This window comes from Lentzea chajnantorensis, from assembly GCF_054300775.1.
On the sequence record NZ_JBSDZT010000002.1, the window covers coordinates 1521489 to 1577110 of the forward strand.

A 55622-nucleotide genomic window follows, 5' to 3' on the forward strand; every position below is an offset into this window, starting at 1 on the left:
GCACTACCGGCCTGAGCAGTACTGGCCGGCGAACACGCAGGTCAAGGTCGAGGCCAAGCTCTACGGCGTGAACTACGGCGGCGGCGCGTTCGGCAAGGCCGACGTGACCAGCGAGTTCACCATCGGCCGCAACCAGGTTGTGAAGATCAACAACCCGACGCACCAGCTCGTGGTGCTGCGCGACGGCCAGCAGGTCGCGTCCTACGCCGCCTCGTTCGGCCGGGACGCCGACCCGGAGCTGACCACGCCGAACGGCACGTTCGTGGTCATGTCGAAGCACGAGACGTTCTCGTTCGACAACCCGCGCTACGGCTACACCAACGTCGTGAAGAAGTGGGCCGTGCGGTTCTCCAACCACGGCGAGTTCATCCACGAGAACAACGACAACGCCGCGAACATCGGCAAGAACAACACCTCGCACGGCTGCGCGAACCTGCTGGAGGCCGACGCCAAGGCGTACTACGACTCGGCGCTGGTCGGCGACCCGGTCGAGGTGACCGGCTCCATCACCACGCTGCCGGCGCAGTTCGACTGGTACGACTGGCAGATCCCGTGGGCGCAGTGGAAGGAGAAGTCCGCCGTCAAGTAGGCGCCCCCGTGCTGCTCCAGCTGTCACGCGGGGGCCCCGCGTTTCCCACAGGGGAACGCGGGGCCCCCGCGTGACGTTCGGGCTGAGGGGAATGTGTGCGTCGACCAGGTCGTTCGTCATTGTGTGCAGCTGACACGCGTGACGGTGGCCGGTGGGGGACGACTGGCCGTCCGTGCGGCGGGACCTCCTGACGCGCCACCGGTGGTGCTCGTCCACGGCTGGGCGCAGACCGGTGCCGCCTGGGACCTGCCGGAGTTCCGCACCTACGCCGTCGACCTGCGCGGACACGGCGAGTCCGACGACTTCGGCGACTACCGCGACAGCGCGCGGTGGGCCGCCGACCTCAGGGCCGTGCTCGACCACACCGGCCCCGCGACCGTCGTCGGCTGGTCCTACGGCGGTCTCGTGGTCGCCGACCACCTGAGGTTCCACGGCACCGCGCAGATCACCGGCCTGGTGCTGGTGGGCGCCATCACCGAGATCGGCCGCGGTCGCCCCGGCGGCGAGACGGGGCCGGTCATGCGGGCCGCGCTGCCCGCCGCGATCACCGACGACGCCGCGCTCGCGGACTTCTGCCGTGCGATGGCACCGCGTCTACCTGGTGGGACGGTCGACGCGCTCACTGCCGCCGCCCTCACCACGAGCCCTAAGGTGCGGGGGGAGCTGTTCCGCAGGGACGTGGGCAGCGCCGACGTGCTGAGGGCCGTCGACGTGCCGACCCTGGTGGTGCACGGAACCCAAGACCAGGTGGTCGCCCCTGCCGCCGCCGAGTACTCCGCCGCCCTGATCCCCGGAGCCGAGTTGAGCCTCTACCCCGACACCGCGCACGCGCCCTTCCTGGAGCAGCGGGACCGCTTCGCCGCGGACCTCGAGAAGGTGGTCCGGTGAAGCGGGTCGCGGTCCTGAGCGTGCACACCTCCCCGCTGGAGCAACCCGGCACGGGCGACGCGGGTGGCATGAACGTCTACATCGTGCAGACGGCGACGCGGATGGCGCGGCGGGGCGTGGAGGTCGAGATCTTCACGCGCGCGACGTCCAGCGAGCTGCCGCCGGTCGCGGAGCTGGCACCGGGCGTGCGGGTGCGCCACGTCGCCGCCGGGCCGTTCGAAGGGCTCGGCAAGGAGGAGCTGCCGGGGCAGCTCTGCGCGTTCACCGCGGGCGTGCTGAGGGCCGAGGCGCGGCACGAGCCGGGCTACTACGACGCGATCCACTCGCACTACTGGCTGTCCGGGCAGGTCGGCTGGCTGGCGCGGGAACGCTGGGGCGTGCCGCTGGTGCACACGGCCCACACGCTGGCCAAGGTGAAGAACCTCGCACTGGCCGAGGGCGACGCACCGGAGCCGCGGATGCGGGTCATCGGCGAGGAGCAGGTGGTCGCCGAGTCGGACCGGCTGGTGGCCAACACCGACATCGAGGCCGCCGAGCTGGTCAAGCTGTACGAGGCGGAGCCGTCGAAGGTGGCCGTGGTGCCGCCGGGGGTCGACCTGGACCGCTTCACGCCGGGTGACCAGGCCGCGGCACGGCAGCGGTTCGGCATCCCGCCGGACGCCGTGGTGCTCGCGTTCGTCGGCCGGATCCAGCCGTTGAAGGCGCCGGACGTGCTGCTGCGCGCCGCGGCGGAGATGCTGGTCCGCGACCCAGGGCTGCGGTCACGGCTGGTCGTGCTGGTCGTCGGCGGGCCGTCGGGCAGCGGGCTGGAGCAGCCGAAGGCGCTGGAGGAGCTCGCGGGCCGGCTGGGGATCGCGGACGTGGTGCGGTTCCTGCCGCCGCAGCCGGGAGCGGCGCTGGCGGAGGTCTACCGGGCGGCGGACCTGGTCGCGGTGCCGAGCCACAACGAGTCGTTCGGGCTGGTGGCGCTGGAGGCGCAGGCCTGCGGGACGCCGGTGGTCGCGGCCGCGGTCGGCGGGCTGCCGGTGGCGGTCAACGACGGTGTGTCCGGGGTGCTGGTGCACGGCCACGAGGCCGAGGCCTGGGCGCGGGCGCTCGCGGACATGGCGCTGCCGCAGCGCGAGCACCTGGCGAGCAACGCGGTCGGCCATGCGCGACGCTTCTCCTGGGACCGCACGACTGACGCCCTGCTCGCGGGGTACCAGGAGGCGGCAGAAGTGTTCCGCCGGGAGGTTTTCGCGTGACCGTCGACGCCGTCATCAAGTCGTTCCTCGACGAACGGGAGATCGAGTACGACCGTCGTGAAGAGGGCAGGTTCTTCGTGACGCTGCCGGGCACCAAGAAGCTGCAGACCAACGTGTGGCTGGTCGAGACGGCGCACGCGCTGGTCGTCGAGGCGTTCGTGTGCCGGCGGCCGGACCAGTCGTTCGAGGACGTCTACCGGTTCCTGCTGCGGCGCAACGCCCGGCTCTACGGGGTGCACTACACGATCGACGCCGAGGGCGACATCCACCTGGTCGGGCGGATCGGCAAGCACGCCGTGACCCCGGACGAGCTGGACCGGGTGCTGGGCCAGGTGCTGGAGGCCGCCGACGGCGACTTCAACCCGCTGCTGGAGATCGGGTTCGCCGACGCGATCCGGCGGGAGTGGGCGTGGCGGGTGTCGCGCGGCGAGTCGCTGGCGAACCTGCGGGCCTTCGAACATCTCGTTTCGGAGTAGGCGCCGCCTCGTTTCGGTCTGGACGGCAACTCCGGCGGCCCCCCGCTCCGTCCGACGGGCATGAGCAGACGAGTGCTGTGGGTGGGAGTCGCGTTGCTGGCCGTCTTCGCGACGGGGTGCGGCGCGGACTCGAAGAGTTCCGGTGGCTCGTCGGTCGCGGAGAACGCCGCACCGCAGCAGCGGGCCGCACAGCCGACGGGGGCGCAGAAGCAGCAGGACAACAGCGGTCAGCAGAACCAGTCCGCCGAGTCGGTGCAGCAGCAGGAACGGCAGCTGGTCCGCACGGCGACGGTCGACCTGCGCAGCGACGACGTGCTGCGGTCGATCAGCGACATCAAGGCGAAGGCCCAGCAGGTCGGCGGGTTCGCCGGGCAGGAGAGCTTCGACCCAGTCCCGTGGGAGCGTGACCGTGCGGGTGCCGTCGAACGAGCTCGACGGGGTCGTGCGGAGCCTGGAGGACTACGGCGACGTCACGCGCAGCGAGGTCCGCAGCGAGGACGTCACCGACCAGCTGGTCGACGTCGAGGCGCGGATCGCGACGCAGAAGGCCAGCGTCGAGCGGTTGCGCGTGCTGTTCGAGCGGGCCGGGTCGACGGCCGAGATCGCGCAGGTCGAGGGCGAGCTGACCAAGCGGCAGAGCGAGCTGGAGTCGTTGCAGCGGCGCAGCGAGTCGTTGAAGGGCAAGGCCGCGCTGGCGACGTTGACGGTGCAGGTCAGCACCACCCCGATCGCACCGCCGGCGCCGGAGCGCACCGGGTTCGGCGACGCCTTCGTGGCCGGCTGGAACGCGCTCGTGCACGTGCTGCGACTGGTGCTGGTGGGGGTCGGCGGCCTGCTGCCGTTCGTCCTGGTGCTCGGCGCGCCCACGGTGGCGGTGATCTTCTGGCTGCGTCGCCGGAAGCGTGTCACTCCAACGGTCGAAGCAGACGCCTGACGATCTACTGAGAGTGGTCCTTTGTGAAGCGCGGAACGGCTCGGGAGAGAGGGGGAGTCGCATCGAGCCGTCCCGCGTCAAAGGTCCCCGCTGCGTCGATCCGTGGACGGGGGGAGCAGACGGATCTCAAGCGGGCCACGCGATCCGACGGGGGATGACGAACCGCGCCCTTGCCGTCCGCTTGTCGAGTTGAGCGTGGGAGCCGACTCGCGGAGGCGTGACCAACTTCCCAGATACCTGGTTGCGATCACAAGTGCTCGGATTGCTCCATTCGAGTGTATTTAGCGGCGCGAAGTAACGTCTCTGTAGCGATCCCGACTTGCTTGACCTGTTCAGTGGGCTGGCTCACGATGACGGCGCAGGCTGGGTGTACAGCGAGTGAATGAGGTCGCCGCATGGTCTTTCGCAGTCCGTTCCCCGACGTCGAGATCCCCGACGTGTCGCTGCACCAGCTGTTGTTCGGCGACATCGCCGACCGGGTGGACCGCGTTGCGCTGATCGACGGCATGTCCGGCACGTCGCTCACGTACGGCCAGCTCGCCGGTGCCGTCGACCGCCTGGCCGCCGCACTGGCCGCGCGGGGCATCGGCAAGGGCGACGTGGTCGGCGTCCTCAGCCCGAACACGCCGTACTACGCCGTCGTGTTCCACGGCATCCTGCGCGCGGGTGCCACGGCGACGACGATCAACGCGCTCTACACGCCCGACGAGGTGGCCCACCAGCTGCACGACGCGGGCGCGAAGATGCTGTTCACGGTGTCGGTGCTGTTGCCCAACGCCGCACCGGGCGCCGCGAAGGCCGGTGTCACCGACGTCGTCGTGCTCGACGGCGCCGAGGGCTACCCGTCGTTGCCGGAGCTGCTCGCCAACACCGAACCGGTGCCCGAGGTCGAGATCGACCCGGCCGAGGACGTGGCGGTGCTGCCGTACTCGTCCGGCACGACCGCGCTGCCCAAGGGCGTGATGCTCACGCACCGCAACCTGGTGGCGAACATCGTGCAGTGCCAGTCGATCCTCAGCGACGTCGGCCCGCACACCCGGATCCTCGCGGTGCTGCCGTTCTTCCACATCTACGGCATGCAGGTCCTGATGAACAACGGCCTCTACATCGGCGGCGTCGTCGTGACCCTGCCGAAGTTCGAGCTGCCCGAGTTCCTCCGCGTGATCGCCGAGCACAAGACCGACCGCGTCTACATCGCCCCGCCGGTCGCCGTCGCGCTGGCGAAGCACCCGATCGTCGACAACTACGACCTGTCCCCGCTGAAGACCCTCTTCTCCGGCGCCGCCCCGCTCGACGCCGACCTCGCCGCCGCCGTCCGCAAGCGCATCGGCTGCCGCGTCGTGCAGGGCTACGGCATGACCGAGATGTCCCCGGTCAGCCACGCCATCCCGGACGGCCGCGACGACATCTCGGTCGGCACCGTCGGCCTGATCGTGCCGAACCTGGAGTGCCGCCTGGTCGACCCGGCCACCGGCTCCGACGTGGGCGTCGGCGAACGCGGCGAGCTGTGGTGCAAGGGCCCGAACGTCATGAAGGGCTACCTGAACAACCCCGACGCCACCGCCGCCACCATCGACGAGGACGGCTGGCTGCGCACCGGCGACGTGGCCGTGATCGACGACGACGGCGTCGTCTCGATCGTCGACCGCGTCAAGGAGCTCATCAAGTACAAGGGCTACCAGGTCCCGCCGGCCGAGCTGGAGGCCGTGCTGCTCACCCACGAGGAGGTCGCCGACGCGGCCGTCATCGGCGTCCGCGACGCCGACGGCGAGGAGGTCCCGAAGGCGTTCGTGGTGCGCCAGGCCGGCTCGACCATCGACGCGGACGCGGTGATGTCGTTCGTGGCCGCGCACGTCGCACCGCACAAGAAGGTGCGCGTGGTGGAGTTCATCGAGGCGATCCCGAAGTCGGCGTCGGGCAAGATCCTCCGCAAGGACCTCCGTTCCCGCGAACAGTCCTGACCGCGGTCCGAACGCCCCCGGCGCCATCACCGCCGGGGCCGTTCGCCGTTCGTGGTGAACGCACGCGGGGACCTTTCGTGCTCTCCGAGAGTACGAAAGCTCCCCGCGTGCGCTCCCCGCGAGTACGAAAGGTCCCCGCGTGCGCTGTCAGAGCTGGCTGACGACACAAGCGGTTGCCTTCGTCAGCGTGGGGACGGGGTACGGCGGGAGGTCCGGCATGGCAGGCTAGCCGCCATGTCTGTCGGAACCTTGGTGCTGCTCCGCCACGGCGAGAGCACGTGGAACGCGGAGAACCTGTTCACCGGCTGGGTGGACGTTCCCCTGTCGGAGAAGGGCGAGAAGGAGGCCCGCCGCGGCGGGTTGCTCCTCAAGGAGGCCGGTGTCCTGCCGGAGGTCCTGCACACCAGCCTGATGCGCCGCGCGATCATGACCGCGAACCTGGCGCTCGACGCCGCCGACCGGCACTGGATCCCGGTCAAGCGCGACTGGCGGCTCAACGAGCGCCACTACGGTGCGTTGCAGGGCAAGAACAAGAAGCAGACGCTGGAGGAGTTCGGCGAGGAGCAGTTCATGCTCTGGCGCCGGTCCTACGACACCCCGCCGCCGCCCATCGAGCCGGGCAGCGAGTTCAGCCAGGACACCGACCCGCGTTACGCGGGGCTGGGTCCCGACCTGCCGCTGACGGAGTGCCTGCTCGACGTTGTGAAGCGCATGCTGCCGTACTGGGACGAGGCGATCGTGCCGGACCTGCGCACCGGCAAGACGGTGCTGGTGGCCGCGCACGGCAACTCGCTGCGCGCGCTCGTGAAGCACCTCGACGGGATCTCCGACGAGGCCATCGCGGGGCTCAACATCCCGACCGGCATCCCGCTGCGCTACGACCTCGACGAGGACCTGAAGCCGATCAAGCCGGGTGGCGAGTACCTCGACCCCGAGGCCGCGAAGGACGCCATCGCGGCGGTGGCGAACCAGGGTCGCTGAAAGTCACGCGGGGGCCCCGCGTTCCCCTCGGGGGAACGCGGGGCCCCCGCGTTCCGCCCCGTGCATCACGGTTGGGTGAACAGGGGCTGACCAGGTGCGGAACAACCGTCCACTGAGGTGTCGCGGGTATCACGGTTCACGCTTCGGCACTAGGCCGGGACACCTCTGAGCTGCTTACCATTCGCCTCGTGACCACAACGGGTTACCTCGCTGTGTCGATCGGCGTCGCGCTCATCGGCGTGATCGCCGCATTCTTCGTTGGCAGGTTCACCGCTCCCAGGAACCCCAAGGCCCCTGAGGGGCTGACGGTGGCCGACCTGATGCAGCGGATCGTCCAGGACGCCCACGACGGCATCGTGGTGCTGAACCACTTCGGTGACGTCGTGCTGCACAACCCGCGGGCCGAGGAGCTCGGGGTCGTCCGCAACAACCGCGTCGACGACCGCGCGCGCAAGGCCGCCGAGGCCGTCCGCAACAGCAACGAGGTCGTCTACGTCGACCTGTCGCCGCTGGAGGGCCAGCGCCGCGCCCGGCAGCCGGAGGCGGTGCATGCCGAGGTCAGGCTGCTCACCGAGGGCTTCACCGTGGTCGACGCGAACGACGAGTCCGAGGCCGTGCGGCTGGAGAAGACCCGGCGCGACTTCGTGGCGAACGTCAGCCACGAGCTGAAGACGCCGGTCGGCGCGCTGGCGCTGCTCGCGGAGGCCGTGCTGGACGCGAGCGACGACCAGGAGGAGGTCCGCCGGTTCAGCGCGAAGATCATGCAGGAGGCCACCCGCCTCGGCACGCTCGTCACCGAGCTGATCGCGCTGTCGCGGCTGCAGGGCGCGGAGAAGCTGCCGGAGCTGTCCGACACCGAGATCGACGTCGTCGTCAACGAGGCGCTGTCGCGCTCCAAGCTCGCCGCCGAGTCCGTCAACATCTCGATCACCACCGACGAGCCGAGCGGGTTCGTCGTGCCCGGTGACCGGTCGTTGCTGGTCACGGCGCTGACGAACCTGCTGGACAACGCCGTCGCGTACTCCCCGCCCGGCAGCCCGGTGAGCGTGAGCCGCCGGCTGGTCGACGGGCACGTCGAGATCGCCGTCACCGACCGCGGCATCGGCATCGCCGAGGAGCAGCAGCAACGCGTCTTCGAGCGGTTCTACCGCGTCGACAAGGCCCGGTCGCGGGCCACCGGCGGCACCGGCCTGGGCCTCGCGATCGTCAAGCACGTCGCCGCCAACCACGGCGGTGAGGTGAAGCTGTGGAGCCTCCCGGGAACGGGGTCCACCTTCACGCTGCGGCTGCCGGCCGCGGCGACCGAGATCGACCCGACCCTCGTCCACACCGGCGCGGGTGACACTGGAGGAGAGCTGTGACCAGGGTGCTCATCGTGGAGGACGAGGAGTCCTTCGCCGATCCGCTCGCCTTCCTGCTGCGCAAGGAGGGGTTCACCGCGGCGCTCGCGGCCACCGGCCAGGAGGCGCTGGAGGAGTTCGACCGCAACGGCGCCGACATCGTGCTGCTCGACCTCATGCTGCCCGGCATGAGCGGCACGGACGTGTGCAAGCAGCTGCGCCTGCGCTCCGCCGTGCCGGTGATCATGGTGACGGCGCGCGACAGCGAGATCGACAAGGTCGTGGGCCTGGAGCTGGGCGCCGACGACTACGTGACCAAGCCCTACTCGGCCCGCGAGCTCATCGCCCGCATCCGCGCGGTGCTGCGCCGCGGCGGCGAGTCCGAGGACCTGCTCCCGCAGATCCTGGAGGCCGGCCCGGTGCGGATGGACGTGGAGCGCCACGTCGTCACCGTCGGCGGCCAGGACGTCAGCCTGCCGCTCAAGGAGTTCGACCTCCTGGAGTACCTGCTGCGCAACGTGGGCCGGGTGCTGACCCGCGGCCAGCTGATCGACCGGGTGTGGGGCGCGGACTACGTGGGCGACACGAAAACGCTGGACGTGCACGTCAAGCGGCTGCGGTCGAAGATCGAACCGGACCCGTCGGCACCGCGGCACCTGGTGACCGTGAGGGGTCTGGGTTACAAGTTCGAGTCCTGACGGACACGACCAGGTACCGTTTCCGGCGTGCGCCTGGGCGTCCTTGACGTGGGTTCGAACACCGTCCACCTCCTCGTGGTGGACGCGCATCGTGGTGCCCACCCGATCCCGACGACCTCCGAGAAGACGATCCTGCGGCTCGCCGAGCAGCTGGACGCCGGGGGAATGCTCAGCAAATCAGGTGCTGACCAGCTGGTTCGCGCTGTGGCCGCTGCCAAGGCGTCGGCCAAGCGCTCCGGCTGCGAGGACCTGATGGCGTTCGCGACCTCGGCGGTGCGCGAGGCGGGCAACTCGGCCGAGGTGCTCGACCGGGTGCGCACCGAGACCGGGGTCGACCTGAAGGTCCTGTCGGGCGAGGACGAGGCGAAGTACACGTTCCTCGCCGTCCGCCGCTGGTACGGCTGGTCGGCGGGCAAGCTGCTGTGCCTCGACATCGGCGGCGGCTCCCTCGAGCTCGCCGTCGGGCGCGACGAGAACCCGCAGATGGCGTTCTCCGTGCCGCTCGGCGCCGGCCGGCTCACCAGGACCCGGTTCAAGAAGGACCCACCACGGCGGTCAGAGGTCCGCGAGACCACCGAATGGCTCGCCGAGCAGCTCGCGCCCGTGGCGCGGAAGCTGAAACGCGCGGGAGAACCCGATCGGGTGGTTGCGACCTCGAAAACCTTCCGAACGCTGGCGCGGCTCACCGGGGCCGCGCCATCGTCTGCCGGGCCCAGGGCGCGTCGCGTGCTCACCGACGCCGGCCTGCGGCAGCTGATCGCGTTCATTTCCCGGATGTCGGCCAGCGACCTCGCCGAGTTGGAAGGTGTCAGCACCTCGCGTGCGCACCAGCTCGTCGCGGGTGCGCTGGTCGCGGAGGCAACCATGCGAGCCCTGTCACTCACGCAGCTGGAGATTTGCCCGTGGGCGCTCCGGGAGGGTGTCATCCTCCGGCGGCTGGACCACACTGATGGGACGGACCAGAGCGATACTGGACGTACCAGCCAGACCGGGGCACGGTGGAGTTGATGAGTCGAGAGAGCGGATCGGAGCACACGCAGCGCACTGTCGCTGAGCTGCTCGCCCAGTACGGCGGCAGCTCGGGGGAGGCGCCACGTCGGCGACGCCGCCGCGCGGAGGACGACGACGACGTCCAGCAGCCGGAGACCGCGCCCCAGTCGATCATCGAGCGCGTCCTGTCCGACAGCGGCCGGCTCATGGCCGTGCGCGACGACGACCCGGCACCGACCGGTCGCCGCGCCGCACCGGAACCGTCCTCCGAGCGGACCGCCTACCAGCCGGTGCCGCCGGTGGCACCGCCCGCCGCACCCCCGAAGGCACCCCAGCCCCCGGCAGCGCAGCCCCCGCAGCCGCAGCCGTCGCAGCAGCTGCCCAAGCCGCAGCCGCCGGTGGCGCCGCAGGTCCGCAGACCAGGCCAGCCCGCTCCCGTGCCCCCGCCCGCCGCTGCCGCCGAGCAGACCCGGCAGGTGCCGCCGGTCCGCGACCAGCCGTCGCGCTCCGACCTGCCCCGTCCCGACCTGGCCCGCCCCGAGGTGTCCCGGTCGGACCTGCCGCGCCCGGACGGCGCCCGCATCGAGTCCCGGCTGGACCCCGCCGCACCGCCGGCGTCGCGCACGAACATCGCGCGCCCGCCGAAGCCCGGCCAGCCGTCGGTGCCGCTGCCGGTCCCCGGTCCGCCGCGCGAGGCGATGACCGAGCAGCTCCCGCGCATCCCGGCGAAGGCGCCGGTCGACCAGATCGCGGCGCTGGAGACCGAGTCGGTCCTGATCGTGCCGCCCGCACCGCCGAAGCTGCCGGAGCCGCTGCCCGGCAACGACGCCGACGCGTGGTTCGGCGACGACGAGCCCGACCTGCAGAAGACCGACCTGTCGCTGCCGCCGATGGAGTCGACCGCGGCCCACGCGGGCCCGTACGTGGACGACGACGACTCGCAGGAGTACGCCGTCTACCGCGAGGACGACTACCTCGCCGATGCGGACGAGATCGACGACGACGAACGCCCGGCGGGCCTCGACGACGTCAGCGAGGCCGAGGAGGACCCGGAGGAGGACGCGCAGCGGTCGCCGGCCAAGGAGTGGCTGGTCATGATCGGCCAGCTCGCGGTCGGCGTCCTCGGCGGCGCGGCACTGTGGCTCGCGTTCAACTTCCTCTGGCGCACCCAGGCCGTGGCGGCGCTGGTGGTCGCACTGGCCGTGACCGTCGGCCTGGTGCTGCTGGTCCGCAAGATCCGCCGCGCCGACGACCTGCAAACCACACTGCTCGCCATCCTCGTGGGCCTCATCGTCACCGTGTCACCAGCGGCGATGCTGCTGGTGAAGAGTTGACGGCCCGCATCCCGGTCGGGCTTTCCACGGCATCGGTCTACCCGCAGCCCGCCGGAGCTGCCTTCGAGATCGCCTCCGAGCTGGGCTACGACGGCGTCGAGCTGATGGTGTGGGCCGACCCGGTCTCCCAGGACATCCGGGCGGTGGACCGCCTGTCCACCCGCTCCGGCCTGCCGGTGCTGGCCGTGCACGCCCCGTGCCTGCTGATCTCCCAGCGGGTCTGGTCGCCCGACCCGGTGGAACGCCTGCGCAAGGCCGTGCGGGCCGCTCAGGACCTGGGCGCGCCGACCGTGGTGCTGCACCCGCCGTTCCGCTGGCAACGCAGGTACGCCGACGGCTTCGCCGGCCTGGTGTCGTCGCTGGAGGACGAGAGCGGCATCGCGATCGCCGTGGAGAACATGTTCCCGGTGAAGCGCCCGCTCGGTCGCGGCCGGTCGGTGCAGATGACCGCGTTCAAGCCCTCCATCGACCCGACCGACGTCGGCCACGCCAACTACACCCTGGACCTCTCGCACTCGGCCGCGGCGCACGTGGACGCGCTGGAGCTGGCGAAGCGGATGGGCGACGGGCTGCGGCACGTCCACCTGGCCGACGGCTCCGGCGCGCCGAAGGACGAGCACATGATCCCCGGCCGCGGCACCCAGCCGTGCGCCGAGCTGTGCGAGCGGCTCGCCCGCGGCGGGTTCGACGGGCAGGTCGTGCTGGAGGTCAACACCCGGCGTGCGGTGACCCCGGCGGCCCGGCGGGAGATGCTGGCCGAGGCGTTGCTGTTCGCGCGGCTGCACCTCGACTGGCCGGCCGACGGCCCCTCCACGACCCCTCGCTCCGCCCTGTCCTGAGTGCACGCGGGGAGCTTTCGTACTCCCACAGCGCACGAAAGGACCCCGCGTGCGCTGAGCGGCGGAGGCCAGCGGGTTAGGGTTCCGGTGTGGACCCGCTGCGAGCGTTGATCATGGCCGCGTCTCGCAACGAGGCGGTGCGGCACCTCGTCGCCAACGCGCCCATCAGCCGGGACGTCGTGAGGCGGTTCGTGGCCGGCGAGTCGACGGCGGACGCCGTGCGGGTCGTCCGCGATCTCGGACTGCCGGTGACGCTCGACTACCTCGGAGAGGACACCACCGACAAGGCGCAGGCGGAGAAGACCGTCCAGGCCTATCTGGAGCTGCTCGACGCTCTGCACGCCGCAGGCCTGGCGGCGAACGCCGAGGTCAGCGTGAAGCTGTCGGCGGTCGGCCAGTCGCTGGACGAGTCGCTCGCGCTCACGAACGCCTCGCGGATCTGCGCGGCGGCCGAGCAGTGCGGCACGACGGTCACGCTCGACATGGAGGACCACACCACCACCGACTCCACGCTGGAGGTCCTGCGCGAGCTGCGCAGGACGTGGCCGTGGGTCGGGGCGGTGCTGCAGACCTACCTGCACCGCACGCTCGACGACTGCCGGGCGCTCAGCCACGAGGGCAGCCGGGTCCGGCTCGTCAAGGGCGCCTACGCGGAGCCGCCGGAGGTGGCGATCCAGGACCCGCACGAGGTGGACCTGAACTACGTGCGCTGCGCCAACGTGCTCCTGGCAGGAGAGGGGTACCCGATGTTCGGCACGCACGACCCGCGGCTCATCGAGATCATCGGTGAGCGGGCGCGGTGGTATGACAAAACCGACTTCGAGTTCCAGATGCTCTACGGCATCCGGCCGGAGGAGCAGAAGCGGCTCGGGACGCGCGTTTATGTCCCGTACGGCGAGCAGTGGTACGGATATCTCATGCGGCGACTTGCGGAACGGCCTGCCAACGTGACTTTCTTCCTGCGGTCGCTGGCCAGCCGCTCATGACCTTCTCGAAGTCCAGCGCGGTGCGGTCACTCGGTGACGGAACCTTCACCGCCTCGCTCCCGGCCGAGTGGACCGTGGGCCCGAAGCCGCACGGCGGGTTCCTGCTCGCGGTCATGACCAGGGCCGCCGCGGAGCTGACCGGCCACGACCCGCTCGCGGTGTCCGCGCAGTTCCTGCGCGCGCCCGAGGTCGGTCCGGTGCTGGTCAGGACCGATCTGCGCAAGGCGGGGCGCACGGCCACGGTGGTGGCGGTGACGCTGGAGCAGCGCGGTCAGGTGTGCGTCGAGGCGTCGGTCACGCTCGGGCGCATCCCGGAGAACCGGGCCGACTACGCGAACCTGCCGCAGGTGCCGGCCGCGCCTCCGCCGGGGTCGATCGAGCTGGCGTCGTTCCCGACCGGCGGGGCCTACAAGGTCGGCGCGCTGTGCGACCTGCGGGTGGACCGGGAGTCGGCGGCGTTCCTCGAACGGCGCACGGACGGGCCGCTCACGTTCAAGCTGTGGGCGCGGCCGGTCGACGAGCACCCCGACCTGCTCTTCGCGTTGCTCGCGGGCGACCTGTCGATGCCGGTGACGTTCAACCTCGGCCGGTTCGGGTGGTCGCCGACGGTGCAGCTGACGGCCCTGCTGCGGGCGCGGCCGGCACCGGGGTGGCTGCGCATCCACGTCACCTGCCAGGCGGTGCACGGGCAGTGGTTCGACGAGGACGCCACCGTCATCGACGCGACCGGCCGGCTGGTGTGCCAGGCACGGCAGCTGGCGCTGACACCTGCTGTGTGAGACTTGACCGATGACGAAGATCGCGGTGCTCGGCGCGGGCAAGATCGGTGAGGCGCTGCTGTCCGGGCTTCTGCAGGGCGGTCGTCCGGCCGCCGATCTGATGTTCACCGAGAAGCACGAGGCCCGTGCGCGCTCGCTCACCGAGCAGTACGGCATCGAGGGCACCACGGTGGCCGGTGCGGCGGCGAGCGCGGACGTGCTCATCGTCGCCGTCAAGCCGCAGGACATCGAGCCGCTGCTGGTCGACCTCAAGCCGGTGCTGAAGCCGGGCGCGCTGGTCGTGTCGCTGTGCGCGGGCCTGCCGACCGCCCTGTTCGAACGCAGGCTGCCGGAGGGCACGCCGGTGGTGCGGGTCATGCCGAACACGCCGATGGTCGTCGGTGAGGCGATGAGCGCCATCTCCGGTGGGTCCAACGCCACGCCCGAGCACCTCAAGGTCGTCGAGGAGCTGCTGTCGACCGTGGGCAAGGTCGCGGTGGTGCCCGAGTCGCAGCAGGACGCCGTCACCGCCCTGTCCGGTTCCGGCCCGGCGTACTTCTTCTTCCTCGTCGAGGCGATGATCGACGCGGGCATCCTGCTCGGCATCCCCCGTGACCTGGCCTCGCAGCTGATCATCCAGTCGGCCGTGGGCGCCGCGACGATGCTGGCGGAGGGCCAGTCGCACCCGGTCATCCTGCGCGAGGCGGTCACGTCACCGGCGGGCACGACGATCATGGCGATCCGCGAGCTGGAGAAGCACGGCGTCCGCGCGGCCCTGCTGGCGGCCATCGAGTCGGCCCGCGACCGCTCCGTCGAACTGGGCCGCCAGCACGAGGACTGAGTGCACGCGGGGAGCTTTCGTACTCTCCTGGTGCACGCGGGGGCCCCGCGTGCCCCTCAGGGGAACGCGGGACTCCCGCGTGACATCAAGACTGACCGGTTGGTCGTCGCAGTGGTCACACCAGTCCCGCTACTCTCAGGGCAGCACGTGCGTGTCGAACCGTCGGTGGGGAAGACCGACGGCACGACACGTGTCGAAGGATGCGGTGATGCATGTCTGCGAAGGAGAACGAACGAACAGGTCTCGCTCAGGTGCAGTTCCTGACCGTGGCCGAGGTGGCCTCGATGATGCGGGTCTCGAAGATGACCGTGTACCGCCTGGTGCACTCCGGTGAGCTGCCCGCTGTGCGGGTCGGCAAGTCGTTCCGGGTGCCCGAGAAAGCGGTGCACGCCTACCTCGAGAACGCGTACTTCGACGCCGGCTGAAGGGCGTTGCAGGACTGGCGAACCCCAGCGGGTAGACTGGCAGGCCGATCGTGCTTACCGGCGCGCCGTGCTTGACACGGCCAAGGCTGGGGCGCGCCAGTAAAAGCAACGTCTAGAGCTAAGGATCCCGCATGGGCTCGGTCATCAAGAAGCGCCGCAAGCGCATGTCGAAGAAGAAGCACCGCAAGCTGCTGCGCAAGACTCGCGTCCAGCGCAGGAAGCGCGGCAAGTAAGGCCCATGTGCGGCTCTCGCCACCGCCGGTCCCTCTCGCAGGGGCCGGCGGTGGCTGCTTTTCCGGCACGCCCGGTAGTTGCACTGGCACGGAATTTCACCCAGTGAGACGCTTGCCCGGAAACGCGGGAACGGTCGCCGCCGATCGGGTGATTGGGCCGTAAAGGCTGCGTGACCTGCGTCAAGACGGCGTTCCGGCCCCCTGCGCTCATCGGCCGGGCTTGTAGCATCGACCAATCGCACCACCCGTCTGCTTGGAGTCGCATGACGCCCAAGGTCGTCCTCGTCACCGGAGTCAGCCGCTTCCTCGGCGGCCACCTCGCCGCGCGGTTCGCCGCGAACCCGGACGTCGAGCGCGTGCTCGGGGTCGACACCGAGCCACCGCCGCGTGACCTGCTGCGCCGCATGGGGCGGGCCGAGTTCGTGCGGGCGGACATCCGCAACCCGCTGATCAGCAAGGTCATCGCCACGGCGAACGTGGACACGGTGGTCCACGCCTCCGTCACCGCCAACCCGGCCGGGCCCACCGGCCGCACGGCGATGAAGGAGATGAACGTCATCGGCACCATGCAGCTGCTGGCCGCGTGCCAGAAATCGCCGAACGTGCGCAAGCTCGTGGTGAAGTCGACGAGCGCCGTGTACGGGTCCAGCTCGCGCGACCCGGCGGTGTTCACCGAGGACATGGGCCCGAAGGACCTGCCGTCGTCCGGGTACGCCAAGGACGCGGTCGAGGTCGAGGGGTACGTGCGCGGGTTCGGCCGCCGCAGGCCGGACGTGAACGTCACGACCCTGCGCTTCACCAACTTCATCGGACCGCGCATCGACACGGTCCTCACCCGGTACTTCGCGCTCCCGGTCGTGCCCACGGTCCTGGGTTACGACGCGCGCGTGCAGCTGCTGCACTCCGAGGACGCCCTCGCTGTCCTCGAACGCGCGACGCTGCACGACCTGCCGGGCGTGTTCAACGTGGGCGGCGACGGCGTGCTGCTGTTGTCGCAGGCCATCCGCAGGGCGGGCAGGCTGGCCCTGCCGGTGCCCAGCGCGGCCGTGCCCACGGTCGGCGGCTTCTTCCGGAGCGCCCGGCTCGTCGACTTCTCACCCGACCAGATGAGGTTCCTCAACTGGGGGCGGGTGGTCGACACGACCCTGCTGAAGAGGGAGTTCGGGTTCACACCGCGGTGGACCACCCAGCAGGCGTTCGACGACTACGTGAGCGGCCGGGGTCTCAAGCCGCTCGTCGATCCCGAGACGGTGGACGCCGCGGAACGGGGAATCCTCGACGCGGCCGCCCGTTTCCGCTGATCTTTGCCTGAGGAGATGAACGCAGTGGCAGGAGCGCGCGTTATCCCGCTGCACGACCCGGAACGCGACGCCGCACGCAGAGCGCGGCACGTCGAGGTGGTCCCGGAGCCCGCGCAGCAGCAGTCCGGGGTGCCGGACTGGGAACGCCGGCTGACCGACCTGCTGTCGTTCGCGCGCAGGCGGATCGCGGGCGACTACCAGGTCGACGAGTTCGGGTTCGACAAGGACCTGACCGAGAACGTGCTGATGCCGCCGCTCAAGCCGCTGTACGAGAAGTGGTTCCGGGTCGAGACGATCGGCATGTCGAACGTCCCGGCGACCGGGGGTGCGCTGATCGTGGCGAACCACTCGGGCACGTTGCCGCTCGACGCGCTGATGACGTCGTACGGCATCGCCTCCGAGCACCCGGCGCAGCGGCACATGCGCATGCTGGGCGCCGACCTGGTGTTCCGCACGCCGGTGCTGGGCGCGCTCGCCCGCAAGTCCGGGCAGACGCTGGCCTGCAACCCCGACGCCGAGCGGCTGCTGTCGTCCGGCGAGCTCGTGGGCGTGTGGCCGGAGGGCTTCAAGGGCATCGGCAAGCCGTTCAAGGACCGCTACAAGCTCCAGCGCTTCGGCCGCGGCGGGTTCGTGGCGGCGGCGCTCAAGACCGGCACGCCGATCATCCCGTGCTCGATCGTGGGCGCGGAGGAGATCTACCCGATGATCGGCGACATCAAGGCGCTGGCCCGGCTCTTCGGGTTCCCGTACTTCCCGGTGACGCCGTTCTTCCCGCTGCTGGGGCCGCTGGGCGCGATCCCGCTGCCGTCGAAGTGGTACATCGAGTTCGGCGAGCCGATCCGCACGGACGTCTTCGGAGAGAACGCGGCCGACGACCCGATGCTCGTGTTCAACCTGACCGACCAGGTGCGCGAGACGATCCAGCAGACGCTCTACCGGCTGCTCACGCAGCGCCGGAACGTGTTCCTGGGCTGAGCAGGGCGTTCGCCGTCTCGACGGTCGCGGCGCGGGCGGCGCGGAACAGCTGCGAGCCCGTGCTGATCCGCCGCACGCCGAGGTCGGCCAGCCGGTGCACCGGCTCGCCGGCCAGCACGTTCAGCGGGGTGTCGAACGTGGCGGTGAACGTCGCGATGCCCGGCAGCGGCAGCCTCGGCACGAAGATCCCGTCGGCGCCGGCGGCGAGGTAGTGCTCGGCGCGGCGCAGCACCTCGGTGGTCGTCGCGTCGATGCCGAGCCAGTGCGTGTCGACGCGGGCGTTGACGAACACGCCCGGCGTCCGCCGCTTGACCGCCGCGACCAGTTCCGCCTGATCAGCCGGGTCGGCGAGGTGGTCGCCGCGGCCGTCTTCGAGGTTGATCCCGGAGACGCCGAGCGAGGCGACGTACTCGGCGACCTCGTCCGGGTCTTCGGAGAACCCGTGTTCGACGTCGGCGGTGACCGGGCACGGCAGCGTGCCGATCAGCCGGGCCAAGGCGCGGGTGTGCTCCTTGGCGAGTCCGGACGCGTCGGGCACGCCGTGCGCCGCCGAGACCCCGAAGCTCGTGGTGCCGACGGCGGGGTAACCGGCTTCCTGGAGCGCGACGGCGGTGGCGTGGTCCCAGGCGTTCGGCAGCAGCAACGGCTCGGCGCGGTGGTGCAGCGCCTTGAACGCCATGTTCTTCGCGATCTTCGTGGCGAGCTCGCGGCCGGGGCAGGCGTGGGCACCGTGACCGAACGGGTGGGCGGTGAGGTCGACCTCGACCACGCCCTGCGCGCTCTGGCGGCGCGTCAGCGGGACCGGAGGCGTCCGATCACCGGTTGTCAGGCGGTCGGCGAACGCCCGCGTTGCCGCCCAGGCCTGCACCAGGAGCCCGATCCGGGCCGCGGTGGTCTCCGTGCGCCCGTGCCGGGCCACCAGCCGCTCCACGGCCGCGTCAGCCTGCGCCGTGATCGGCTCGTGCGGCTGGTAGCTCGGCGCGATCTCCGCGACGTCGGCCGGCGCGCCCGGCAGGACCCGGTCGGCCAGCTCGTCGAGCGTGGTGGCGTCGACCCCCTCCAGCAACGCGGTCGTGAGCGCGCGCCGGCGGGTGTGCTCGGGGCCGCCGCTGAACCGGACGACCTGCGATCGAAGCCACGACACCCCGCTCTCACCTGCGGGAACGCTGGGCACGGGCAGGCTCAGCAGCTCTTCGGGCATGTCACGAAGCTAGGGCCGGGACGGTTCGGCGCTGACCGAATCGTCGCAGGCGCAGAATGGCCGTCGTGGAGGCATTGGCACAGGTGGCCGCGCTGCTGGCGGACCGGACGCGGGCCGCGTTCTGCTCGGCGCTGCTGGACGGCCGGGCCTGGACCGCGACCGAGCTGGCCCGGCACGCGGGTGTGGCGCCGTCGACCGCGAGCGAGCACCTGACCCGGCTCGTCGAGGGCGGTCTGCTCGCCGAACACCGCCAGGGCCGGCACCGGTACGTCTCGTTGGCAGGACCGCACGTCGCCGAGCTGCTGGAGTCGATGACCGCGTTCGCGGGGCCGGGGGAGAAGCCGCGCACGCTGCGGGCCGCGTCGGCGTCGGAGGCCCTGGCCCGTGGCCGGACCTGCTACGACCACCTCGCCGGACAGCTCGGCATCGCGCTCAAGACCGGTCTGCTGGGGCTGGGCGTGCTGACCGCCGACCTCGCCGTGACGCGGCACGGCCTGGCCTGGCTCGGGGAGCTCGGCTTCGAACCCTCGAAGCGGCAGGTCAGCAGGGCCTGCCTGGACTGGACCGAACGCGTCCCGCACGTCGCCGGAGCCGCCGGGGCCCACCTGTGCGGCGAGTTCCTCCGGCGGGGCTGGGTCAGGCGGATCGGCACGAGCCGCGCCGTCGTGCTCACCTCGCGGGGCGAGCACGGCTGGCGCGACCTGGGCCTACTCGGCTAGCGCCGCCCGCAGCCGGTCCTCCTCGACCTTCCAGAACCCGTGCTCGACGCCGTCGACGAGGAACACCGGCACCTGGTCGCCGTACTCGGCACGCCACTCCGGGTCCGAGTCGACGTCCTCCACCGACCAGGTCGCGCCGGCCTCGCCGCAGATGCGGGCGATCTCGGCCTCGGCGACCTCGCAGGCGTGGCAGTCCTTGCGGCCCATGACGGTCACGTGGTGCATGTCAGGCTCCCAACGGCCGGCGCAGCACGGCGCGGGCCAGCTTGCCGGTCGGCGAGTGCGGCAGCGTGGCCGCGAACTCCACCGACGTCGGCACCTTGAACTTCGCGAGCCGGGCCGCGCAGTGCGCCACGACCTCGTCGGAGGTCAGCTCCTGGCCGTCGCGCAGCACGATCACGACCTTCACCGACTCGCCGGTCCTCTCGTCCGGCACGCCGACCGCCGCCGCCTCCACCACACCCGGCAGCTCGCCGAGGACCTGCTCGACCTCGTGCGGGTAGACGTTGAAGCCGTTGACGATGATCAGGTCACCGGCCCGGTCGACCAGGTGCAGGTCACCGTCGGCGTCGATGAACCCGACGTCGCCGGTGCGGAACCAGCCGGTCGCGTCCGGCCCGTGCGCACCGTCCGGCCAGTAGCCGGAGAACAGGTTGTCGCCCTTCGCCGACACCAGGCCGGTGCCCGGCTCGTCCTCGTCGATGTCGAGCACCGAGCCGTCGGTGTCGACCAGCCGGATCTCGACGCCGGGCAGCGCCCTGCCGACCGAACCCGGCTTCGGCGTGCCGCCGACCAGCGTCGACGTCAGCACCGGGCCCGTCTCGGTGAGGCCGTAGCCCTCGAAGACCGGGATGCCGAGCGCGGTCTTCATCTCGTTGATGACCCCGGCGGGCAGCGGCGCCGCGCCCGAGGTGAAGAGCCGGACCGTGGCGAGCTTCTCGCGCAGCACCTCGACCGGGTGGGCCAGCAGCGCCCGGTACATCGGCGGCACGCCGACCATCGTGGTCACCCGGTGCTGCTCGATCACGTCCAGCGCGCCGGCCGGGTCGAAGCGCTCCAGCAGCACGGCCGTGGCGCCCGCGCCCGCGACCTGCAGCAGACCGGGGCCGAGGCCGTAGACGTGGAACAGCGGCAGCGCGAGCAGCACCCGGTCGCCCGCGGTCACCGGCGCCGGGCGCAGCGAGGCGCACTGGGCGACGTTCGCGAGCAGCGCGCGGTGGGACAGCATCGCGCCGCGCGGCACACCGGACGTGCCGGAGGTGTAGCCGAGCACCGCCAGGTCCTCGCCGCCGCCCACCGCCTCGAACGGTTCCGCGGTCGCCCGCACGTCCGGCAGGTCGAGCACGGTGGCGTCGGACCCCTCGCCGTCACCGACCAGCAACGCGGCCCCGGAGTCGGCCAGGATGCGCTGCAGCTCGCGCGACGGGGTGCCGAGACCGGTCGGCACGACGACACCGCCCGCGCGCAGGACGCCGAACACGGCGACCACGAACTCGGGCCCGGTGGGCAGCCGTACCGCCACCCGGTCGCCGGTTTCCAGACCAGAATCGGCCAAACGGCGGGCGAAAGCGTCGACCGCGCCGTCGATGGTCTCCCACGTGAGGCTCAACCCGCTCGTGACGTCGACCAGTGCGACGTGGCCCGGCCCCCGCTGTGCCGAGGCACGAACCAGATCTGCGACATTGCGAGCGGAAGTCACCATGGCCTCCTCATGAACAACTGGGCGCTCCGAGCAGTCTTCCACGCGCCGGCGGCGTCACGAATACGCGGTTGGTGCGTCTCCACATCACAATCGGTCCACTACCTACTACGGAGTAACAACACGTATGCTGCCGCCACGGCGACTCTGTGGAGGTGCCGCCAGCCGATGACCGCGCGGGCACGACCGACGATCAGGACCACCCGGACCATGACGGGAGGTCAGCACGACGACGCAGGCGACGAGCCGTGGCAGCTCGTCAAGGCCGCCCAAGAGGGTGACACCGACGCGTTCGGAGTGCTTTACGACAAGTACGTCGACATGGTGTTCCGCTACGTCCTCTTCCGGGTGGGCGGCGATCGGGCGTTCGCCGAGGACGTCACCAGCGAGACGTTCTTGCGCGCGTTGCGCAGCATCGGGTCGGTCAGCTACCAGGGCCGTGACGTCGGCGCCTGGTTCGTCACGATCGCCCGCAACATCGTGTACGACCACGTGAAGTCCAGCCGCTACCGGCTGGAGGTCACGACCGCGGAGCTGCAGGACAACCGCGAGGAGACCAGCGGCCCCGAGCAAGAGGTGATGACCGAGGCGACCAACGCGGAGCTGCTCCGCTGCGTCTCCCAGTTGGGGGACGACCAGCAGGAGTGCATCCGGCTGCGGTTCATCGAGGGCAAGTCGGTGTCCGAGGTCGCGGAGCTCATGGACCGCAACGAGGGCGCCGTGAAGGCGTTGCAACACCGAGCCGTCCGGCGGCTCGCACAGATCCTCCCGTCGTGGTTGCGGTGATCGCGATCGCAGACGCGTAACCCAAAGCAGATCAACTTCGTTACTCGGGCTGAGATGGACGGCAAGGGAAGAACACCGCGGTGGCGGCAGACGGAGCACGAGCGATTCGCCCGTGCCGTGGAAGGCGGTCCGCAGCCGGTCGGGGGTGACTCGTTCGCAGAGGAGCTCGCGGTCGTCGAGCTGCTGCGCGGCCTGGACGTCGGCCCTGACGCCGCGACCCGCGAGCGGATGAGGCAGCGCGTCCTGACCGCGCCGCCACCGGAGAAAGCGCCGGTGCTCCTGTCGGTAAGACGCGTGGGAGCGCGTGGCCGGATGGCGGTCGCCGCCGCCGCGGTGCTGTGCCTGCTGATGTCACTCGGTGGCATGAGCGTGCTGCTCAGCCGTGACGCGCTCCCGGGAGACCCGCTGTACGGGGTGAAGCGCACCGCGGAGGGCGCCTCGCTCGGCCTGACCTTCGACGACGAGTCGCGCGCGCTGAAGCACCTGGAGTTCGCCGCCTCGCGCGTCACCGAGATGGAGACGCTCGCCGACCGCGGCGCCGACTCGGCGAGCCAGCTCACCGCCCTCGCCGACCTGGACGCCGACGCCGTGGAGGGCGCGCGCCAGCTCACCGCGTACGGCACCGTGGCCGACAAGACCGTCCTGCCCTCGCTGCGCGACTGGGCCCTCGACCAGTACGAGAAGCTCGGCGTCCTGCGCCCCCGCCTGCCGGAGGACGCCGGCAATCACGCTGACACCACCATGTGGCTGCTCGCCTCCATCGCCCAGCGCGCCCACGACCTGGCCGCCCGCGCCGCCTGCCCCGACGTGGTCAGCGGCACCTCCGACCCGCTCGGCCCGCTGCCCGCGAAGGACGCGTGCGCCGCGGCGCCGACCCCGAGCACCACCCCCAGCCGCTCGCCGGTGGCCCCCACGCCGTCCGGTCGGCCGGTGCCGTCCGCGTCCGGCCAGCCGCCGGTGCAGCCGACGCAGTCCGCGGTGCCCGGCCTGCCGGGGGTCTCGACGCCGCCGGTGCCGTCCGGTCAGCCGGACACGACCCCGCCGCCCACGTCGGGCAAGCCGGGGATCACGATCCCGCTGCCGTTGCCCCTGCCGAGCATCTCGCTGCCGCTGCTGCCGGGGATCAGCTTCGGCTGACCCGGCCGGCCGGGGCCGGCGCGGTGCGTGCTGCCGGGGTGCGCTCGGCCGCCGGGAGGAGGCGGCCCGGGGGCTTGGTCCGCCGGGCGTCGCCGCCCGTTCGGCACCACCCGCCACCCGTCACCCACCAGGTCTCGTTCCGGCACGACATGGAATCCGCTTCGGCGCAGTCGGGCGTTTTCGACCGGACCAGATCGCTAGGCTGGTCACATGGCAGGCAAGCGTGAGGTGCAGAGCGACCGGCTGGCCGAGCTCGCGGGTGAGGCGTCAGCCGACGCGGCCGTGGCCGCCGCTGCCGCCGCGCCCGAGCTCGAAGCCTCGCTGGCGGTGCCGACGGACCTGACGGCGGCCGCGTTCTTCGACGTCGACAACACGATGATGATGGGCGCGTCGATCTTCCACTTCGCGCGTGGGCTGGCGGCGCGCAAGTACTTCTCGTCGTCGGACCTTGCCGGGTTCGTCTGGCAGCAGCTGAAGTTCCGGGTCGGCGGGCGGGAGGACCCGGAGTCGGTGAAGGCCTCGCGGGAGCAGGCGCTGTCGTTCGTGGCCGGGCGCAGCGTCGCCGAGCTGGTGTCGTTGGGCGAGGAGATCTACGACGAGCTGATGGCCGACCGGATCTGGAAGGGCACGCAGGCGCTCGCCCAGATGCACCTCGACGCGGGGCAGCGGGTCTGGCTGGTCACGGCCACGCCGGTCGAGCTGGCGCAGATCATCGCGCGGCGGCTGGGGCTCACCGGTGCGCTCGGCACGGTCTCGGAGTCGGCCGACGGCATCTACACCGGCCGGCTGGTCGGCGACCTGCTGCACGGCAAGGCCAAGGCGCAGGCGGTGCGGTCGCTGGCCGCCAAGGAAGGGCTCGACCTGCGGCGGTGCACGGCCTACTCGGACTCGTCGAACGACGTGCCGATGCTCTCGGTCGTCGGCACGGCGGTGGCGGTGAACCCCGACTCGCAGCTGCGGGAGATCTCGCGCCGCAAGGACTGGGAGATCCGCGACTTCCGCACCGGGCGCAAGGCGGCCAAGATCGGCGTGCCGTCGGTGCTGGGCGTGGGTGCGCTGGCGGGTGCCGTGGCGGCCACGATGGCGTGGCGGCGCCGGGTCAGGTAGCCCGCGGGCTGATTACCGACCCCTTACGGGCCGTGCGAACCGGGGCCGGGTCGGTGTCGAATGAGAGGCATGAAGCCCGCCAAGGCCGCTCTCACGGGACTGCTCGCCGTCATCGCCGCTCTCGCGGCCGGGCACCTGGTGGCCGCGTTCGTGGGCCTGAGCGCCTCGCCGTACCTCGCGGTCGGCAACGCCGCCATCGACCTCACGCCGTCGTGGCTCAAGGACTTCGCCGTCGCCACGTTCGGCACCTACGACAAGCTCGTGCTGCTCACCGGCATGGCGCTGGTCCTCGCGGGCGTCGGCGTCGCGGCGGGCCTGCTCAGCCGCACCAGCCCCACCCCCGGCTCGGTGGTCGCGGTCGCGCTCGGCGTCGTCGGCATCGCGGCCGTGCTGAGCCGGCCGGACGTCGGCCAGCTCAGCGTCCTCGCACCGGTCGCGAGCCTCGCCGCCGGCCTCTACGTCTTCCGCTACCTGCACCGGGAGGCCCAGCACGACGGCGCGCGGCGGGACTTCCTCGTCACCGCCGGGCTCGCGGCCGTCGCGGGCGTCGCGGGGCAGCTGTTCGGCAGCCGGACCGACGTCGAGGGCTCCCGCCAGGCGATCGGCGAGCTCAAGGCCGCCACGCCAGCGCCGGAGCCGCCACCGGGCGCCGACTTCACCGGGGACGGCACGCCGAGCTTCATCACCAGCGGCGACGACTTCTACCGGATCGACACGGCGCTGAGCGTCCCGCGGCTCCGCGCCGAGGAGTGGTCGCTGCGGGTGCACGGCATGGTCGAACGGCCGACCGTGCTCACGTTCGACGACATCCGCAGGCGCGACCTCACAGAAGAGGTCATCACGCTGGCCTGCGTGTCCAACGAGGTCGGCGGCCCCTACATCTCCACCGCCAAGTTCATCGGCATCCCGATCGGCGACGTGCTGCGCGAGGCCGGCGTGCGGGCGGGCGCCGACCAGCTGTTCAGCACCAGCGACGACGGGTTCACCGCGGGCAGCCCGCTCGACTACGTGCTGGAACGCGGCATGATCGCGATCGGCATGAACGGCGAACCGCTGCCCGCCGAGCACGGCTTCCCCGCGCGGCTCGTCGTGCCCGGCCTCTACGGCTACGTCTCCGCCACCAAGTGGGTCACCGACCTCAACGTGACCACGTTCGCCAAGGACCAGGGCTACTGGATCCCGCGCGGCTGGGCGACCAGGGCGCCGATCAAGACGATGTCGCGGATCGACCGGCCCAGGGGGCTCGCGAAGGTCCGGGGCAGGACCGTCGTCGCGGGCACGGCGTGGGCGCAGCCGAAGGGCGTGGCCAAGGTCGAGGTCCGCTTCGACGGCGGGCCGTGGCGGGAGGCCGTCCTCGCCGCCGACGTCAGCGACAGCACGTGGCGGATGTGGCGGGTCGAGGAGGACCTCCGGCCCGGCAGTCACACGGTCGAGTGCCGGGCCACCGACAAGTCCGGGTACACCCAGGACCAGGCGCGCCTGGACCCCGTTCCCGACGGTGCGACGGGATGGCACTCGGTCACGTTCACCGTCGAGTAGGCGCTCACCCGGAATGATCATGAGCCGAGGAAGTGCTGGTCACAGCCCGTCACCGCCGTCGCGACCGGCGAGCGCCGACTTTGTGCATGCGTTCACAAGCGGTACGGTGTGAGCATCACCAACGCCGCGGGCTCCCTGCGGTGGAGCACACCCGGAGGTCGGACGCGTGGCAGCACAGCGGGGCGAAGGTGAGACGACCGCCACCCCTCTGGAGCCCGCCGACAGGGAGCGCGCGCGTGCGATCCCGGAGGCGGCGGTGGCCAGGCTCGCCGTCTACCTCCGCGTCCTGTCCGGCATGTCGGACCAGGGTGTGACCGCGGTCTCCAGCGAGGAGCTGAGCCAGGCGGCCGGCGTCAACGCCGCGAAGCTCCGCAAGGACCTGAGCTACATCGGCTCGTACGGCACGAGGGGCGTCGGGTACGACGTCGAGGTCCTCGTGAGCCACATCGAGCGCATCCTCGGCCTCACCCGCAACCACTCCGTGGCCGTCGTCGGCATCGGTAACCTTGGTCACGCTCTCGCCAACTACGGCGGGTTCCCCGGCCGCGGGTTCCCGGTCACCGCCCTGTTCGACGTGGACGCCGATCTCGTCGGAGTGCCTGTTGGGGGCATTCCGGTCAACCACATCGACGAGATCACCGCTGTTTGCATCGAGCGCGAGGTGTCGATCGGCGTGATCGCGACGCCGCCGCCCGCCGCTCAGTCGGTTTGCGACCGTTTGGTATCTGCGGGCGTGCAGTGCATCCTGAACTTCGCACCGGTTGTCCTCCAGGTTCCAGACAACGTCGAGGTGCGCAAGGTTGACTTGGCGGTCGAGATGCAGATCCTGTCGTTCCACGTCGCTCGGCGTGCGGACGAGGCTGTGCACGCAGCAGGCGGCGTCTCGGCGGGGATCGGCCCGGCAGGCAACAACGGACATGGTGTGGACGGGATGGTGATTCGCCCGTGAGCGTGAGCCAGACGGCTCCGGCAGACGTGGTGAGTGCATGAGCGTGCTCGTAGTCGGTCTCTCGCACCGCACCGCACCCGTCCCGGTCCTCGAACGCGTCACCGTGGCCGAGCCCCAGCTGCCGAAGGTCCTCGGCCAGCTGCTCGCCGCCCCGAGCGTCTCCGAGGCGATGGTCCTCTCCACCTGCAACCGGGTCGAGGTCTACGCCGTCGTCGAGTCGTTCCACGGCGGCATGTCCGAGGTCGTCGACGTGCTGGCCCAGCACGCCCAGGTCGACCCGCAGTCGCTGTACGAGCACTTTTACGTGCATTACGCCGCCGCTGCCGTCGAGCACCTGTTCTCCGTCGCGGCCGGCCTCGACTCGATGGTCGTCGGCGAGTCCCAGATCCTCGGTCAGCTGCGCGGTGCGTACGCGGCGGCGGACGAGGCGGGCACCGTCGGCAGGACCGTCCACGAGCTCACCCAGAACGCGCTGCGCGTCGGCAAGCGCGTGCACGCAGAGACCGGCATCGACCACGCGGGCGCGTCGGTCGTGTCCGAGGCCCTCGGTGACGCGGAGTCCGAGCTGGGCACCCTCGTCGGCAGGCGCGCGCTGCTCGTCGGCGCCGGCGCCATGGGCGGCCTGGCCGCCGCCCACCTGCGCAGGGCGGGCATCGGCGAGGTCGTCATCGCCAACCGGACGCAGGCCAACGGTGTGCGCCTCGCCACGTCCCTGCGGGCCGACGGCGTCCCCGCGACGGCCGTCGACCTCGCCGCGCTGGCCGTCGAGATCGACCTCGCGGACATCGTCTTCGCGTGCACCGGGTCGATCGACACGGTGGTCCGCGCGGACATGATCAGCGCCCGCTCGCGCCCGCTCGTCGTGTGCGACCTCGGCCTGCCCAAGGACGTCGACCCGGCCGCGGCCGAACTGCCGAACGTTCGTGTGGTGGACCTGGAAACGCTGCAGCGGCGCCTCTCGGACGCCCCGGCGGGACAGGACGCCAGGCTGGCTGCCCGGCTCGTCGCCGACGAGGTGAAGGCCTACCTCGCCACCCAGCGCTCCGCCGAGGTCACCCCGACCGTCACGGCGCTGCGCAAGCGGGCGGCCGAGGTGGTCGACGCCGAGCTGCTCCGCCTCGATTCGCGGCTTCCCGAACTGGACGCCGCGACACGCGGTGAATTGGCCAAGACGGTGCGCCGCGTTGTAGACAAGCTCCTGCACACGCCGACCGTCCGGGTGAAGGAGCTCGCAACCTCCCCCGGTGGTACCGGCTACGCGGAGGCTCTCCGCGAACTGTTCGGGCTCGACCCCCAGACGCCAGGGGCCGTCAGTCAGACCAAGCAAGCTTCTGTGGATGGTGAAACGCGGTGACCCGCACCCTACGGATCGGTACCCGTGGCAGCGCTCTGGCGCTCGCCCAGACGGGGACCGTGGCCGAGGCGCTCAAGGCTGCCGGAGCACAGGTCGAGATCGTCGTCATCAAGACGCCGGGCGACCTCTCCGACGCGCCCATCGCCCAGATCGGCATCGGCGTGTTCACGTCGGCCCTTCGTGACGCGCTCGCGAACGGCGAGATCGACGTCGCCGTCCATTCTTACAAGGACCTCCCGACCGCGCCGGACCCCCGTCTGGTGCTCGCGGCCGTGCCGCAGCGCGAGGACCCGCGTGACGCCCTCGTGGCGCGCGACGGGCTCACGCTCGGCGAGCTGCCGCCGGGGTCCACTGTGGGCACCGGTTCCCCGCGCCGTGCGGCGCAGCTGGAGGCCCTCGGCCTCGGGCTGAACGTGGTTCCGTTGCGCGGCAACGTGGACACCCGCATCGGCAAGGTCCGCAACGGCGACCTCGACGCCGTGGTGCTGGCTCGCGCCGGCCTCGCGCGCCTCGGTCGCACGAGCGAGATCACCGAGAGCCTGGAGCCCATCCAGATGCTTCCCGCACCCGCACAGGGCGCGTTGGCAGTGGAGTGCCGGATCGACGACGTCGACTCCGAGCACCTGATCCAGTCCACTTTGGACGACTCGGCCAGCCGGGCCGCTGTGACCGCGGAGCGCGCCATGCTGGCTGCGCTCGAAGCGGGCTGCAGCGCGCCGGTCGGCGCGCTGGCCGATGTGGTGGAGGACCTCGACGACGAGGGCAAGGTCGTGTACCGACTTTCCCTGCGCGGGGTCGCAGCGACGCCGGAGAACGATCTCCTCCGCGCGTCCGCCACCGGTGACTTGACCGAAGCTGAGGGACTCGGCCGGGCGCTGGCCGCCGAGTTGCTCGACCTCGGGGCCGCGGTTCTCAGCGGTCCAGAGGCGTAATCGATGGGGAGTGCCCTGATGACCCGCGCACGCAAGACCCCCGGACGCATCGCCTTCGTGGGCTCCGGCCCCGGCGACACCGGGCTGCTCACGGTCCGGGCCCACGACTTGCTCACCAGGGCTGAACTCGTGGTCACCGACCCGGACGTCCCCTCGGACGTCCTCGCGACCGTGGCGGAGGGAGTCGAGGTCCGCCCCGCCGTCGGCGAGTCCGCCGACGTGGCCAAGGACCTGGTGAACGAGGCGAAGAACGGCGCCACGGTCGTCCGCCTCGTCGCGGGTGACCCGCTGACGCTCGACTCGGTCGTCAAGGAGGCGCAGGCCGTCGCGAAGTCGACGATCCCGTTCGACGTCGTACCCGGCGTGCCCGCGGGCACCGCCGTACCGGCGTACGCGGGCGTCGCGCTCGGCGGCGTGCACACCGAGGTCGACGTGCGCGCGGTGACGGACTGGGCAGGCCTCGCGTCCGCCCCCGGCACCCTCGTGCTGCACGCGACCGGCTCGCACCTGGCGGAAGCCGCGTCGAACCTGGTCGAGAACGGTCTCGCGCCGCAGACGCCGGTCGCCGTGACCGCCGAGGGCACCGGTTTCCAGCAGCGCACCGTCGACACGACGCTGGCCGCCGCGGCCGCGGACGCCGGTGACCTGGGCGGCCCGCTGGTCGTCACGGTCGGTGCCGCCGCCGCCGCGCGCTCGAAGCTCTCCTGGTGGGAGTCGCGGGCGCTGTACGGCTGGCGCGTGCTGGTCCCGCGGACCAAGGAACAGGCCGGCGCGATGTCCGAGCGGCTGCACTCGCACGGCGCGATCGCCGTCGAGGTGCCGACGATCTCGGTCGAGCCGCCGCGCAGCCCCGCGCAGATGGAGCGCTCGGTCAAGGGCCTGGTCGACGGCCGCTACCAGTGGGTCGTCTTCACCTCGACCAACGCCGTGCGCGCCGTGTGGGAGAAGTTCCGCGAGTTCGGCCTGGACGCCCGCGCGTTCTCCGGCGTGAAGATCGCCTGCGTCGGCGAGGCCACGGCCGCGAAGGTGCGCTCGTTCGGCATCATCCCCGAGCTCGTGCCGTCCGGTGAGCAGTCGTCCGAGGGCCTCCTCAACGACTTCCCGCCCTACGACGACATCCTGGACCCGGTCGACCGCGTGCTGCTGCCGCGGGCCGACATCGCCACCGAGACGCTGGCCGCCGGCCTGCGCGAACGTGGCTGGGAGATCGACGACGTGACGGCGTACCGCACCGTGCGTGCGGCCCCGCCGCCCGCCGACACCCGCGAGATGATCAAGTCCGGTGGCTTCGACGCGGTGTGCTTCACCTCGTCGTCCACGGTGCGGAACCTGGTCGGCATCGCGGGCAAGCCGCACGCCCGCACGCTCGTCGCGTGCATCGGCCCGCAGACCGCCGAGACGGCGCGGGAGTTCGGCCTCCGGGTCGACGTGCAGCCCGAGGAGGCGAACGTGCCCGCGCTGGTCGACGCGCTGGCCGCCCACGCCGCCCGGTTGCGCGCCGAGGGAGCGCTGCCTCCTCCCCGCAAGACGAAGCGTCTGCGCAGGAGCTAGAAGACACTGAAGCCGTCGGGGCCACTCCAAGATCCTTTGGGTGGCCCCTTCGACTCTCTTGAAGTCAGGGAGTCAAGCGATGTACCCACTGCACCGGCCCCGGCGTCTGCGCACGACGCCCGCCATGCGCCGCCTCGTGTCCGAGACCGAGGTGCGCCCCCGGCAGCTGATCCTGCCGATGTTCGTCAAGGAGGGCCTGCGCGAGCCGGCCGAGATCACGAGCATGCCCGGCGTTCTCCAGCACACCCGTGACTCGCTGCGCAAGGCCGCGGTAGAGGCCGTGCAGGCGGGCGTCGGCGGCATCATGCTGTTCGGCGTCCCGGCCGAGCGCGACGCCGTCGGCTCCGCCGGCACCGACCCGGACGGCATCCTCAACGCCGCGCTGGTCGACCTGCGCGCGGAGCTGGGCGACAGCACCGTGCTGATGTCGGACTGCTGCCTCGACGAGTTCACCGACCACGGCCACTGCGGCGTGCTCGCCGCCGACGGCACCGTGGACAACGACGCCACCCTGCAGGCCTACGGCGAGCTGGCCGTGGCCCAGGCCCGCGCCGGTGCCCACGTCGTCGGCCCCAGCGGCATGATGGACGGCCAGGTCGCGTTCATCCGCAACGCCCTGGACGCCGCGGGCTTCGCCGACACCGGCATCCTCGCCTACGCGGTCAAGTACGCCTCGGCGTTCTACGGCCCGTTCCGCGAGGCCGTCGAGTCGCAGCTCGCCGGTGACCGCAAGACCTACCAGCAGGACCCGGCCAACGCCCGTGAGGCGATGCGCGAGGTGCAGCTCGACCTCGCCGAGGGCGCGGACATGGTCATGGTGAAGCCGGCGCTGCTGTACCTGGACGTGCTGCGCGCGGTCGCCGAGGTGTCGGACGTCCCCGTCGCGGCGTACCAGATCTCCGGCGAGTACGCGATGATCGAGGCCGCCGCCGCGAACGGCTGGATCGAGCGCGAGCGGTCGATCCTCGAGTCGCTGACGTCGATCCGGCGCGCCGGTGCCGACATCGTGCTGACCTACTGGGCCGTGGAAGCCGCGCGGTGGTTGGACCGGTAACCGCTCCACCGCCCGTCCCGAAGCTCGTGAACGCGGCGCGCTGGTTGTGGATCTCCAGCGCGCTGCTCGGGATGGTGCGGTTCGTCGCCGAGCTGTTCGACCGCGAGACGCTCGTGGCGGAGGCCCGGCGGCAGAACCCCGGGATGGGCCAGGACCAGGTCGACGCCGGCGTCAACGGTGGCATCCTGTTCGGACTGCTGATCGTCACGGCCGTGCTGCTGGCCTACACCCGGCTCGCGAACACCATGGCACGCGGGAAGAACTGGGCCCGCGTCGTGCTGACCGCGATCGGCGCCGCGTCCGTCCTCTTCGGAGTGTTCCGGGTGTTCGCCTGGGCCAGTGGGATCGCCGCCGAGGTCGGTGTGGTGCTGCGGCCGGTCGACCTGGTGGTCACGGTCGTCACCGCCGGTCTGGACGCCACCGCGATCGTGCTGATGTGGCGGTCGTCCGCGCACTTCAGGACGCGCGTCGCGGTGGACACCGACTTCCTGCGGCCCTAAGTTCCGACCGTGACGTCTCCGAAGCGGTCGGGTGCTCCCGGCACGATCACCGCGGGGTTCTGGCTGGTCGTGGTCGGCATGGCGTTCGTCGTGCTCACCTCGCTCTTCCTGTGGGTCAACCGGCAGGTGCTCATCGACGCCCAGGTGAAGGCGAACACCGACCAGGGGCTCACCGCGCAGGAGATCGCCGACCTGGTGCCGACGGTGCTGCTGGTCGCGCTCGGCGTGAACGTGCTGCTGGCCGCGCTGGCGGTGTTCTTCGGCAACCGGGTCCGCCAGGGCTCGCGCAGGAGCCGCACGAGCCTGTTCATCACGCTGATGATCGCGCTGTTCTTCCAGCTGTTCGTCGACAACCTGCTCGGGCTGGTCGTCGTCGTGATCGCGCTGGGTGGTCTCGCGCTGCTGTTCTTCCGCCAGTCCACCGACTACCTCACCCGTGAGCAGGCGCTGTGAAGGAACCGCTGGAGGACACCGGAACGCCCAGGACGGTGCGGACCGCGGTCGGGCTGTGGCTCGCCATCGCCGTGTTCGTGCTGTTCGTGACCGCGGGGCTGTGGTTCCAGCGCGGGCAGGTGCAGGAGCTCACGAGGTGGACGTCCGGGCAGGTCACGAGCTTCCTGACCACGCTCACCGTGATCGCGGTGCTGTTCGCGGCCGCCTACGCCTGGCTGACCCGCGCGTTCCTGCGCCGCAGGAAGTGGGCTCGGATCGCGGTGTCGGTGATCGCGGTCGTGCACATGATCTGGCTGCTGTTCCTCGGGGTGAGCGCGGCGAACCTGGTCACGTTGCTGCTCATCTCCGTCGCAATCGTCTTCACGTGGCAGTCGCGTACGGCACAGTGGTTCGCGGAGGTGCGTGACGAGTGAGCGATCCGCAGGGCTCCTGGCAGAACCCGGAGCAGTGGCAGAACCCCGGCCAGTACCAGGCGGCGCCCTACGAGGCCGGCCAGTACCCGCAGCCGACGAGCCAGTACCAGGTGCAGCCGGTGCACAACCCGGCCTGGTCGATGGCACCGCTGACCCCGGTGCCGCCCCAGGAGCTGGCGCCGCCGCGACCGGCGACGATCACCGCGGCGATGTGGACCTGGATCGCCGCCGCGGTCCTCGCGGTCGCCGTGCTGCCGGTGCTGATCCTCGGCAACGCCGACGCGCTGATCGGTGACTCGACGATCAGGGAGGACGACCGGCAGGCGGCTGAGCTGGGCGTGACGACGATCGCGGTGTTCGCGGGCTTCGGCATGCTCGTGGCGGCCGCGCCGTACGTGGCGTTCGCGGTCGTGCTGCGCAACGGGCAGAACTGGGCGCGAATCCTGCTGACCATCCTCGGCGCGCTCGGGTTGCTGAACATGATCGGCACGCTGCTGTTCGCCGTGCGCGCCGACTCGTGGCAGCCGGGGGTGCTGCTGACGCTGCTGGTGATGGGGCTGACCGTCGCGGCCGTGGTGCTGCAGTTCATGCCGGCGTCGAACAGGTACGTGCGTTAGTGCCCCTGTACCAGGAGTCCGGCAGCAGCCGGTGGCCGCTGGTGTGGGGACCGGCGTTCGCCGTCGCGGGCTACCTGGTCGAGCTGATCACCGGGCCCGCGTCCGTCGCGCTGTGGACGATCGTGGGCCTGGGGCTGCTGCTGGCCGCGTTCCTGTGGGTCAACGGGCGGCGCAAGGTCGGCAGCGTGCGGCTGACGACCGAGGACGTGCAGTTCGGGCGGGAACGCCTGCCGGTTGCGATGGTCGAGGCGTTCCGCGACGTGGGCGCGCCGACCGGGGCGCGGGTGCTCGGCGGTGGCTGGTCGGTGCCCAAGGGGACGACCGCCGTGCCGTTGCGGCTGTTCGACGGCACCGTGGTGCTCGGGTGGGCGCGCGATCCGGAAGCCTTGGTCGCCGCGCTGCTCAAGGTCGTGAGAGGGTGAGCGACGTGACAGAGGCGAGGTCGGACACCGGGTCGTCGGACACCGAGACGCCGGGGACCGGGTCGGCCGGGACCGAGGCGACTGGAACCGGGGCGACCGGGACCGGGGCGACCGCGGCCGGAGCGGCCGGTGCCGGGTCGCCCGCGCCCGCCGGTGGCGGGCCAGCCGAGCTGGCCGAGGAGTTCGAGCCCACCGCGGAGGAGCGTTCCCACGCGGCGGCCCTCGCGCAGGGCCCGTACCCCGCCACGCAGCCCGCTCCCGACCTCCACCAGCCCAAACGCGCCCTGATCGCCGCCGGTGAGCTGGTGGTGGCCGTCGTCCTCGTGCTGGTCGCCGTCTGGGCGTGGAACCGGGGCATCAGCACGCTCGCCTACCCGCTCGAAGGCCGCGACCCGCTGATCTCGACCCGCTACGAGGGCAACTGGCTGGGCACGGCCGTCGCCGCCGTCACGGTGTCCGCGATCCTGCTGCTCGACGCGGTCCGCCAGCTCGTGCTGGCCGCGCGCACCCGGCCGGGGAAAGCCGCCGACGCCGACGTGTGAGACTGGGGTACGTGACTGCGAGTCGATCCCAGGCCCTGTTCGAGCGCGCGTCGACGCTGACCCCCGGCGGGGTCAACTCTCCGGTGCGGGCGTTCCACTCCGTCGGCGGCACGCCGCGGTTCATGGTCCGCGGCGAGGGCCCGCACCTGTGGGACGCCGACGGCAACCGCTACGTCGACCTGGTGTCGTCGTGGGGCCCGATGATCCTCGGCCATGCCCACCCCGCCGTCGTCGAGGCGGTGCAGAAGGCCGCGGTCCACGGCCTGTCGTTCGGCACGCCGACCGAGGGGGAGATCGACCTCGCGGCCGAGATCGTCGACCGGGTCGAGCCGGTCCGCCAGGTCCGGCTGGTCAACTCCGGCACCGAGGCCACGATGAGCGCGATCCGCCTCGCGCGCGGCTTCACCGAGCGCCGCAAGGTCATCAAGTTCGCCGGCTGCTACCACGGCCACGTCGACGCGCTGCTGGCCCAGGCCGGCTCCGGCGTCGCCACGCTGGGCCTGCCGACCTCGCCCGGCGTCACGGGCGCGCAGGCCGCGGACACGCTGGTGCTGCCGTACAACGACATCGAGGCCGTGCGCGCGGCGTTCGCGGAGAACCCCGGCGAGATCGCCTGCGTGATCACCGAGGCCGCGGCGGGCAACATGGGTGCCGTCGCCCCGCTCGCCGACTTCAACCAGGGCCTGCGCGACCTCTGCGACGCCGACGGTGCGTTGCTGATCATGGACGAGGTCATGACCGGCTTCCGCGTCTCGCGCGCCGGCTGGTACGGCCTGGAGCGGGTCAAGGGCGACCTCTACACGTTCGGCAAGGTCATGTCCGGCGGTCTGCCCGCGGCGGCGTTCGGCGGCCGCGCGGACGTGATGGCCCGCCTCGCGCCCTCCGGCCCCGTCTACCAGGCGGGCACCCTGTCCGGGAACCCCGTGGCCGTGGCGGCCGGCCTGGCCACGCTGCGCGCCGCCGACGAGGACGTCTACCAGGCGCTGGACCGCAACGCGACCCGCCTGGGCGCGCTGTTCACCGCCGCGCTGACCGAGGCGGGCGTCGAGCACCGCGTGCAGTTCGCCGGAAACCTGGTGAGCGTGTTCTTCGGTTCTGAAGAGGTGAAGGACTACGCGGGCGCCCAGACGTGCGAGACGTGGCGCTTCCCGCCGTTCTTCCACGCCCTGCTCGACCGCGGCGTCTACGCGCCGCCGTCGGCGTTCGAGGCGTGGTTCGTCAACGCCGCACTGGGTGAAGAGGAGTTCGCCGTGATCGCCGACGCGCTGCCCCACGCGGCCCGCGCCGCCAAGGAGGCCCGCAAGTGACCAGCACCGTCGTCCACCTGCTCCGCCACGGCGAGGTGCACAACCCGACCGGCATCCTCTACGGCCGCATCCCCGGCTTCAAGCTGTCCGAACGCGGCCAGAAGCAGGCGCTGACCGTGGCCGAGCACCTCGCCGACCACGACGTCGTGCACGTCGTCGCGTCCCCGCTCGACCGCGCCCAGCAGACCGCGGCACCGATCGCCGACTCCCACCGCCTGGAGCTCGCCACCGACGAGCGCCTGATCGAGGCGGACAACCAGTTCGAGGGCCTGAAGGTCTCCGTCGGCGACGGCGCCCTGCGCTCCCCGGAGCACTGGCCGAAGCTCGTGAACCCGTTCAAGCCCTCCTGGGGTGAGCCGTACATCGAGATCGCCCACCGCATGCTCGGCGCCATCCAGCGCGCCCGTGTTGCCGCCGAGGGTCACGAGGCCGTCTGCGTGTCCCACCAGCTGCCGATCTGGACCGTCCGCCGGTTCCTGGAGGGCAAGCGCATGTGGCACGACCCGCGCAGGCGCGAGTGCTCGCTCGCCTCCCTGACCTCGCTGCACTTCGAGGGCGAACAGCTGGTGCGCATCAGGTACTCCGAGCCGGCCGGCGCCACGAACCCGCGGGTGACCGGGGCATGAAACGCCTGCTCGTGCTGCTCCTGCTCGTCTCGGGCTGCACCGTCGGCAAGGACGCGTCCCAGGTCGGCGGCGGCGACTTCTACCTCGTCGCCCCCGGCGGCCAGGTGAACCTCCGCTACGACGTCGCGGACCGCAAACCCCTCAAGGGCCTCGAAGGCGAGTCGCTGCTGGAGCCCGGCAAGACGGTCCGGCTCTCCGACTACGCGGGCAAGCCCGTCGTGGTCAACATCTGGGGAGCCTGGTGCGGGCCCTGCCGCACCGAGGCGCCGGAGATGCAGAAGCTGTACGAGGCGGGGACGCAGGTCATCGGAATCGACGTGAAGGAGACCTCGCCGGAACACCCGCGGGACTTCATGAAGGTCCGGAAGCTGACCTACCCGTCCATCTACGACCCGTCGGGACGCAGCTTCATCAACGTGTTCAAGGGGTTGTCGCCCAACTCGGTGCCGTCGACGTTCGTGCTCGACAAGGAGCACCGGGTCGCGGCGGTGTTCCTGCAGGCGGTGCTGGAGTCGGACCTCAAGCCCGTGGTGGAGGAACTCGCCAAGGAGTGACCCTGCCTCCCCGCATTCGCACGTCACGCGGGGGCCCCGCGTTCCCTCAGGGGGAACGTAGGGCTCCCGCGTGACTTTTCAAGGGGTACGTAGGGTCCCCGCGTGCCCTCCAGGGGTACGTGGGGTCCCCGCGTGACTTTCAGGGAGCGGGGGATGGGCGGGGCTGCGGCACTCGGTCAGTCGGCCGGGGCCGGTGCGGTCGGGGTGGTCAGCGACGGGATCTTGGCCTTGAACGCCTTCACCATCGCCTCCCGCCCGATCGAGTTGAACTCCTTGCCCAGCGTGCGCATGATCGAGTTCTGGGTCGGCCGGTACAGCCCGTTCTTGTAGTACCGGGCACCCTCGACCGGTGCGATCACGCCGCCGTCCGGGGAGGGCTGGCCGAGGTGGGCCGACCACTTCAGTGCCCCGGTCGGGTCCTTGGTGACGTTGACCTCGCGCGGTTCGGAACCCGTGTAGGTGGCGTAGGGGTAGTCGTACTCGTCGGCGAGGCCGCCGATGGAGTGGCCGAGCTCGTGGACGGCGATCTGGCCCGCCTGGTCGTTGGAGCCGGCGGCGGTGGCGACGGAACCGCCTGCGCCGCCGTACTTCGCGGTGTTGCCGAGGGCGATGACCTGGTCGGCGGCGGGGGCGAGGGCGGCGAACTGCTTGGCCTTCGTCTCGTTCACGCACAGGAGGCGCTCGGTGTTCGGGTCGCGGCCCTGGCACCAGAAGCCCATGTCCAGTGCGGTGTTCCTCTCGACGCCCTTGGCCGGGTCGTTGTCCACGCCGGACTCCGCGGAGACGACGTTGACCTGCCAGACGTTGAAGTAGTCCTTGTAGGACGCGAACGGTTCCACGGCGGACAGCTCCGTCCACTTGCTGAGGACGTTCGCGGTGTAGGTCGGCAGGTCCGCCTCGGTGTAGCCGTCGCCGACGAAGACGAGGTCGAAGCGGTCGGCCGAGTCGCCGGTCACCTGGACCGGGACGACCTCGGCCGCGGCCAGTGTGCGCAGGTCGGTGGCTCTTTCCTTGGGAGCCTTGGGTGTGAGGGCCTGGGTGATGGAGCCGTCCTCGTTGAAGACCTCGCGCCACTCCATCGCGGGGGCTGCGCCGCCGGCCGGGGACTGGGCGAAGAGGGCCAGGGCGGTGACGGTCAACGCCGGGAAGATCAGCCGGGAACGTCGCATGTGATGACGCTAAGCACACGTGTTGTCACCCACAAGGCGGCAATCGTCGGTACTTCCGGCCCAAGGGCGCGACCCGAAGGTGACACCGGTCGTCGCGTGATCTGGGCAACTACCTACCCTGAGGTGTGTGAACCCCACCGATCTGGCGATCTCCGGGCCGTTGCTGCTGGCCACCGGGGTTGCCTTGCTCGCTGGCTTCATCTCCTTCGCCTCCCCGTGCGTGGTGCCGCTGGTGCCCGGCTACCTGGCGTACCTGGCCGGACTGGTCGGTGCCGAGGCGCCGCGGGTCGAGGCGAACGAGCCGGCCAAGGCAGGGCGGTGGCGGGTCGCGGGTGCGTCGTTGCTGTTCGTGCTCGGGTTCACCGTGGTCTTCGCGCTGGCGTCGATGGCGGTGCTCGGGGTCTCGCACGCGCTGCTCTTCAACGCCGACCTGTTCCAGCGGATCGGTGGCGTCGTCACGATCCTCATGGGACTCGTGTTCATCGGGCTGGTGCCCGCGCTGCAGAAGGACGTGCGGTTCCACAGCAGGCCGAAGGCCGGGCTCGTCGGGGCGCCGCTGCTCGGTGCGGTGTTCGCGCTCGGGTGGACGCCGTGCCTCGGGCCGACGCTCGCCGGGGTGCTGGCGGTGGCGCAGAGCACCGAGGTCGGGTCGATGTCGGCGCGCGGTGCGGTGCTGGTGCTGGCCTACTGCCTGGGGCTCGGGTTGCCGTTCGTGGTGCTGGCGCTCGGGGCGCGGTGGGCGCTGGGCGTGACGAAGTGGCTGCGCGCGCACGCGCGGCAGGTGCAGGTCTTCGGCGGGGTGCTGCTGATCCTCGTCGGCATCGCGCTCGTCACCGGGCTCTGGGGTGAGTTCGTCGGGTGGCTGCGCTACTCGTTCGTCGACGTAGTGGAGTTGCCGCTCTAGTGACCGCCTTCCTGCGCAACACGTGGCGCGGCCTCACCTCCATGAGGACCGCGCTCACCCTGCTGTTCCTCCTCGCGCTCGCGGCCATGCCCGGCGCGTTGCTGCCGCAGCGGTCGCTGAACTCCGCGCGGGTCGACGACTACGTCCGCGAACGTGGCTGGTGGGGTGAGCTCCTGCAGGACCTCGGCTTCTTCGAGGTCTACGCGACGCCGTGGTTCGCGGCGATCTACCTGCTGCTGTTCACGAGCCTCGTCGGCTGCCTGCTGCCGCGCACGGTCGAGTACTTCAAGCAGATGCGCGCGAAGCCGGTGCTGACGCCGCGCAACCTCTCCCGCATGCCGCACCACGCGCAGGCCGAGCTCGACATCACGCCGGACGAGGCGGTCGCCAGGGCGAAGAAGGCCATGCGCGGCTGGCGGATGGAGACCGGCGAGGGCACGGTCAGCGCCGAGCGCGGGTTCCTGCGCGAGACCGGCAACCTGGTCTTCCACTTCGCGCTGCTCGGGCTGCTCGTCTCGTTCGCGCTGGGCAAGATGTACAACTACGAGGGCCAGGTCATCGTCCAGGCCGACGGCGGCCAGTTCTGCAACGGCGGCATCTTCAACTACGACCAGTTCCGGCCCGGTCTGCGCATCGACGGCACCGACCTCACGCCGTTCTGCGTCGAGATCGGCAAGTTCTCCGCCGAGTACCTCGACAACGGTCAGCCCGTCGGCTACCAGGCCGACATCCGCTACCAGTCCGGCGCCGACCTGGAGACGAACACCTGGCGGCCGTACACGCTGCAGGTCAACCACCCGCTGCGGACCAGCGGCGACCGGCTCTACCTGCTCGGCCACGGCTACACACCCACGTTCACGGTGACGTTCCCCAACGGGGAGAAGCGCACGCAGGGCATCCAGTGGCTGCCGACCGACCAGCTGACGCTCGCCTCCGAGGGCGCGACGAAGTTCGACCCGCCGGGCATCACCGACTCCGAGCAGCGGCGCAAGAACCAGATCGCGGTCACCGGCCTGCTGGCGCCGACGCCGTTGCTGCACGGCAACATCCTGAACTCGAAGTTCCCCGCGCTGAACGCCCCGATGGTCGCCGTCGACGTGTACCGCGGCGACCTCGGCGTGGACGACGGGCGCGGGCAGTCGATCTTCTCGATCGATCAGGAGCTGGTGGAGCAGGGCCGGTTGCAGAAGGTCGCGCGCAAGAACCTCGCGCTGGGCGAGGAGATCGCGCTCGACGACGGCACGAAGGTCCGGTTCGACTCGGTCAACGACTGGGTGTCGTTGCAGGTCTCGCACGACCCCACCCAGGGGTACGTGCTCGCGTTCGCCGTGCTGATCATCCTCGGGCTCGGCGTCTCGCTCACGGTCAAGCGCCGTCGCGTCTGGGTGCGTGCGACTCCTCGGGAGGACGGGCGTACGTTGGTCGAGGTCGGCGGCCTCGCCCGCACTGACCAGGCCGGATACGGCGAGGAGTTCACGCGGCTGGCCCGCGCGGTGTTGATAGGGGAGAAGTCCTGATGCCGGTCAACGAGACACTCGCGACCTACAGCGACTGGCTGTACCGCAGCGCCCTCGGCGTCTACCTCTTCGCGATGGCGTTCTACCTGGTCGAACAGGCCTTCACGCGGGCGCCGCGCAAGGCCGAGGCGCTGGTGGGCGCCGGTGCGCCGGTCCCGGGACCGGCCGAGGAACCGACCAGGCGCGAGGTCTCGCGGCCGGAGCGGTTCGGCCGCATGGGTGCCGCGCTGACCGTGCTCGGCGCGGTGCTGCACCTGGGTTCGCTGGTCATGCGCGGCCTGTCCGCGGGGCGGGCGCCCTGGGGCAACATGTACGAGTACATGTCGCTGCTGTGCCTGGCCGCGGTGGTGGCGTGGATCGTGCTGATGGCGAAGTTCCCCATCCGCCGCCTCGGCGCGTTCGTGCTGGTGCCGATCTGGGTGCTGCTGTTCCTCGGCGGCACGGTGCTCTACGCCGAGTCCGCGCCCGTGCAGCCGGCGCTGCGCTCGTACTGGCTCGTGATCCACGTCTCGGTGATCTCGATCTCGTCCGGCGTCCTGCTGATCCCCGGTGTGGCCTCGGTCCTCTACCTGCTGAAGGACGGCAGGGACGACCGGCTGCCGAGGCTGCCGTCGGCCGACGTGCTCGACCGCCTGGCCTACCGCACGACGGTGCTGGCGTTCCCCTTGTTCACCGCGGGCATCATCTGCGGCGCCATCTGGGCGGAGGCGGCCTGGGGCCGGTTCTGGGGCTGGGACCCCAAGGAGACCGTGGCGTTCGTGTCGTGGGTCGTCTACGCGGCCTACCTGCACGCCCGTGCGACGGCCGGCTGGCGTGGCCGCGGGGCCGCGTGGATCAACGTGGCCGGGTTCGCGCTGAACGTGTTCAACCTGTTCTTCATCAACTTGGTCACCAGCGGGTTGCATTCCTACGCGGGTCTCTAACGAGTTAGCCCCCACGTCGATGGAACCGTTGCCGGTTGCGTACCGTCGCAACCCGGGGGTCGGGGAGGTCTCGATCCTCCTTGCTCAGGGAGGGCCACAGCGGTGACACGGCAACCACCGGGTGAGGAACAGGGCTCGGGCCCGCAGTACGTCGACCCGCAGACGGCCTACCTCGACCCGCAGCAGTCCGGTCCGCAGCAGATCAGCGGCCAGTCCGGCGCGTACCCCGTCGCCGGCGGTCAGTCAGGCCCCTACCCGGCACCGCACGGTTCCGGCGCGTACCAGGTCCCCGGCGGGTCGGGCGCGTACCCGGTGCAGGGCGGCTCCGGTGCGTACCCGGTGCAGGGCGGCCAGTCGGGGCCCTACCAGGTGCCCGGCGGGCAGTCCGGCGCGTACCCGGTGCCCGGTGGGCAGTCCGGCGCGTACCCGGTGCCCGGTGGGCAGTCCGGGCCGTACCCGGTGGCCGGCCAGTCCGGGCCGCACCAGGTCGGCGGCGGCCAGTCCGGTCAGCACAGCACGGCCCAGTACGGCCAGTTCGCCGGCCAGCAGTACCCGAACAACTTCCCGCAGCAGCAGTACCGCTCGCAGGCCCAGGAAGTCTCGTCGCAGCAGCTGATCAAGAAGGAGAAGCGCCCGCCGTCGTCCGGCTGGCGCAAGTCGCTCCACTCGATGAGCGGCGGCCTGATCAACCTCGGCGAGAGCCCGGCGGACCTGCGCCGGCGTGAGCTGATCGCGCGGATCAACCAGCCGCTGCGCGGGTGCTACAAGATCGCGATGCTGTCGCTGAAGGGCGGCGTCGGCAAGACCACGACGACCACCACGCTGGGCTCGACGTTCTCGTCGCTGCGCGGTGACCGGGTCATCGCCGTGGACGCGAACCCGGACCGCGGCACGCTGGCGCTGAAGATCCCGCGGGAGACCACGGCGACCGTGCGGCACCTGCTGCGCGACGCTTCGCGGATCACGAAGTACAGCGACGTGCGCGCGTACACCTCGCAGTCGCCGTCCCGCCTGGAGGTGCTCGCCTCCGAGCAGGACCCGGCGGTGTCGGAGGCGTTCAGCGAGGACGACTACCGGCGCACGGTGGCGTTGCTGGAGCACTTCTACAACATCGTGCTCACCGACTGCGGCACCGGACTGATGCACTCGGCCATGAAGGGCGTGCTGGACGAGGCGGACTCGCTGGTCCTGGTGTCGTCCGGGTCGGTCGACGGCGCGCAGACGTCGGCGGCCACGCTGGACTGGTTGGAGGCGCACGGCTACGGCGCACTGGTCGCCAAGTCCGTGTGCGTCATCAACTCGGTGCGGCCGAAGTCCGGCAAGGTCGACCTGGACAAGCTCTCCGCGCACTTCGCGCAGCGCTGCCGGTCCGTGGTCCGCATGCCGTTCGACGCGCACCTGGAGGAAGGCGCCGAGATCGAGCTGGACAAGCTCGCGCCGGAGACGCGCCTGGCGCTGCTGGAGCTCGCCGCGGTGGTCGCGGACGACTTCCCCAACACCTAGGCGCTGGTCGTCAGAGCACGCGAGAGGGGGCCCCGGGAACGGGGCCCCTTGTCGTTCACTCGTCGCGTTTGCGCTGCTCGTCGAGCTTGCGGAGGAACTCCGGGTCGTCGTCAGGTGCGATCACCTTGCGGCCCGGGGTGTACTCCGAATGCTGTGGGGCGAACGCCCGCCACACGAGCACAGCCACGGTGAGCGCACCGATCACCGCCAGCAGGTAGATCATCTGGTCGCCACCTCCCTTTGCCACGAGATTACCCGCGGCACGGGGATTGCCGCGGTCTCAATGGCGGACGGGTTCGGTCGCCTCGGTCGTGAGCTCCGTGAGCAGCGCCTTCACCTCGGTCTCACGGAACCTGCGGTGTCCTCCAGGGGTGCGGATCGAGCCGATGCGTCCAGCGGTCGCCCACCGGGTCACGGTCTTCGGGTCGACCCTGAACAGGTTGGCCACTTCTCCAGGCGTCAACAGGCGCTCGGTCGCTGCAGCAGTCACTACTGCCTCCTCAGATCAGACGTTCCGGTCCGATCGTGGCATCTCACCCGTCAGGTACTCGAACGCTTGTTTTTTGGTAAAGAGGTAGTAATGGGACGACCGACGCGTTTCGGACACTCCCCCCGTTGACGGCCGCACGCGGGGCCCTCCCGTGCTCTCCTGGTGAACGAAAGCTCCCCGCGTGCACTTCAACTGTGACCGGGACGACGTGCACGCGTGTGCGAGGCATAGGGTGTCGCGGGTGGATGCACTTGATCGCCAGATCATCGCCGCGCTGCGTGCCAACGGGCGGGCCACCTACGCCGACCTGGGCCGACAGGTCGGGCTCTCGGCCTCCGCGGTGCACGAGCGGGTCGGCAAGCTCGAGTCGGCCGGCGTCATCGTGGGCTACCACGCCGTGGTCGACCCCAGCTCGGTCGGCCTGGGCGTGACCGCGCTGATCGGCATCCACCCCACGGACACCGCGGACGACAACGAGGTCGCGGACGAGCTGGCCGAGCTGATCGAGGTCGAGTCCTGCTACCGGGTGGCGGGCGACGAGTCGTTCGTCGTCAAGGTCCGGGTGGCCACGGTGGACGACCTGGAGAAGTCGCTGGGCAGGTTGCGGCGCATCCCCGGTGTTGCCCGAACGCGCACCACGGTGGTGCTGTCCACCCGTTTCGAAGGACGGCCGAACACCTCCGACGAAGGCGACGTAACCTGAACGGGTGCTCGCTCGAGATGTGACCCTGTACGTTCTGGCCCGCTTCGGTCTCGTCGCGGTGGTGACGGGTGCTCTCCTGCTGTTCAAGGTCCCGCTGCTGGTCGCGTTGGTGGTCGGCATCGTGGTGGCGCTGCCCGCGTCGCTGTTCGTGTTCAAGGGTCTGCGCGAGCGGGTCGCCGCCGGTCTGAACGAGCGCGACGCCGTGCGCAGGGCCGAGCGGGACAAGCTGCGCGCCCAGCTCCGCGGTGACGAAGGTCCCGTCACCCAGGCGTGAGCCCGTGGCGCGGATATCGTGCCCGGTGTGAGCACTTCTGTGGACCGGTGTTGCAGCAGGACCAGGCACTGGGTGTGTGAGGCCGTCGGGATCATCGAGGCGGATGCGAACCGCAGCGCGGACACGCACCTGCTGCGCTACCCGCTGCCGCTCGACTGGGGCATCGACCTCTACCTCAAGGACGAGTCGACGCACCCGACCGGCTCGTTGAAGCACCGGCTGGCGCGGTCGCTGTTCCTCTACGCGATCTGCAACGGCTGGGTGACCGGCGGGACGCCCGTGATCGAGGCCTCCTCCGGTTCCACGGCCGTGTCCGAGGCGTACTTCGCACGGCTGCTGGGGCTGCCGTTCATCGCCGTGATGCCGCGGTCGACGTCCGCGGAGAAGGTCGCGCTGATCGAACGCCAGGGCGGCCGGTGCCACTTCGTCGACGACCCGTCGGCGCTCTACGACGAGTCCCGGCGCCTCGCCGCCGAGCTGGGCGGCCACTTCATGGACCAGTTCACGCACGCCGAGCGCGCCACCGACTGGCGCGGGAACAACAACATCGCCGAGTCGATCTTCGACCAGATGCGGCTGGAGCCGTCGCCGGAACCGGAGTGGGTCGTCGTCGGCGCCGGCACGGGCGGCACGTCCGCGACCATCGGCCGGTACATCCACTACCGCAAGCTGAACACGCGCCTGGCCGTGGTGGACCCGGAGCACTCGGTGTTCTTCGACGCCTGGCGCGACGGCAACCCGGACCTGGTCGGCACCCGCGGCTCGCGGATCGAGGGCATCGGGCGCCCGCGCGTGGAGCCGTCGTTCGTCGGCCAGGTGATCGACCGCATGATCAAGGTCCCGGACGCGGCGTCGGTGGCGACGATCCGGTACGTCGAGGACCTGCTCGGACGCCGGGTCGGCGGCTCCACCGGCACGAACCTGTGGGGTGCGTTCCAGGTCGTGGCCCAGATGCGGCAGTCGCGCACCCGCGGCAGCGTGGTGACCCTGCTCTGCGACGGCGGCGAGCGTTACGCGAACACCTACTACGACGACTCATGGGTAGCTGCCCAGGACATGGACCTCGCCCCGTGCCTGGACCGCCTCAACAACTTCCACCGCACGGGGAACTGGTGACGAGAGCGCTGCGTCACAGCGTGACCTGAGCACTTTGAGTCCGAGGGGGACCGCCGTGGCGCTGTTTTCAACAGACGCTGCCGAGCTGCGCGCGTACGCCGAGTACCTGCGCACCGAGGCAGCGGAGTTCGAGACGATCCGCAAGTACGTCCACGCCACGGCCTGCGACAAGAGCGGTTTCACCGGCCTGCTGACGCTGTTGCAGCCGGGCGTGGACCTCGTGCGCGCGCTGTTCGACGAGACCCTCGACTTCGGCAAGTCCAAACTGGAGGGCACCGCCACCGGCGTGGAGGCCACGGCCGCCGTCTACGAGCAGGTCGACCTGGCCCAGCGGAAGATCTTCGAGGGCCTCCTGCGATGACGACGACGTACTCCTCGCCGCGCCCGGTCTCGGGTTCGCTGCAGCAGCCCGAGGTCGACCGGGCCGCGCTGAACGACGTCCTCCAGGACCAGGGCTGGGGCGTCCAGGCCGTCAACTGGGTGTTCGAGGCCGTGACGGGCGAGAGCCTGGTCGCCACGATCATCACGCCGATCACCGGTGACTGGTCGAAGATCCGCGCCGACGGCGACGCCTGGCGCTCGGTCGGCAACGCCATGAACGACATGTCCTACAACCTCACCGACGCCGTCGGGAAGGTGCGGGACGCGTGGGACGGCGAGGCCGCGAGCAGCCACGAGAAGTACATCGCGCTGGGCTGGAAGGCCGGTCTGCTCGCGGAGATGGGCGTCGCCCAGCTCATCGCGAAGGGCTTCGACACGGTCGCCTCCGGCGCCGAGGCCCTGGGCAGGCAGGCCGCCCGCCTGCTCGACTACCTGATCAACAAGCTCATGCAGGCGGCAGCGACCGTCTGGGTCCCGGTGGCCGGTTGGATCAAGGCCGCCGAGATGGTCTGGAACGCCTACCAGATCTACCGCCGTGTCATGGACATCATCGACACGGTCAAGAAGCTCATCACGGACGTGAAGGCCCTCTTCGACGCCGTGGGCCGGGTCGCCTCCGCGCTCGGCAAGCTGAAGGACGCCGACTCCCTCGCCGAGGCCATGAACGCCACCCAGGAGGTGGCCGAGGGTGCCCGCGACGTGCGCAACAGCGTCCGCGACATCCACGAGGACATCCAGTCCGTCAAGGACTCCGCCACCGAGATCGGCGAACGCGGCCGAGACATCGGCTCGACCGTCCGCGAGGTCTACTCCCCGTCCGGCGGCGGCGCCGACGGCACGAAGGCGGCCTCCGTCTCCACCCCGGTCGCGGGCACCCCGGTCTCCGCACCGCCCACGGTCCAGTCGCCCGGCGACACCACCGCCCCCTCGTCCGGTGGCGGCGGCGGAGGCGGCGGAGCCGTGACGGCCCCGCCCCCGGTCCGCCCCGGCGGCGGTGGCAGCGCGAGCGCACCCCCGTCCGGCGGCCACTCCGGCGGCCCCGCGGTCACCCGCCCCGACACGACCCACGCGGCCGGCGCGGCCCCCGCACCCGCCCCGTCCTCGCACTCCGGCACCCCGGTCGGCGGCGCCATGCCGATGGGCGCCCCCATGACCCCCGGTGCAGGCGGCGGCGACACGCAGCGCTCCGGCCCCCGCCCCGGCTCCACGGCCGCCGCGGGCACCCCCACCGCCCCGCCGCAGCACCGCCCGGCCGGCGGCTCGGGTTCCGCACTGCCCTCACCCCAGCCGGCCGGTCACTCGACCCCCGGCTCCGGCGCCGGCACCGGCGGCACCTCGTCCGGCCCGCGCCCGACCCCCGGCGGCCTGCCGTCGCCGTCCGGTCAGGGGTCCGGCCTGCCGTCGCCTTCGGGACACGGCTCTTCGAGCCACGGCTCGACTCCGGGCACGCCGTCGAGCCACGGCTCGACTCCGGGCACGCCGACGGGCCACGGTTCCGGCCTGCCCTCGCCCGCTGGTCACGGCTCGACTCCGGGTTCGCCCGCGGGTCACACGCCTGGCGGTTCCGGCTCGGGCCTGCCCTCGCCGACCGGCCACGACACCCCGCGTCCGCACGACACGCCCCCGTCCGGCACCACGCCCCACGACGGCGGCACCAAGCCGCACGACAGCACCCGTCCCCACGACGGCACCGGTGCCCCGACCGACACCAAGCCGCACGACACCAAGCCGCACGACACGACGACCCCGCACGACGGCACCCGTCCCCACGACACGGACGGCACCCGCCCGCACGACACCGACGGCAAGCCGCACGACACCGGCACGAGCGGCGCCGACGACGCACGTCCCCACGACGACACCCCCACCGGTCACGACCGCGACCCCGGCACCGACCGCCCCGCCGACCACGACACCCCCGGCAACCACAACACCGGCGACAACCACAACACCGACAACCACAACAACGGCGACAACAACGGTGGTGGCGGCGATGGTCCGCCCCGTTCGCCGCAGGGCCACGACCTCACCCCGCAGTTCGACAACTCGGCCATGGCCGCGCAGGGCGAGGGCTACCGGCAGCAGTTGGAGCACATCCTCCCGAACGAGGCCGACCGCCAGCGGTACGAGCAGCTCAGCACGACCCTGTCGACGAACCTCACCCCGGACGAGGCCCGGCACGTCGCGGACGTCCGCAACCAGCTGACCGTCGGCAACGGCGACATCGTCACCAAGGCCCTCAACCAGGGTGCGATGGACACCTACCTGCCGGCGACGCCGCACCCGGACGGCGACCGCAGGCAGGACTGGCAGACCCAGGTCGGCGGGTCGATCGCGCGCGGTGTGGACGTGGTGGACATCAACACGCCGCAGGGGCTGCGGGACGGTCTCGCCCTCGACGACAAGGGCGCCGGCTGGACGCCGATCCCGGCGAACGCGGACTCGGCGATGCAGCTGCGCTACAAGCTCGACGCGACCACGGCGGGGGAGGCGTTCATCCCGTTCGGCGGGCCGAACAAGGAGACCTACGCGGACGCGGCCGAGCAGCGGCGCTACGACGACGCGGCGCAGCGGATGGCCGACGCGGGTGGTGTGGCCACGCCGAACCGGAACCTCGACCCGTTCACGGGCACCGGGTCCACCGGTGGCGGCGTGCCGGAGTGGATCGTGCCGCGCGGCACGGACCTGCCTGACCGCGCCGAGATCTGGCAGGTCGACCGGGCCGGCGGGGAGCGCCTGCACGCCGTCTACGACAGCCGGTACGGCTGGTACCAGCTGCCCGCGGGCACGCCATGACCCACGACTTCGACGTCGCCGAGTACCGCGGCGAGACCTTCCGCACGAGCACGAGCGAGGCGGCGGAGGGCCACGTCTGGCTCATCCGGATCGGCGAGCAGGCACCGGAGCGGCAGGTGCCCATCGCCGACCTGGACGCCTGGTACCGGGACCGCACGACGGCGACGTGGCGCGGGCAGCCGTTCCGGGTCGGCCAGGTGCGCAACGGCACGGCGACCGTCGACTACGTCGGGCACGACGGCACCTGGGCCGCGCAGAACGGGCTCCAGGGCGACCGGTACAACGGCTTCTACGGCACGATCAGTGCGGCAGAGCTGGAGGACGTGCGGGTCGACCGCACCGACCACCTGGCGCGGTGGAAGAAGGAGAACCTGGGATGACCACGCCACAGGCCGTGCACAAGGCAGCGGGCATCGGGCCGGAGACCATCCTGCAGAAGATCGTGCACCCGGCGACGGCGCAGCTGTACCTGGGCAACGTCACGGTCACCGGCCGGTTCGAGCCGCACCGCACCGCCGGGTTCGTCACCCGCGGCCAGGACTTCCCGCAGGGCACGAGCACGCAGTTCGCCGAGGCGTTCGGCGTCGACCGGGTCGAGGGCTGGCCGCAGGGCACGCAGTACCTGCTGCGGTTCTACGCGCACACGACGGAGCTCTTCGAGACCAGCTTCGGCGGTCCCGACCTCGAAGGCGCGCGGAAGATGGGCACGACGCGCGTCTACCCGCTGCCGTTCACGGGCACCGGGTACACGCCGAGCGCCACGCCGATCCCCGAGTACGTCATGGAGCTCAGCGAGTTCGCGGCCGGCACCGAGCTGTGGCGGTTCGAGCCGAACGGCGAGGGCCGCAGCGTCGGCAAGTACGTCGACCGCCAGGTCGGCTGGGTGCCGACGGGGGACGTGGGCTTCGGGCCGGGGAGGTACTGGCAGGGCCCGGTTCCGCTGCGCCCGACCGTCCGGCGTGGACTGATGGCGCGCTACCGCGGCCAGGACTTCGAGGTCGACTTCGCGCCGCGGCCGGGTGCGCTGATCCTGCACCCGTTCCCCGGCCAGACGGTGCCGGAGGACTTCACCGACCGCAACGGACACTGGTCGCTGGAGCTGCCGGACGCGGCCGTCGAAGAGCTCGTGCACGTCCGCAAGCTCTGCACGTACCGCGGCGCGCCGTTCGAGGTCCTGGGCATCCAGAGCGACCAGGTCACCCTGCACTACCTGGGTGAGAACTACCAGCAGGCGCAGGAGCTGGGCCTGACCGAGGTCGACTTCCGCCAGTGGCGCACGTTCGCCACGCGTGGTGAGGTCACCGACGTACGCGACGAAGTCAGGCCGTTGCCACGCGGTCTCTTCGGGTCGAACTGACGGGGAGAGCATGAGCACGCCCAACGACAGCTGGAAGACGCCGGAGCTGCGTGCGGCCGAGGCGCAGGTCGACGCGCGCTTCAAGGAGGCGCAGGACCTGGCGAACCGGCTGAAGGACACCCCGCTGCCGCCGGTGCCGCCCGTCGACTTCAAGGCCATCGCCGGGCAGGTCGAACGCGCCGCGCAGGAACGGGACGCGCCCGAGCAGCTGAAAGCGTTGAAGCGCAAGGTGGACGCGGGCGAGTTCACCTGGGAGGACGTCGTCTCCGGCAAGGTCGCGCAGGACCCGGACGTGCAGGCCATGCAGCAGGAGAACGTCAACAAGATGAAGCAGGCGTTCCAGATGCTCCAGGAGGGCATGACCGCCGAGGAGATCATGAACGCCCAGGGCCCGCGCCGCGGCGGTGGCGAGGACGGCGACGAGATGGACCCCGGCATCTTCACGGAGGACAAGTGGTGATGACGGCCTGGCGGACACCGGACATCCGGGCGGCGGAGGACTTCCTGACCCAGGCGGTCCGGCAGGCCGAGCAGGACATGCGCACCACCGCTCAGAACCTGCGCGGCAAGGAACCGTCCACTGAGGACGTGCGCAGGGTGATGCAGTTCGCGAAGTCGAGCGAGGCGTCACCGGCGATGCGGCAGCTGGCCGACCGCATCGCCCGCGGTGCCGGGCTCAGCTGGCGTCAGGTCCTCACCGGCGAGGCGTCGCACGACCCGCTGGTGCGCCAGGCGCTCGAAGCCGACCGCGCCAGGCTCGACGAGCTGATCCAGGGCGAGACGGCACGGCCGCCGCAGCCCCGCAGGCCGCAGCGCCAGGACGACGACGAGCCCACCCAGTTCACCGAGGACGCCTGGTAGCGGGCCGTCAGTCCAGGACGAGGGCCACGCTGACCAGCACGGCCCACGCGAGCATCGCGATCCCGGTGAACTGCAGCACCGGGATCAGCTCACGCCCCTGGCGCCCCGCCGCGACCCGGCGCACGGCGGGCAGCAGCACCGGCGCCGCCAGGAACCCGAGCAGCGCGTACGGCACCCGCACGGTCATGCCCACGGCGATCAGGAACGGCACGGCCACCAGTGCCAGGTAGAGCCGGCGGGTGTCCTTGTCCCCCAGCACGACCGCGAGGGTGCGCTTGCCCGACACCGCGTCGGTCGGGATGTCCCGCAGGTTGTTCGCGACCAGCACGGCCGCCGAGATGCAGCCCATCGCGATCGACGAGCCGATGCCGATCCCGGTGATCTCCCCGGTCTGCACGTACAGCGTGCCCAGCACCGCGGCCGGCCCGAAGAAGAGGAACACCGCGATCTCGCCCAGGCCCGCGTAACCGTAGGGGCGCTTGCCGCCGGTGTAGAACCACGCACCCGCGATGCACACGGCACCGAGGGCCAGCAGCCACCAGTACCCGGACAGCACCACCAGCACGATCCCGGCCAGCGCGCCGGCACCGAGGCTGATGAACGCCGCCAGCCGCACGTTCTTCGGCTCCGCGGCACCGGAACCGGTGAGGCGGAACGGCCCCACCCGGTCGTCGTCGGTGCCGCGGATGCCGTCGGAGTAGTCGTTCGCGAAGTTCACGCCGATCTGGAACGCGATCGACACGACCAGCGCGAGTCCCGTGAACAGCGCGTTGAACTCGTCGATGTGGTGCGCCGCCGCCGCGCCGACGACCACCGGTGCGATCGAGTTCGGCAGCGTGCGGGGGCGGGTCCCCTGGATCCACTGGACGACTGAGGCCATGCCCCCATCCTCCGCTATGGCCACCGGGGACCCGCCGAGGGGTTATCAGCAGCTAGTCGCTCCGGAGACGCCCGCCACGTAGGCCTTCGCGACGTGCTTGCCGGACGCGATGCGGTACCAGACGTTCGACGTGCCCTGCGTGCCCGACACCGACTCGCCGGTCAGCTGGCACGTGACCCGCACCTGCGCGTAGTTCGCGGCCAGACCCACCTGGGAGGACGAGGAGTTCGCGCCGGACCGCACGTTCACCGTGCCGTTCGCCGCCGCCGTGCGGACCGTCCCGACCGGACCGGAGCCGGTCCACAGGTACGTCACGGTCACCCACGCGTTGTTCGACAGCTGGAGGCCGTCCCAGAACGTGCCGTCGGCCAGGTCGATGCCCGCCGGGTTCGCGACCGCGCGGCCGAACTGGTCCTTGCCGCCGTTGTAGTCGTTCTCGTACGCGGCCTGCGCCTCCGGCTTGCCCTGCGGCAGGTCCTTCCACATCTCGCGGGTCGTGGCCGGGTTCCAGTAGTCGTCCTTGGTGTTCCACGGGCCGACGTCCCACACCGGCGCCCACTCGCAGCGGCCGTTCGACGCGCACACCTGCACGCTGTAGTTGCCGGAGTTGTTGCCCGCCAGGCCCCGCCGCGACGGCAGGGCGACGAAGTGGTCGCGCGAGCGGATCACGTGCCCGTTGGCGGTGGTGCCGCCGACCAGGCCCTCCCGCGTGGCGTAGACGCGGTACGAACGCCCGGCGGCCATGGCCGACACGTCCTCGGCGGCAGCGGGCGCGGTGTACGCCGACACCTTCACCTTCGCGGCCTTGCCGCTGTTCAGGACGACCCGCGCCTGAACGGTCGAGGTGGTGACCGGCAACGTCGCCGGTGCCTCGTACCACTCGGTCCACTGCCCGTCGGCGCGCAGTCCGCGCACGTCGACGACGCCGTCGCCGGTCACCGCCGCCGTGACCGCGTTGGCGGGCCGCGCGAGCCGGTGCGTCCCGAGCTCGACCAGACCGATCCGCGGGGCGCCACCCCACGAGACGGCGTGCCCGCTCGCGTCGACGGTCCACTCGTTGGAGGCGGCCTGGGCGGGTGCCGCCAGTCCGACCGTCAGGGCCGCCCCGACGACCAGCGGTAACAGGTAGCGCATGAGAACCCCCATCGCCAGCGCGCACGGCCTGGGTCCGTGCGCTTCGCGGCGAGAGTCGTCCTCAGCGGTAAAGGTTCACCTAAAGGAGGTCACCTGAAGGAGTCGGCCACCGCGGTCCGGTCGACCTTGCCCGGTCCGCGCAACGGCAGTTCGGTGACGAACCGCACCAGCTTCGGCGCCGCTGCCCGGCCCACCTGCTCGGCCACCGCGGCCTTGAGGTCCTCGACCGGGGGAGTGCCGCCGCGCGCGACGACGGCGGCCGCCACGACCTGTCCCCACTCGTCGTCCTGCACGCCGACGACGCACGCCTCCAGCACGCCGTCCACCGTGGCCAGAGCCCTCTCCACCAGCACGGGGGGCACCTTCTCGCCGCCCGTGACGATCATGTCGTCGGCCCGCCCGAGCACCTCCAGCCGCCCGTCGCGCAGCCGCCCGAGGTCACCGGTGCGGAACCACTCGCCGAACGGCTCGGGGCTGCCGCGGTACCCCAGCGCCAGCACCGGCCCGCTGATCTCGATCAGGTCGTCCGTGCGCAGCTCGACGTCCTTGAGCGGCACACCGTCGTACACACACCCGCCGGCCGTCTCGCTCATTCCGTACGTGGTGACGACCTGCACCCCGAGCGCGCGCGCCTGCTGCAACAGCCGCGGCGGGGTGGCCGCCCCGCCGATCAGCACGCCGTCGAACTGCCGCAACGCCTCCAGCCCCGGCCCCTCCCCGGCGACGAGCCGGGACAGCTGCGTGGGCACCAGCGCCGTGTAGTGCCGCCCCGGTTCGGCCAGCACCGGCCGCGCGGCCAGCGCGAACCCCATGGCGCGGAAGCCGCCGGACAGGGCCAGCTCACCGGGTGTCGTGCCGGCGACGACGGACCGCACCAGCACCTGGATGCCGGCGATGTGGCCCGTCGGCAACGCCAGCAGCCACGTGCCGGGCCCGCCCAGCCGTTCGTGCGTGGCCTCCGCGGACGTGGTCAGCGCCTCGGCGTCGAGCAGCACCGTCTTCGGCTCGCCCGTGGACCCGGAGGTCGGCACGCCGATGGCGGCCCGCTTCTCCCAGCCGTCGAGCGGTCCGTCCACCAGCGGTTCGCCACCGGAGAGCGCCGCGCGCAGTTCGTCGAGCACGGTCACCTGCCCAAGAGGAGTGCGGACTCAGAAGTAGTACGGGTAGTTCGACCAGTCGGGGTCGCGCTTCTCCAGGAACGAGTCACGCCCCTCGACCGCCTCGTCGGTCATGTACGCGAGCCGCGTCGTCTCCCCGGCGAAGAGCTGCTGCCCCACCAGGCCGTCGTCGATCAGGTTGAACGCGTACTTGAGCATCCGCTGCGCGGTCGGCGACTTGCCGTTGATCTCCCGGGCCCACTGCAGCGCCGTGGTCTCCAGCTCGGCGTGCTTGACGACCGCGTTGACCGCGCCCATCTTGAACATGTCCTCCGCGCTGTACGTGCGCCCGAGGAAGAAGATCTCCCGCGCGAACTTCTGCCCCACCTGCCGCGCCAGGTAGGCGGACCCGTACCCGCCGTCGAACGAGCCGACGTCCGCGTCCGTCTGCTTGAACCGCGCGTGCTCCTCGCTCGCGATGGTGAGGTCGCACACCACGTGCAGGCTGTGCCCACCCCCGGCCGCCCACCCCGGCACGACCGCGATGACGACCTTCGGCATGAACCGGATCAGCCGCTGGCACTCCAGGATGTGCAACCGCCCGGCCCGCGCCGGGTCCACCGTCTCCGCCGTCTCGCCTGAGGCGTACTGGTACCCGCTGCGCCCGCGAATCCGCTGGTCACCGCCACTGCAGAAGGCCCAGCCGCCGTCCTTGGGACTCGGCCCGTTGCCCGTCAGCAGCACGCACCCGACGTCACTCGACATCCGCGCGTGGTCGAGCGCCCGGTACAGCTCGTCCACTGTGTGCGGCCGGAACGCGTTGCGCACCTCGGGCCGGTTGAACGCGATGCGCACGGTGCCCTGGTCGAGCGCGCGGTGGTAGGTGATGTCGGTGAAGTCGAAGCCCTCGATCGGCTTCCACAACGACGGGTCGAAGAGGTCCTGGTCTGCCACGGTCTGAGACTCTAGGCGCATGAATCCGGCAACGCTGCAGGCGAGGGTGGTCGTCGACGAGCTGGTGCGCAACGGCGTGCGGCACGTCGTCCTGTGCCCCGGCTCGCGCAACGCCCCGCTGTCGTTCGCGCTGCACCAGGCCGAGCAGAGGGGCCTGCTGACGCTGCACGTGCGGATCGACGAGCGCACCGCGGGGTTCCTCGCGCTCGGCCTGGCCAAGCGGGGCACGCCGGCCGTCGTCACCTGCACGAGCGGCACCGCCGTGGCGAACCTGCACCCGGCGGTGGTCGAGGCGGAGCTGACGCACG

Annotated in this window: 61 protein-coding genes and 1 pseudogene (2 of these 62 cut by a window edge); 52 read left to right on the forward strand and 10 right to left on the reverse strand. The window is 71.3% G+C overall.

What is annotated here, in order from left to right; genetic code table 11:
- The 19 genes and pseudogenes from ACVDFE_RS08200 to ACVDFE_RS08290 all read left to right on the forward strand — a co-directional run.
- Positions 1-589: the 3' portion of a L,D-transpeptidase gene (locus ACVDFE_RS08200; protein ID WP_458434295.1), read on the forward strand. The gene continues 515 nt to the left of window position 1, outside the view; only the last 589 of its 1104 coding nucleotides appear in the window; its start codon lies off the left edge, out of view; its stop codon occupies positions 587-589.
- 123 nt (positions 590-712) lie between these two features.
- Entirely contained in the window at positions 713-1477 is a 765-nt protein-coding gene (locus ACVDFE_RS08205) for an alpha/beta fold hydrolase (RefSeq protein ID WP_360399899.1), read from the forward strand.
- The gene (mshA, locus tag ACVDFE_RS08210) at positions 1474-2721 is read left to right on the forward strand and encodes a D-inositol-3-phosphate glycosyltransferase (RefSeq protein ID WP_458430105.1); all 1248 of its coding nucleotides are present in this window, start codon (positions 1474-1476) and stop codon (positions 2719-2721) included. Before ACVDFE_RS08205 ends, mshA begins: the two co-directional genes overlap by 4 nt.
- Positions 2718-3197: a type III secretion system chaperone family protein gene (locus ACVDFE_RS08215; RefSeq protein ID WP_360399893.1), complete on the forward strand. Its 480-nt coding sequence runs from the start codon at positions 2718-2720 to the stop codon at positions 3195-3197. Before mshA ends, ACVDFE_RS08215 begins: the two co-directional genes overlap by 4 nt.
- A 379-nt stretch (positions 3198-3576) precedes the next feature.
- A pseudogene (locus ACVDFE_RS08220) lies at positions 3577-4131 on the forward strand (DUF4349 domain-containing protein); the annotation flags it as partial.
- Between the two features lie 395 nt (positions 4132-4526).
- Positions 4527-6092, forward strand: a complete 1566-nt coding sequence (locus ACVDFE_RS08225) for an AMP-binding protein (protein ID WP_458430106.1) — start codon at positions 4527-4529, stop codon at positions 6090-6092.
- A 234-nt stretch (positions 6093-6326) separates the two neighbouring features.
- Positions 6327-7073: a phosphoglyceromutase gene (locus ACVDFE_RS08230; RefSeq protein WP_360399884.1), complete on the forward strand. Its 747-nt coding sequence runs from the start codon at positions 6327-6329 to the stop codon at positions 7071-7073.
- Between the two features lie 188 nt (positions 7074-7261).
- Entirely contained in the window at positions 7262-8434 is a 1173-nt protein-coding gene (locus ACVDFE_RS08235) for a sensor histidine kinase (RefSeq protein WP_360399882.1), read from the forward strand.
- A complete protein-coding gene (locus ACVDFE_RS08240) occupies positions 8431-9111 on the forward strand; it encodes a response regulator transcription factor (RefSeq protein WP_360399879.1) in 681 nt (226 codons plus the stop codon). Before ACVDFE_RS08235 ends, ACVDFE_RS08240 begins: the two co-directional genes overlap by 4 nt.
- Before the next feature lie 27 nt (positions 9112-9138).
- Positions 9139-10119 (forward strand): Ppx/GppA family phosphatase, encoded by a 981-nt coding sequence (locus ACVDFE_RS08245; RefSeq protein WP_360399876.1) that lies wholly within the window; start codon positions 9139-9141, stop codon positions 10117-10119.
- Positions 10119-11435, forward strand: a complete 1317-nt coding sequence (locus ACVDFE_RS08250) for a hypothetical protein (protein ID WP_458430107.1) — start codon at positions 10119-10121, stop codon at positions 11433-11435. The genes ACVDFE_RS08245 and ACVDFE_RS08250 overlap by 1 nt, the downstream gene beginning before the upstream one ends.
- Positions 11432-12274: a sugar phosphate isomerase/epimerase family protein gene (locus ACVDFE_RS08255; RefSeq protein WP_458430108.1), complete on the forward strand. Its 843-nt coding sequence runs from the start codon at positions 11432-11434 to the stop codon at positions 12272-12274. Before ACVDFE_RS08250 ends, ACVDFE_RS08255 begins: the two co-directional genes overlap by 4 nt.
- An 89-nt stretch (positions 12275-12363) precedes the next feature.
- A complete protein-coding gene (locus ACVDFE_RS08260) occupies positions 12364-13260 on the forward strand; it encodes a proline dehydrogenase family protein (protein ID WP_458430109.1) in 897 nt (298 codons plus the stop codon).
- Positions 13257-14039, forward strand: a complete 783-nt coding sequence (locus ACVDFE_RS08265) for a thioesterase family protein (RefSeq protein WP_360399864.1) — start codon at positions 13257-13259, stop codon at positions 14037-14039. The genes ACVDFE_RS08260 and ACVDFE_RS08265 overlap by 4 nt, the downstream gene beginning before the upstream one ends.
- Positions 14040-14049: 10 nt before the next feature.
- The gene (gene proC, locus ACVDFE_RS08270; RefSeq protein ID WP_360399861.1) at positions 14050-14859 is read left to right on the forward strand and encodes a pyrroline-5-carboxylate reductase; all 810 of its coding nucleotides are present in this window, start codon (positions 14050-14052) and stop codon (positions 14857-14859) included.
- Between the two features lie 212 nt (positions 14860-15071).
- Positions 15072-15284: a helix-turn-helix domain-containing protein gene (locus ACVDFE_RS08275; RefSeq protein ID WP_053737062.1), complete on the forward strand. Its 213-nt coding sequence runs from the start codon at positions 15072-15074 to the stop codon at positions 15282-15284.
- A gap of 131 nt (positions 15285-15415) precedes the next feature.
- Positions 15416-15517 (forward strand): 30S ribosomal protein bS22, encoded by a 102-nt coding sequence (locus ACVDFE_RS08280; protein ID WP_015105422.1) that lies wholly within the window; start codon positions 15416-15418, stop codon positions 15515-15517.
- 263 nt (positions 15518-15780) lie between these two features.
- Positions 15781-16818 carry an NAD-dependent epimerase/dehydratase family protein gene (locus ACVDFE_RS08285; RefSeq protein ID WP_360399858.1) on the forward strand — a complete coding sequence of 346 codons (1038 nt, stop codon included), beginning with the start codon at positions 15781-15783 and terminating at the stop codon, positions 16816-16818.
- A 15-nt stretch (positions 16819-16833) separates the two neighbouring features.
- On the forward strand, positions 16834-17793 hold the full coding sequence (locus ACVDFE_RS08290) for a lysophospholipid acyltransferase family protein (RefSeq protein ID WP_360399855.1): 960 nt from the start codon (positions 16834-16836) through the stop codon (positions 17791-17793).
- Here ACVDFE_RS08290 and ACVDFE_RS08295 read toward each other — a convergent pair.
- Positions 17762-18994: an isocitrate lyase/PEP mutase family protein gene (locus ACVDFE_RS08295; protein WP_458430110.1), complete on the reverse strand. Its 1233-nt coding sequence runs from the start codon at positions 18992-18994 to the stop codon at positions 17762-17764. The genes ACVDFE_RS08290 and ACVDFE_RS08295 overlap by 32 nt on opposite strands.
- 56 nt (positions 18995-19050) lie before the next feature.
- Between ACVDFE_RS08295 and ACVDFE_RS08300 the strand changes: the two genes are divergently transcribed.
- Entirely contained in the window at positions 19051-19713 is a 663-nt protein-coding gene (locus tag ACVDFE_RS08300) for an ArsR/SmtB family transcription factor (protein ID WP_458430111.1), read from the forward strand.
- Here ACVDFE_RS08300 and ACVDFE_RS08305 read toward each other — a convergent pair.
- Both ACVDFE_RS08305 and ACVDFE_RS08310 read right to left on the reverse strand, forming a co-directional pair.
- On the reverse strand, positions 19702-19938 hold the full coding sequence (locus ACVDFE_RS08305) for a glutaredoxin family protein (RefSeq protein ID WP_360399846.1): 237 nt from the start codon (positions 19936-19938) through the stop codon (positions 19702-19704). The genes ACVDFE_RS08300 and ACVDFE_RS08305 overlap by 12 nt on opposite strands.
- A 1-nt stretch (position 19939) precedes the next feature.
- Positions 19940-21415, reverse strand: coding sequence for an AMP-binding protein (locus tag ACVDFE_RS08310; protein WP_458430112.1), 1476 nt, complete (start codon positions 21413-21415; stop codon positions 19940-19942).
- Between the two features lie 207 nt (positions 21416-21622).
- On the opposite strand from ACVDFE_RS08310, the gene ACVDFE_RS08315 reads away from it, so the two are divergent.
- From ACVDFE_RS08315 to ACVDFE_RS08400, 18 genes are all read left to right on the forward strand, one after another.
- On the forward strand, positions 21623-22198 hold the full coding sequence (locus ACVDFE_RS08315; protein WP_360399840.1) for a sigma-70 family RNA polymerase sigma factor: 576 nt from the start codon (positions 21623-21625) through the stop codon (positions 22196-22198).
- A gap of 54 nt (positions 22199-22252) precedes the next feature.
- The gene (locus tag ACVDFE_RS08320) at positions 22253-23335 is read left to right on the forward strand and encodes a DUF5667 domain-containing protein (protein ID WP_458430113.1); all 1083 of its coding nucleotides are present in this window, start codon (positions 22253-22255) and stop codon (positions 23333-23335) included.
- Positions 23336-23545: 210 nt separating this feature from the next.
- Complete coding sequence (locus tag ACVDFE_RS08325) at positions 23546-24442, forward strand: HAD family hydrolase (protein ID WP_360399834.1); 897 nt, start codon at positions 23546-23548, stop codon at positions 24440-24442.
- 69 nt (positions 24443-24511) lie between these two features.
- The gene (locus tag ACVDFE_RS08330) at positions 24512-25981 is read left to right on the forward strand and encodes a molybdopterin-dependent oxidoreductase (RefSeq protein ID WP_458430114.1); all 1470 of its coding nucleotides are present in this window, start codon (positions 24512-24514) and stop codon (positions 25979-25981) included.
- A gap of 208 nt (positions 25982-26189) precedes the next feature.
- Positions 26190-26930 (forward strand): redox-sensing transcriptional repressor Rex, encoded by a 741-nt coding sequence (locus ACVDFE_RS08335; protein WP_360399914.1) that lies wholly within the window; start codon positions 26190-26192, stop codon positions 26928-26930.
- Positions 26931-26967: 37 nt separating this feature from the next.
- Entirely contained in the window at positions 26968-28284 is a 1317-nt protein-coding gene (locus ACVDFE_RS08340) for a glutamyl-tRNA reductase (protein ID WP_360399828.1), read from the forward strand.
- Positions 28281-29216 carry a hydroxymethylbilane synthase gene (gene hemC / locus ACVDFE_RS08345; RefSeq protein WP_360399825.1) on the forward strand — a complete coding sequence of 312 codons (936 nt, stop codon included), beginning with the start codon at positions 28281-28283 and terminating at the stop codon, positions 29214-29216. The genes ACVDFE_RS08340 and hemC overlap by 4 nt, the downstream gene beginning before the upstream one ends.
- An 18-nt stretch (positions 29217-29234) precedes the next feature.
- Positions 29235-30767: a bifunctional uroporphyrinogen-III C-methyltransferase/uroporphyrinogen-III synthase gene (locus tag ACVDFE_RS08350; protein ID WP_360399822.1), complete on the forward strand. Its 1533-nt coding sequence runs from the start codon at positions 29235-29237 to the stop codon at positions 30765-30767.
- Positions 30768-30846: 79 nt separating this feature from the next.
- Entirely contained in the window at positions 30847-31821 is a 975-nt protein-coding gene (gene hemB, locus ACVDFE_RS08355; protein ID WP_458430115.1) for a porphobilinogen synthase, read from the forward strand.
- Positions 31806-32321, forward strand: a complete 516-nt coding sequence (locus ACVDFE_RS08360) for a hypothetical protein (RefSeq protein ID WP_360399816.1) — start codon at positions 31806-31808, stop codon at positions 32319-32321. The genes hemB and ACVDFE_RS08360 overlap by 16 nt, the downstream gene beginning before the upstream one ends.
- A gap of 9 nt (positions 32322-32330) precedes the next feature.
- Positions 32331-32774: a hypothetical protein gene (locus tag ACVDFE_RS08365; protein ID WP_458430116.1), complete on the forward strand. Its 444-nt coding sequence runs from the start codon at positions 32331-32333 to the stop codon at positions 32772-32774.
- Positions 32771-33187: a hypothetical protein gene (locus tag ACVDFE_RS08370; protein ID WP_458430117.1), complete on the forward strand. Its 417-nt coding sequence runs from the start codon at positions 32771-32773 to the stop codon at positions 33185-33187. The genes ACVDFE_RS08365 and ACVDFE_RS08370 overlap by 4 nt, the downstream gene beginning before the upstream one ends.
- Complete coding sequence (locus ACVDFE_RS08375) at positions 33184-33804, forward strand: hypothetical protein (protein WP_458430118.1); 621 nt, start codon at positions 33184-33186, stop codon at positions 33802-33804. The genes ACVDFE_RS08370 and ACVDFE_RS08375 overlap by 4 nt, the downstream gene beginning before the upstream one ends.
- The gene (locus ACVDFE_RS08380; protein ID WP_360399804.1) at positions 33804-34226 is read left to right on the forward strand and encodes a hypothetical protein; all 423 of its coding nucleotides are present in this window, start codon (positions 33804-33806) and stop codon (positions 34224-34226) included. The genes ACVDFE_RS08375 and ACVDFE_RS08380 overlap by 1 nt, the downstream gene beginning before the upstream one ends.
- Positions 34223-34768, forward strand: a complete 546-nt coding sequence (locus tag ACVDFE_RS08385; protein WP_458430119.1) for a hypothetical protein — start codon at positions 34223-34225, stop codon at positions 34766-34768. The genes ACVDFE_RS08380 and ACVDFE_RS08385 overlap by 4 nt, the downstream gene beginning before the upstream one ends.
- An 11-nt stretch (positions 34769-34779) precedes the next feature.
- Complete coding sequence (gene hemL, locus ACVDFE_RS08390) at positions 34780-36075, forward strand: glutamate-1-semialdehyde 2,1-aminomutase (protein ID WP_458430120.1); 1296 nt, start codon at positions 34780-34782, stop codon at positions 36073-36075.
- Positions 36072-36701: a histidine phosphatase family protein gene (locus tag ACVDFE_RS08395; protein ID WP_360399796.1), complete on the forward strand. Its 630-nt coding sequence runs from the start codon at positions 36072-36074 to the stop codon at positions 36699-36701. The genes hemL and ACVDFE_RS08395 overlap by 4 nt, the downstream gene beginning before the upstream one ends.
- The gene (locus ACVDFE_RS08400) at positions 36698-37255 is read left to right on the forward strand and encodes a TlpA family protein disulfide reductase (protein WP_458430121.1); all 558 of its coding nucleotides are present in this window, start codon (positions 36698-36700) and stop codon (positions 37253-37255) included. Before ACVDFE_RS08395 ends, ACVDFE_RS08400 begins: the two co-directional genes overlap by 4 nt.
- A gap of 176 nt (positions 37256-37431) precedes the next feature.
- Here ACVDFE_RS08400 and ACVDFE_RS08405 read toward each other — a convergent pair whose 3' ends face one another.
- On the reverse strand, positions 37432-38424 hold the full coding sequence (locus ACVDFE_RS08405) for a M64 family metallopeptidase (protein ID WP_360399790.1): 993 nt from the start codon (positions 38422-38424) through the stop codon (positions 37432-37434).
- A gap of 127 nt (positions 38425-38551) precedes the next feature.
- On the opposite strand from ACVDFE_RS08405, the gene ACVDFE_RS08410 reads away from it, so the two are divergent.
- The 4 genes from ACVDFE_RS08410 to ACVDFE_RS08425 all read left to right on the forward strand — a co-directional run bounded on the left by ACVDFE_RS08410 (position 38552) and on the right by ACVDFE_RS08425 (position 43271).
- Positions 38552-39328, forward strand: coding sequence for a cytochrome c biogenesis CcdA family protein (locus ACVDFE_RS08410; protein WP_458430123.1), 777 nt, complete (start codon positions 38552-38554; stop codon positions 39326-39328).
- Positions 39329-39369: 41 nt separating this feature from the next.
- A complete protein-coding gene (resB, locus tag ACVDFE_RS08415) occupies positions 39370-40845 on the forward strand; it encodes a cytochrome c biogenesis protein ResB (RefSeq protein WP_360399911.1) in 1476 nt (491 codons plus the stop codon).
- A complete protein-coding gene (gene ccsB / locus ACVDFE_RS08420; RefSeq protein WP_360399785.1) occupies positions 40845-41768 on the forward strand; it encodes a c-type cytochrome biogenesis protein CcsB in 924 nt (307 codons plus the stop codon). Before resB ends, ccsB begins: the two co-directional genes overlap by 1 nt.
- A gap of 102 nt (positions 41769-41870) precedes the next feature.
- Positions 41871-43271: an AAA family ATPase gene (locus ACVDFE_RS08425; RefSeq protein ID WP_458430124.1), complete on the forward strand. Its 1401-nt coding sequence runs from the start codon at positions 41871-41873 to the stop codon at positions 43269-43271.
- 55 nt (positions 43272-43326) lie between these two features.
- On the opposite strand, the gene ACVDFE_RS08430 is transcribed toward ACVDFE_RS08425, so the two are convergent.
- Together ACVDFE_RS08430 and ACVDFE_RS08435 are read right to left on the reverse strand one after the other, a co-directional pair.
- A complete protein-coding gene (locus ACVDFE_RS08430; protein WP_086667950.1) occupies positions 43327-43494 on the reverse strand; it encodes a hypothetical protein in 168 nt (55 codons plus the stop codon).
- A 57-nt stretch (positions 43495-43551) separates the two neighbouring features.
- A complete protein-coding gene (locus ACVDFE_RS08435; protein WP_053737033.1) occupies positions 43552-43761 on the reverse strand; it encodes a BldC family transcriptional regulator in 210 nt (69 codons plus the stop codon).
- A gap of 241 nt (positions 43762-44002) precedes the next feature.
- Here ACVDFE_RS08435 and ACVDFE_RS08440 point away from each other — a divergent pair, with 241 nt between their 5' ends.
- From ACVDFE_RS08440 to ACVDFE_RS08480, 9 genes are read left to right on the forward strand one after another with little or no spacing between them, the layout of a single operon-like run.
- Entirely contained in the window at positions 44003-44464 is a 462-nt protein-coding gene (locus ACVDFE_RS08440) for an Lrp/AsnC family transcriptional regulator (RefSeq protein WP_360399777.1), read from the forward strand.
- A gap of 4 nt (positions 44465-44468) precedes the next feature.
- Positions 44469-44738, forward strand: coding sequence for a DUF4229 domain-containing protein (locus ACVDFE_RS08445; RefSeq protein WP_360399774.1), 270 nt, complete (start codon positions 44469-44471; stop codon positions 44736-44738).
- 27 nt (positions 44739-44765) lie between these two features.
- Positions 44766-45854, forward strand: coding sequence for an L-cysteine desulfhydrase Cds1 (cds1, locus tag ACVDFE_RS08450; protein WP_360399771.1), 1089 nt, complete (start codon positions 44766-44768; stop codon positions 45852-45854).
- Between the two features lie 55 nt (positions 45855-45909).
- A complete protein-coding gene (locus ACVDFE_RS08455; protein ID WP_360399768.1) occupies positions 45910-46215 on the forward strand; it encodes a hypothetical protein in 306 nt (101 codons plus the stop codon).
- A complete protein-coding gene (locus ACVDFE_RS08460; protein ID WP_458430125.1) occupies positions 46212-49031 on the forward strand; it encodes a hypothetical protein in 2820 nt (939 codons plus the stop codon). The genes ACVDFE_RS08455 and ACVDFE_RS08460 overlap by 4 nt, the downstream gene beginning before the upstream one ends.
- A complete protein-coding gene (locus ACVDFE_RS08465; protein WP_360399762.1) occupies positions 49028-49411 on the forward strand; it encodes a hypothetical protein in 384 nt (127 codons plus the stop codon). The genes ACVDFE_RS08460 and ACVDFE_RS08465 overlap by 4 nt, the downstream gene beginning before the upstream one ends.
- Positions 49408-50388: a hypothetical protein gene (locus ACVDFE_RS08470; protein WP_458430126.1), complete on the forward strand. Its 981-nt coding sequence runs from the start codon at positions 49408-49410 to the stop codon at positions 50386-50388. Before ACVDFE_RS08465 ends, ACVDFE_RS08470 begins: the two co-directional genes overlap by 4 nt.
- A 10-nt stretch (positions 50389-50398) precedes the next feature.
- Positions 50399-50848 carry a hypothetical protein gene (locus tag ACVDFE_RS08475; RefSeq protein ID WP_458430127.1) on the forward strand — a complete coding sequence of 150 codons (450 nt, stop codon included), beginning with the start codon at positions 50399-50401 and terminating at the stop codon, positions 50846-50848.
- Positions 50848-51249, forward strand: a complete 402-nt coding sequence (locus ACVDFE_RS08480) for a hypothetical protein (RefSeq protein ID WP_360399753.1) — start codon at positions 50848-50850, stop codon at positions 51247-51249. Before ACVDFE_RS08475 ends, ACVDFE_RS08480 begins: the two co-directional genes overlap by 1 nt.
- Before the next feature lie 7 nt (positions 51250-51256).
- On the opposite strand, the gene ACVDFE_RS08485 is transcribed toward ACVDFE_RS08480, so the two are convergent.
- The 4 genes from ACVDFE_RS08485 to ACVDFE_RS08500 form a co-directional block, all read right to left on the reverse strand.
- On the reverse strand, positions 51257-52129 hold the full coding sequence (locus ACVDFE_RS08485) for a 1,4-dihydroxy-2-naphthoate polyprenyltransferase (protein ID WP_458430128.1): 873 nt from the start codon (positions 52127-52129) through the stop codon (positions 51257-51259).
- 45 nt (positions 52130-52174) lie between these two features.
- Positions 52175-53263: a hypothetical protein gene (locus ACVDFE_RS08490; protein WP_458430130.1), complete on the reverse strand. Its 1089-nt coding sequence runs from the start codon at positions 53261-53263 to the stop codon at positions 52175-52177.
- A gap of 89 nt (positions 53264-53352) precedes the next feature.
- Complete coding sequence (menE, locus tag ACVDFE_RS08495) at positions 53353-54390, reverse strand: o-succinylbenzoate--CoA ligase (RefSeq protein ID WP_458430131.1); 1038 nt, start codon at positions 54388-54390, stop codon at positions 53353-53355.
- Positions 54391-54411: 21 nt separating this feature from the next.
- Entirely contained in the window at positions 54412-55314 is a 903-nt protein-coding gene (locus ACVDFE_RS08500; RefSeq protein WP_458430132.1) for a 1,4-dihydroxy-2-naphthoyl-CoA synthase, read from the reverse strand.
- A 19-nt stretch (positions 55315-55333) separates the two neighbouring features.
- Here ACVDFE_RS08500 and menD point away from each other — a divergent pair, with 19 nt between their 5' ends.
- A protein-coding gene (gene menD / locus ACVDFE_RS08505; protein ID WP_458430133.1) for a 2-succinyl-5-enolpyruvyl-6-hydroxy-3-cyclohexene-1-carboxylic-acid synthase crosses the window boundary here: on the forward strand, positions 55334-55622 show its beginning. The gene runs 1283 nt beyond the window's last position; only the first 289 of its 1572 coding nucleotides appear in the window; it begins with the start codon at positions 55334-55336; its stop codon lies off the right edge, out of view.

Coding starts and splice junctions, on each gene's coding strand:
- ACVDFE_RS08480 (WP_360399753.1), top strand. CDS start 50,848: ATGACGGCCTGGCGGACACCGGACATCCGGGCGGCGGAGGACTTCCTG.
- ACVDFE_RS08290 (WP_360399855.1), top strand. CDS start 16,834: ATGAACGCAGTGGCAGGAGCGCGCGTTATCCCGCTGCACGACCCGGAA.
- ACVDFE_RS08280 (WP_015105422.1), top strand. CDS start 15,416: ATGGGCTCGGTCATCAAGAAGCGCCGCAAGCGCATGTCGAAGAAGAAG.
- ACVDFE_RS08430 (WP_086667950.1), bottom strand. CDS start 43,494: ATGATCTACCTGCTGGCGGTGATCGGTGCGCTCACCGTGGCTGTGCTC.
- ccsB (WP_360399785.1), top strand. CDS start 40,845: ATGCCGGTCAACGAGACACTCGCGACCTACAGCGACTGGCTGTACCGC.
- ACVDFE_RS08315 (WP_360399840.1), top strand. CDS start 21,623: ATGACGGGAGGTCAGCACGACGACGCAGGCGACGAGCCGTGGCAGCTC.
- ACVDFE_RS08300 (WP_458430111.1), top strand. CDS start 19,051: ATGGCCGTCGTGGAGGCATTGGCACAGGTGGCCGCGCTGCTGGCGGAC.
- ACVDFE_RS08350 (WP_360399822.1), top strand. CDS start 29,235: ATGACCCGCGCACGCAAGACCCCCGGACGCATCGCCTTCGTGGGCTCC.
- ACVDFE_RS08470 (WP_458430126.1), top strand. CDS start 49,408: ATGACCACGCCACAGGCCGTGCACAAGGCAGCGGGCATCGGGCCGGAG.
- ACVDFE_RS08310 (WP_458430112.1), bottom strand. CDS start 21,415: ATGGTGACTTCCGCTCGCAATGTCGCAGATCTGGTTCGTGCCTCGGCA.
- hemB (WP_458430115.1), top strand. CDS start 30,847: ATGTACCCACTGCACCGGCCCCGGCGTCTGCGCACGACGCCCGCCATG.
- ACVDFE_RS08225 (WP_458430106.1), top strand. CDS start 4,527: ATGGTCTTTCGCAGTCCGTTCCCCGACGTCGAGATCCCCGACGTGTCG.
- ACVDFE_RS08475 (WP_458430127.1), top strand. CDS start 50,399: ATGAGCACGCCCAACGACAGCTGGAAGACGCCGGAGCTGCGTGCGGCC.
- ACVDFE_RS08340 (WP_360399828.1), top strand. CDS start 26,968: ATGAGCGTGCTCGTAGTCGGTCTCTCGCACCGCACCGCACCCGTCCCG.
- ACVDFE_RS08460 (WP_458430125.1), top strand. CDS start 46,212: ATGACGACGACGTACTCCTCGCCGCGCCCGGTCTCGGGTTCGCTGCAG.
- ACVDFE_RS08330 (WP_458430114.1), top strand. CDS start 24,512: ATGAAGCCCGCCAAGGCCGCTCTCACGGGACTGCTCGCCGTCATCGCC.
- ACVDFE_RS08305 (WP_360399846.1), bottom strand. CDS start 19,938: ATGCACCACGTGACCGTCATGGGCCGCAAGGACTGCCACGCCTGCGAG.
- ACVDFE_RS08230 (WP_360399884.1), top strand. CDS start 6,327: ATGTCTGTCGGAACCTTGGTGCTGCTCCGCCACGGCGAGAGCACGTGG.
- ACVDFE_RS08275 (WP_053737062.1), top strand. CDS start 15,072: ATGTCTGCGAAGGAGAACGAACGAACAGGTCTCGCTCAGGTGCAGTTC.
- ACVDFE_RS08285 (WP_360399858.1), top strand. CDS start 15,781: ATGACGCCCAAGGTCGTCCTCGTCACCGGAGTCAGCCGCTTCCTCGGC.
- ACVDFE_RS08465 (WP_360399762.1), top strand. CDS start 49,028: ATGACCCACGACTTCGACGTCGCCGAGTACCGCGGCGAGACCTTCCGC.
- ACVDFE_RS08485 (WP_458430128.1), bottom strand. CDS start 52,129: ATGGCCTCAGTCGTCCAGTGGATCCAGGGGACCCGCCCCCGCACGCTG.
- ACVDFE_RS08400 (WP_458430121.1), top strand. CDS start 36,698: ATGAAACGCCTGCTCGTGCTGCTCCTGCTCGTCTCGGGCTGCACCGTC.
- ACVDFE_RS08320 (WP_458430113.1), top strand. CDS start 22,253: ATGGACGGCAAGGGAAGAACACCGCGGTGGCGGCAGACGGAGCACGAG.
- ACVDFE_RS08265 (WP_360399864.1), top strand. CDS start 13,257: ATGACCTTCTCGAAGTCCAGCGCGGTGCGGTCACTCGGTGACGGAACC.
- ACVDFE_RS08405 (WP_360399790.1), bottom strand. CDS start 38,424: ATGCGACGTTCCCGGCTGATCTTCCCGGCGTTGACCGTCACCGCCCTG.
- ACVDFE_RS08325 (WP_360399834.1), top strand. CDS start 23,546: ATGGCAGGCAAGCGTGAGGTGCAGAGCGACCGGCTGGCCGAGCTCGCG.
- ACVDFE_RS08295 (WP_458430110.1), bottom strand. CDS start 18,994: ATGCCCGAAGAGCTGCTGAGCCTGCCCGTGCCCAGCGTTCCCGCAGGT.
- ACVDFE_RS08490 (WP_458430130.1), bottom strand. CDS start 53,263: ATGCGCTACCTGTTACCGCTGGTCGTCGGGGCGGCCCTGACGGTCGGA.
- proC (WP_360399861.1), top strand. CDS start 14,050: ATGACGAAGATCGCGGTGCTCGGCGCGGGCAAGATCGGTGAGGCGCTG.
- resB (WP_360399911.1), top strand. CDS start 39,370: ATGAGGACCGCGCTCACCCTGCTGTTCCTCCTCGCGCTCGCGGCCATG.
- ACVDFE_RS08250 (WP_458430107.1), top strand. CDS start 10,119: ATGAGTCGAGAGAGCGGATCGGAGCACACGCAGCGCACTGTCGCTGAG.